Origin of the sequence: Solibacillus sp. FSL W8-0474, assembly GCF_038004065.1 — a bacterium.
In the GTDB taxonomy this organism is placed as follows: domain Bacteria; phylum Bacillota; class Bacilli; order Bacillales_A; family Planococcaceae; genus Solibacillus; species Solibacillus faecavium.
Genome location: NZ_JBBOQJ010000001.1, coordinates 3052372 through 3110042, shown reverse-complemented (window position 1 = coordinate 3110042; position 57671 = coordinate 3052372). Strand labels below are relative to the sequence as shown.

Below are 57671 nucleotides of genomic sequence, written 5' to 3'. Positions count from 1 at the left end.
TTTAATCGAAGAAGCAACAGGGCTGGATGTACGTTCATTACCTGGCAGCGGGGCATCCGGAGGGTTAGGTGCTGGACTAATTGGGTTAGCGGGCGCTACATTACATCCGCGATTCGATATCATTATGAAGTATATCAAGATTGAAGAGAAAATTTCGACAGCGGATATTGTATTAACCGCAGAAGGCACCCTGGATTTCCAAACGCCGAACGGTAAAATTCCAGCGGAGGTTGCACGAATAGCGAAAAAAAATAATATCCCGGTCATTGCCATTACAGGAACAATCGGAAAAGGCGCAAATCTCAACTATCATGCGGGGATTGATGCATATAGTAGTATCATTCAAAAACCAACATCATTGGAAAATGCGATTAAAAAGGCTCCAAAATGGATTGAAGAAAGTATAGAGGCTATATTACGAAAAGTTTCGATTGGCATGGAAATTGCCAATAAAGAGCATAGGAAAGAAAGAGTCTACTAAAATGACAAATCCAATAGAGAAAACAAAGATCCAATTAATGCCGAAAAAGACACTGCTTATTATTGCTATCCACATCCTCATAATGATTGCGGTTATTTCTATTAATGATTTGAACTACAGTGCAAAGGTAGCTCTATTTGCATTCCTATCTGCAATGATCTTATGGGTTACAACCAAATTTTCAGCCGGCTGGGTGGCAATCTCACTCATAGCGTTTATTATTTTAATGAATGCAGCAGAGCCGGATTTGTTATATAACTCCTTATCCGAGAAAGTCGTATGGCTGATGATTGGGGCTTTTATTATAGGGGAAGCCGTAAAAAAATCTGGATTAGCCGAGCGATTATCGCTTTTCATCCTAAGCAAGTCGAATCAAAAAGACAATGTCGTTCTTGGGCTAAGTTCTGTATTATTCACTTCTGCTTTTTTTATTCCCTCTACATCAGGAAGAGCGGCTTTATCTATGCCGATTATTAAACAAATTAGTCAGAAGTTTTCGCCAAAGGAGCAAAGTGTGCTGGCGATTATCGCACCTGTCATTATTTTAATGAGTACATCAGCTACATTAATCGGCGCAGGCTCCCATTTAATCGGAATCGGCTTTCTGGAAAGTACGGTGGGTGAATCCATTTCCTATATCAAATGGTTAATATGGGGTGTTCCGTTTGCATTGGTTGTGACGATTATATCCTTACTCGTTATTAAATGGCTGCTGTGGCCGCGTGATGGCGAAAGGAAAATAGAAAATGTCCAACATGAAGAAAAAATCATAACAAGAAAATTTCAAAATGATGAAAAAAAGACGATGATTCTTATTTTCTTTTTAATCATCGGGTGGATGACAGAAAGTCTTCATGGGCTGGATATTGAATTGATTACAGTGATCGGTGCCATTATCTTTATGATGCCGAACTTCGGAATTATTAGCTGGAAGCAAGGTATGAATGCTGTTTCATGGAATTTAGTCGTATTTGTAGCTGCAGCAACCGCGCTCGGCAAAGTATTGGTAGATACGGGGATCGTTAAATGGATGGAAAATGAAATGATTGGTGTGCTGCATTTATTTGTCGGTGCTCCGGATTGGCTGATTGTGCTGATGATTCTAGTTGTTACTGTAACCAGTCATTTGTATATTACTTCACATACGACACGTGCCATTGTTTTTATTCCAGGCTTAATCATATTCAGCGAATTAATCGGAGTGAACTCTTCAACCGTCGTTTTTTTAAGTTTAATCGGGATGAATTATTGTGTCACAGTACCGGTCAGCTCAAAAGCATTGCTGCTATTTTATGAAGAAGGAGAAATTTTCTATGATGCGCGTAATCTAGTAAAGCTTAGTGTGATATTAATGCCCCTTTATATACTTGTCATCATGCTATTTTATTTTTCATATTGGCAGTGGACAGGAATGCAATTATAAAACAATGTAGAATGCCATTTCCTTTTAGGGGGAGATGGTGTTTTTTGGTATAACGAGTTACCGGTCGCTTCCAAAGCCTCCATTGTATCAGCCGTAGTAATCTAGGCGCTTTCCTTCAAAAAAAGGAACAGCGCCTTTATATTGTTTACATAATGATTAAAGCATCACACATCCTAAAAAGAGGAGGTGTGAAAAAATGAAGGAAAATGAAAAACAAAAGACAATACAGCAAATAGAAGAGGTGCTTGGCTTTTCACAACATGACAGTGAAGCATTACTTGTACAAGCAACGGAAGTACAAACAACAGATATCATTCCTATAGATACTGTAAAAGCACATGACGAAGTAGATAGTACACCAACAAGATTAAATAATCAGCATGCAGAAAATACTTCGGCAATTTTAGGGCGAAATGCACCTAGATAATCAGGTATAACGATATTATGCCAGTTCCCAAAGTTGCTAATACACAAATCAAAAAAAGCGACCGTCACAAATATTGTGGCGGTCATTTGACTATAAGGAATATAGAGCGTTAATCACTGTGAAAACAAGCATAATCAATGTAACCCCGCAGAAAATTTCTGCAAAATGGACGAACATTACCTTTTCAGTACTTAACGCACTTTTCCGGAAACCAAACAGATCGCCATTATGAATAATATAAATAAAAGTACTGATTACCATTAAGGTAGACATTAAAAATGAAATCATTGGAAGTGAAGTAACATAGCGCACATTACCTCCTGTTTCCATATAAAACGGAACGTCCCACGCTTTACTCCATACAAAGCTTATAATGACAAGGATGTAAATAATAAGTGAAATGTTAAACGGATGCCTACGATAATCAATTAAATCCAGCAGTTTCTTTGTTTTCCCTTTAAATTGTAAATTAACTTCTTCAAGTCTATCTTCTTTCAATAAATAAACAAAACCCGCTAGTACGATGCCTAGAAATAAATACAGCTTAAGCAGCCCGAAAAGCAAATCCAAGCTATAAAACGCTGCAATTACTAATGGAATAAGTATTATACCTGTAAACCATTTATTCGATGTACCATTAGCATGAAGCCATTTATTTAAAGTGTCCCGGTAATCCTTTTGAAATACCTGTTCACCGTCATGGTAAGTAGATAATTTACTTACTATAAAAGCACAAACGACAAGAGCTAACCCAATCCCGAATGCAATAATGGAAGCTTTCGGATAGATTGATACCTGATCATAATTAAGAATGATCCAATTCCCGCTAAAGGCGACAACTAAAATTCCTAAAAACATAATAAACGAAGATAAATTTCTCAATTTGTCACCTCCATGATCCTTAATACTTTTAATCTACGATAATATTACATAAATTGTTTCACATTATTTTATCACAATGCCTGAAACCCTTAATACATAAGGTTTTCGGGCATTTATATTTTTAGTTTTCGCTACCTGAATACTTTTGTCGGATGTGTAAATTTAAATACTGTAGGAAACAGTTAGCCCGATTCATGTTATTTCCTTTTAATGGTTTTTTGAAAACCCATTGTCCTTATAAATTTTTAAAAAAGGATAAATTTTCTTGCCAAAACTGACATTAAATTTATTATTAGGTCTTTATTAGCGAAAATAATAAGGTCCTTGACGGTGTTGGAAGTTATCGCTATCATTGCTAGTATAATCAATTGATAATGATTATCATTATTGATTGGTGGTTGATAATACAATCAATCATTTTTTACATATAGCTTCAAATGAGAAAGGAAGAGTTATGATTTGAATTTTCAAGAATTGAAAGGAAAAGTTGCACTTGTCACAGGGGGAGCCCAAGGAATTGGTAGAACCCTTGTCGAGAGTTTGGCTACACAAGGTGTAAAAGTGGCAGTTGTAGATTATAACGAGGAACAATTAAATCTTCAGATAAAACGTTTTAAGGAACAAGGCGTCGAGGTATTCGCGTTTCCAGCAGATGTAGGGGATAGTATTGCAGTCGATGCAATCGTAGAAGAAGTGGAAAGGAAAATAGGGCCGATTGAAATGCTCGTAAATGTTGCCGGGATACTGTCTAGCGGTCCTATTCAGTCATTTAGTGACCAGGATTGGGCGAGAACATTTTCGATTAATACGACAGGTGTTTTTAATGTTTCAAGAGCGGTAAGTCGTTATATGGTTCGAAGGGAAAAAGGAACTATCGTAACAGTCGGCTCAAATGCTGCCAGTGTGCCGAGAATCTCGATGGCAGCGTATGCGGCATCAAAGGCAGCGACGGTTATGTTTACAAAGTGTCTAGGTTTAGAGCTTGCAGAACATGGCATTCGCTGTAATATTGTCTCTCCAGGCTCAACTGATACGGACATGCAGCGCTCTCTTTGGACGGATGATAATGGAGCTGAAATGATGATTAAAGGTATGCCTGACAGTTTTAAAGTAGGGATTCCGCTGAAAAAGATTGCACAGCCACAAAACATTGTCAGTGCTATTTTATTTTTCCTATCTGAACAATCTAGCCATATCACAATGAGCAATCTAGTCGTAGATGGAGGAGCAACTTTAGGGGCTAGTTAAGTCTGTTCTTTGAATTCTGAATAGTTAAACAAAAAGGAGAGGTAATATGGTAACGAAACAAAAAGCAGTATTGGAGCAGGAACTTCTAGATGATTATCGAGTTGGTGACTTTTTTATCGAGACACCGAAACGAACGATTTTAGGCAAAGGCGTATTCCTACAAGTCCCTTCTAAAGAGGACTGTGCAAATCAACTTGTTAGTTTGCCTAAAAAGGTAGCCTCAACACTCAAAAAAGCAAAAGAGCAAGGGCACCCACATCCAATCGTGACGGGAGCAGTTCCGTTTGATTCCTGTAAAAAGGCTTGTTTGCATGTTCCTAACTCTGTTCATTTTGCACCTTCATATCAACATGAGGAAAGAGGGCAGGTTAGTTCCACTCCAATTGCTGTCGATAAGCTAATCTCTGTTCCAGCCCCTGAACAATACATGGAAGGGGTAGCACAAGGGATTAAGAGAATCCGTAGCGGTGAGCTGGACAAAATCGTCATTTCGCGTTCATTGGAGCTAAGCTTAACGGAGTCTGTTAATATTCCACAGCTTTTACGGAATCTCGCCTATCAAAATAAACGTGGTTATACGTTTTCAACAAATATTGAGTTCGAGGAGCAAGTGAAAACACTAATCGGCGCTAGTCCAGAGCTACTCGTTTTAAGACAGGGGATGCAGGCGATTGCGAATCCGTTGGCAGGTTCAAGACCAAGAAGTAAAGATCCTATAGAAGATCAAAGACGCGCAGAAGAGCTACTTTCCTCTCCAAAGGACCTGCATGAGCATGCGGTAGTAGTGGAGACTGTAGCAAATGCCTTGCGTCCATTCCTAAAAAATATGGAAGTTCCAGAAAAGCCTTCATTGGTCACTACTGAAACGATGTGGCATTTGTCGACAGTCGTTAAAGGAGAGTTGCTGGACGCAGATATTTCATCATTAGATTTAGCGGTCGCTCTACAACCGACACCAGCCGTTTGTGGTGCTCCTACAGAAAAGGCGAGACAGGCAATCTCGGAAATTGAACCGTTTGACCGTGGCTTCTTTACTGGTATGGTTGGCTGGTGTGATGCTGATGGAGACGGGGAATGGGTTGTAACAATTCGATGCGCAGAGGCAAATGGACAGTCATTGCGATTATTTGCAGGTGCAGGCGTTGTCGGCGAGTCAAAGCCTGAAGAAGAATTAGCCGAAACAGGTGCCAAATTCCAAACGATGCTTCGCGCAATGGGTGTTAATACGGAGCAGTTTAAAGATATTTAATTGAACGAATCAACTAAAAACATATAAAAGGAGTGATTCGATGGCTATTCCAGCTATCTCATCATATGAAATGCCGAAAGAAAGTAATTTACCGAAAAACAAAGTACCATGGGAAGCGGATTCGAACAGATCTGTTCTATTAATTCATGACATGCAGCAATACTTTATTGATTACTATAAGCAAGATGCATCATTAATTCCTGAATTAGTCGCCAATATACAGGCAATTAGAAAAAGATGCGATGAGCTGGGCATTCCCGTTGTATATACGGCACAATCTGGCAATCAAAAAGCCGAAGACCGTGCATTGCTGACGGACTTCTGGGGACCAGGCCTTAAAGACGATCCGAATATTACAAAAGTGATTGATGACTTAGCACCGACAGCAGATGATATTGTATTGAAAAAATGGCGCTACAGTGCATTTAAGAAAACGAATTTATTAGAGTTTATGAATGAACAAGGACGCGACCAGTTAATTATATGCGGTGTTTATGCTCATATTGGGTGTCTTATGACAGCTGGAGAGGCTTTCATGACAGACATACAGCCATTTTTCATTGCAGATGCGGTCGCTGATTTCACATTAGAGGAGCATGAAATGGCAATTAAATACGTAGCACAACGCTGTGGCGCGGTCTTTTCTACAGCTCAGATTATTGAGCAATTAAACAGTGAACCGTCTTCCAAAGAGGAGCTCGTACAAGTATCAAACAACTCTGCTTTGTAAGCCGAGACGAATAGCCAGGTGGTGAAAAACAATTTGTTTTTCACTGCCTGGTTTTTAATTTCTAAACTTATTGGAAGAGGCGGTAAACGTTTATTTAATGAAGGGAACGTTTTAATTAAAGGTAAGTTTTTTAAAAGAATAAATAGGGAAATGGTTACCAACAATGTTATTTATAGAAAAAGGAGATGAATGATATGACAAATTCAGTACCTAAGGAAGAGGGAATCGACCATAGCCTCAATCTTTTAAGAGAAGGTTATTTGTATATATTGAATAGACGCCAAAGCTTCCATTCAGACGTTTTTGAAACACGATTACTCGGAAAAAAAGCAATCTGTATGGGCGGAAAGGAAGCAGCGGACGTTTTTTATGACAATAGTAAATTCAAAAGAGAAGGCGTTGCACCAAACCGTGTAGCAGAAACATTATTCGGTAAAGATGGTGTACAGTCATTGGACGGGGATGCTCATAAACACCGTAAAGAAATGTTTATGTCGATTATGTCCCGTGAGCGGCTTGAAATATTGAATAAAATTACCGCTAAACAGTGGGAAATGGCCTTGGAAAAGTGGCAGCAGATGGATGAGATTGTCCTTTATGAAGAGTCACTGGAAATCATGTGCCGCACTGCCTGTGAATGGGCAGGTGTACCAGTAGAAGAAAAGGAAATGAAAAAGCTCGCTAAAGATTTAAGAGCAATGTTCGAATCAGCAACGGCAATCGGTCCTGCGCACTGGGCAGGTAGACATGCGCGTAATCAGGTTGAAAAATGGATGGGTGAAATTATTGATCAAGTACGCGGAGGCAAACTGCATCCGGAAGAAGGCACCGCATTATATACATTTGCCTGGCACCGCGATTTAGAAGGGAAACTGCTTGATACAAAAATTGCTTCAGTAGAAGTTATCAATATTTTACGACCGATTGTAGCGATTTCGGTCTATATTAACTTTTCGGCGTTGGCCGTTCATCATTATCCCGAAGAGCGTGAGAAACTGAAGTCCGGTAATGGGCAGATTGCACAAATGTTTGTTCAGGAAGTGCGTCGTTTTTATCCATTCTTCCCCTTTGCAGCTGCAGAAGTAAAAGAAGATTTCATTTGGAAAGATTATACGTTTGAAAAAGGGACATTAACCTTGTTGGACCTTTATGGCACGAATCATGATATTAATATTTGGGGAAATCCTGAAGAGTTTCAACCGAGCCGATTTGAACACTGGGATGGCAGTCCTTTCAGCTTTATTCCACAAGGTGGCGGCGATTACAATTTGGGGCACCGCTGTGCAGGAGAATGGGTGACAATAGAAGTGATGAAAGTGAGTCTCGACTTTTTAGTCAATCATATGACGTATGATATTCCGGAGCAGGATTTAAGCTACAGTAAAGTAAGCATTCCAAGTCTCCCTAAAAGTAACTTCATCATTAAAAATGTCCAACGACTGTAAAATGAATAACAATAGCCTGTAACCGTTTAAGAATGGTTACAGGCTTATTTAATGATAACTAAGCACTATTATTTAAAAAATGCTTCAATCTGTTCCCACTTATACGGCGTAACTGCGTCCAAGGAATCCTCGGTACACACCGTAGCACTGTAATTAGGAGCAATAAAGAAAGGAATGACATGGGCCTGTTCGATTCCTAGAGGAAGGTGAATTATCCCATCTCGTTGAATGGTCGCTTCCGCCAATGAAGTGTGAAGACCAAACCCTTTGTACTTCCCGTAACTTTCCTTCGCAGTCCACAGCCCATAGAAAGCTTCCTGTTTATGAAGCGGATAAAGCTGTTTTTCTTCCTCGCTCCATAAAGACTGAAAGAGCGAAAAATCTCTTTTTACGTGTTGTTCAATATCTATGCCGACGGGAAAAGCACTAAAGGCACATGCAACATAATCCCCTGAATGCGAAATGTTGAAGTGAAGGTCTTGTCCTGTCTGGTATTTACCGTTCGAATCTTTATATAAGCAAAGTTCTTTTTGAAAGGTTGTTGTAAACACCATTTTCGTCAGCAAATGGGCACAAACTGTTCTCAACTGATCTTCCACTTTCCTCATTCGCTCAACACGCTGAACTACTTCCGCTTCTATAAAAGGAAGATAATATTGCCAATCAGCGGGCATATCGTCGATTTTACAATAGGCAATAGTTGTCATGCTTTCTCACCTTTTAGAATTGTTTCGTTTTCTTTGGTAAATAAAGAACAGCCTAGACCTGCCAAAAGCAGTCCAACCGTAGCGATAAGTGCATATTGATAAGAATGCATTTCTGAAAAGTAACGACTAGTCACTGTTAATGTAGTCGCAACAAGAGCAATTCCTGCAGCGGCGCCAACTCGATTGAGCATATTGTACAGTGTTGTTGCTTTACTCATCTGGCTTTTCGCTACATGATGAAATGCCGAAATTTGAGAGCCTATTACGCTATGCCCTAAACATACACCCATTAGAAACATCAAGCCGCGCAATAGCCAAGGGTTTGCTGAAGGACCAATGATGGCAATACAACAGAAAATAATAACAGTACCAATCAGACCAAGACGTACTGTGAAAAGCATGCCAAAACGCTTAGCCATTCCAGGCAGTAATTTTGACGCTACCATCAATCCGAGTGCTTCGGTAAACGTAATAAGAGAGCTTTCTAACGGTGAAGCCGAGTAAGTATATTGATACATAAGAGGGAACAGGTAAAGCATTCCCATTAAGGCACCCATAGAACACATCGCAACAAGGCTTGAAGAACGGAACTGTGGCTCTTCATAAAGATGTACATCCAGAAGAGGTTCCTTTATTTGCTGTTCATATACATAAAAGCGTCTTAATAAAAATACACCGATGACTGCACACATTACGACAGCTAAAGAAATACCTTCAGAAGCAATGAGACTAAGTGTCAGCATTAACATCGGCAAACCGATTGCGATGAGCACATAGCCCTTCGTATCAAATGGCGCTTTAAATAGCTCGAACTCGTTCACGGCATAAAGCCCGATTAGTACGATTATGAGGCCAAACGGAATATTAATGAAAAACGCCCAGTTCCATGATAAATATTCGGAAAAAAATCCTCCCACGAGGGGGCCAATCGCCGGTGCAAAAGCGATTGGCAATACTAATGAGCGAGACAGGTTTTGTCTTTCAGGCGGAGAAAATGTCCGAAATAGTAAGGTCATGCTCACAGGTGTAATAATTCCTCCTGCCAGTCCTTGCAGAACACGCGCCAGAATAAGAGCCTGCAAGCTATCAGCCAACCCACATAGAAGAGAGGCGAATGTAAACAAACTAACAGAAAGGAGATACATTTTCTTTACGCCGAAACGATTGCTTAAATAGCCGGCAGCAGGCAAAGCAATAGCAATGCTGACAAGGTAGCCGATATTAATGGCGTTCGTCGCACCTGGAGCTACACCAAATTCATTGGCAATTGTCGGAAGTAGCACATTGACGATTGTTCCATCAATGGAAACCATGAACATCGCCACTACATAGAGGACGATAATAACTGCTCGTTGGGTTTTCATCCTAAAAGACTCCGCAGACTTTTAGGTCTCATATCTACCCATGTTTCTTCTATATATAGTTGACACGATGCTTTTACAGCTGGTCCGAAAGCGATCTCCCATCCAGCAGGGACAGGAATCGCTGCTGGCCATAAGGAGTACTGTTCTTCTGCATTTCGCAAAACATAGTATTCACGATCAGCTTGTTCAAAAGGGTTAGACATACATTTTTTTCTCCTTTACTAAATGGTTGATTAAAGTTTGACCGATTTCATTCAATGGGATGGATTGACACATATCTTTATGGCGACAGGCAATATCAATCTGTGTAAGCTCTCCCTTGATATATGGTTTCCAGGACGCTACATCCACATCCGGTATCCAATCTGGTACGAGTGTAGATTTATAAAATAAAACATCCCCACTATAAATTTGAGGCTTATGTTCTTTCAGTAAGTTAATCGAGTTTTTATAAACTTCTTTTAAGCGTAAAATCGTCGTTTCATCCAATGTGGCAATTGCGCTGCCCTCTGCTTTCAAGGCGTCCATCACATATTCCTGAGTAACCTCATCTTCCATATCAGGTTCATAGCCGGCTAGGGCAAGTAGCGCAACAAGAGCCTCCTGTTCCTCGGTCAATTCAACTGGAGGAACGAATGTAAACGGATAAGCATCCAAAATGCATAGAAGCGATACAGATTCTCCTTGGCGTTCCAGTTGTACAGCCATTTCCTGCACGACATTTCCACCTAATGACCAGCCGAGCAAACGATAAGGTCCTGTTGGTTGAATTTCCTTAATTGCCTCGATATAGCTCAATGCCATTTCAGTCAAAGAGCGAGGGAGTTCGCAGTCTTCTGCAATACCTTGTGCTTGAATGCCGTAAAGGGCAAATTCAGCAGACAGATTTTTTAAAAGTCCGGCATAGCACCAACTTAATCCGCCGGCAGGATGAATGGCAAAGATCGGTTGTTCCCCAGCACGCAGCGGCAGAACAACGTTTAAAGCTTGAGAATCCTTTCCATTTTGCAGAGCATGGGCCAGTCCAGATACGATAGGTGCTTCAAATAGATGTCCGATTGCGAGCTCTTTTCCGAAAGCCTCGCGAATGCGTCCAATAAGCTGAACGGCTAATAAGGAGTGGCCGCCAAGTTCAAAGAAGCTGTCGTCTGTTCCAACCTGTGGAAGATTCAGTACTTCACAGAATAGTTCACAGAGCAAAGTTTCCTGTGGTGTTTTTGGTAATACAAGCTCCTGCAATGTGATGACTGGTGCAGGAAGCTGCTTCGTATCGAGTTTTCCATTCGCTGTTAGTGGCATCTGCTCCAATAAAGTGTAGCTAGTCGGGACCATATATGCTGGTAACGACAAGGAAGCGAATTCCTTCAACATTTGTTCAGTAACAGCACGTCCTTGCTCCGGAACATAGTAGGCAGCCAAGCGTACATCACCAGGTCGATCTTCTCTAGCGATGACGGCTACTTGTGCAATTTGCGAATGTTTCAGAAGAACTTGTTCAATTTCACCAAGCTCGATGCGGAAACCACGTATTTTTACTTGATGATCGATACGTCCGATATAATCCAACTCGCCGTTTTTCGTCCATCGAGCTAAATCACCAGTCCGGTACATACGACTTCCCGGAGTGCCATAAGGGTTGGCAATAAAACGTTCGGCAGTAAGGGATGCTTGATTTAAATAACCTTGTGCCAAGCCTTCACCCGTAACATACATTTCACCAACAACACCTGGCGGAACAGGCTTTAACTGCTCATCAAGAACATAAATATTCAAATCGGGAATCGCCGTACCAATCAAGCTATTTGCCTGTGATTGGCTAAGCTCTTCGTTTAATCTTAAGTAGCTGACATGTACGGTTGTCTCCGTGATTCCATACATATTCACAAGGGTAGGGGCATCTTCCGGATGTCGGTCATACCATTCTTGTAAACGTGTGAGATTAAGTGCCTCACCACCAAAAACAATGTAACGAAGTGCAAGTTTTTCGGATAATTCTGGCTGTTCCTTATCCACTGCCATCAGCTGATAGAAAGCGGATGGTGTTTGGTTCAGCACCGTGATTTTCTTCTCGGCAAGCAACGCCAAAAAGTCGAGTGGCGAGCGGCTTACATTGTATGGGATGACGACAAGCTCGCCACCGTATAATAGGGCACCCCAAATTTCCCATACCGAAAAGTCAAATGCATAGGAATGGAACAGTGACCAGCGATCTTCTTCATCGAAGTGGAACCATTCATTTGTTGCATCAAGTAAGCGGATGACATTTTGGTTAGGAATCACCACACCCTTTGGTCGACCCGTTGAACCGGATGTATAAATGACATAAGCCGGATTCATTGGGTGAAGGATACCTAAACGCTCATGATGTTTAATATTTTCAGAAGGATATGATGCAAGAGGAAGCTCCTCCATTACGATGAATTCCATTACATTCATTGCTTCTGCTTTTAGCTTCAAATCAACGGAAGTGATTAAGCAGCTAGGAACAGAATCCTTCAATATATAGTCAATACGGTCCTTCGGATAAACAGGATCAATCGGTACATAGGCAGCACCGGTTTTTAACACTGCTAAAATACTGACAATCATATCGACCGAGCGCGGCATTAAAAGTGCTACAAATGTTTCGGATGTAACTCCCTTTTCGAGTAAAATATGCGCTAGCTGATTTGCTTTTCGATTCAGGTCCAGATAAGTGAGCTCCTCATTGTCGTCACTTACGGCAATGCGTTGTGGATGCATTTCTGCAATCGCTTCGAATTGTTCAGGTATCGTTTTTTGTTCGCTTTTATGACCTTTCGGGTTCCAGTCAAGCAGCACTTTCTTCTGTTCACCTTCCAACATCACATTCAGCTCAGACAGGATTGGGTTGTTCATCACCTGTTCAAGTACGGAAACATAGCGTTGCATGAGAGCGGACACCGTTTCTTTTTCATATAAATCAGTTCGGTATTCTGCCAAGACCTCGATGCCGTTTGGTTTGTCGCCAATGAATTCCTCACGCATTTCAATGTTTAGATCGAATTTCGGTTGACCCACAGTATGTAGCTGAATATCGGCTTTTTGATTTTCTAATACGAGTGATGGCTGTGGTGTATTTTGCAAGGCAAACATAATCTGGAATATCGGATGCTGTGAAGGGACACGTGCCGGCTTCAAGCGCTCTACAATATGGTCAAAAGGAACATACTGGTGCTCCATTGCTTCAATGCATGTTTGTTTCACTCGCTCCAGTAAAGTGACAAAGTTAGGGTCTCCGGATGTATCCGTCCGCATGGCTACTGTATTAATGAACATACCGACATTTTCCAGTAATGCTTCCTGATCACGGCCGGCCATTGGACTACCGAGAATCAGATCCTCGCCTGCACCAAGTTTCGTCATTAAAGCTAAAAATCCACTTTGAAGCACCATGTACAGAGTAGCCTGTTTATTTTTAGCGAGCTGCTGTAATCGTTGATGAAGTGCGGCATCAACTGTAAAAGTTAATGTCTTGCTTTCTGGTTTAGATTGGAATTGACGCTTGCCATCCCGGACAAGCTCAATTTCATCTGGTGAGTACTTTAATTTCTCCGTCCAGTAAAATAAGTTGTCGTCAGTGTAAACACCGTGCGTTTGCTGCCAAACTGCAAAGTCGTGATATTGAATTTCTAACGGTTCGAGATCATTGTTGTCATAGGCAAGCTGCAAATCTTCGGTAAATGTCGCAAGTGACCAGCCATCCGCACTAATATGATGAAACACGACTACCAGAGTTTTCCTATTAATAAGCGTCACACGGAATCCAGGCTCATGTTTTAAATCGAAAGCATAACGTGTGCAAGCTTTTATTTGGGCCTGCACTTCGTCTGGATCAACTTCCTCAATGAGAACTTTAGGCGCTTCATCAACTAATTGCTGATAGGGTACACCATCAATGGCTGGGTAAATTGTCCGTAAAACCGCATGTTTTTCTACAACTTTACCAATAGCCTTAATCAGTTTTAAAACATCGATTGGCTGTTCAAATGTATAAACAATTGGAATATTATAAGATGCACTTGATTCGTCCAGTTGCTGGATAAACCAAAGACTGCGCTGTGCATGTGATAAAGGAATTCTTTCCACCTGTTGTCTGTCAATGACAGCAAGCGACTTTTTCTTCGCCTGTTCCACAGCTTGAGCCAACTCTATTACAGTAGGGTGATTGAATATAACGGAAATGGATAAATCGATTGCGAATGTTTTCCGTAATTGCAATAGCAGCTCGGTTGCTAATAGGGAATGTCCTCCTAGCTGGAAGAAGTCTTCGTCGATTCCTACTGAGTTGAGTTTTAAAATCCCCTTAAAAAAGTCGCATATCGTTACTTCAGTACGTGTTGTTGGTTCCATTTTTTCTATATGTGAAATAACAGGCTGCGGCAGCTTCAACCGATCAATTTTACCATTACTCGTTTGTGGGAATGTTTCCATGAAAACAAAGTGAGCAGGTACCATATAATCAGGCAATCTTTCTGCCAGCTGTTGTCTACATTGTTCTTCTGATTCATCACCCATTACATAGGCAACAATCCGTTTATCACCGGGCTGATCTTCACGTATCATGACAACAGCCTGTTCAATCGCAGTAATTTCTTCAAGCGCATTTTCGATTTCTCCCAACTCAATGCGGAAGCCTCGTATTTTCACTTGATGGTCGGCGCGGCTAATATAATGAAGGTTGCCATCTGCCTGCCATACAACTAAATCACCAGTCCGGTACATTCGTTTCCCGGCAGCAAAAGGGTTAGCAACAAAGCGCTCAGCCGTTAACGAAGGACGATTATGATAACAACGAGCCAACCCGTCACCAGCGATATATAGTTCACCAACGACTCCAACTGGAACTGGCTGAAGCATGGCATCCAGTACATAAACCTCAGTATGATCGATTGCAGAGCCTAGTGAAGGAGCGTCTTGCATATTAATTTCAGTACTAGTGGACCAGATCGTTGTTTCAGTAGGTCCATACATATTGTAGACAGTTGCTCCGGCTTCCAATAATGACTGGGCAAGACTTCTTGAGAGTGCTTCACCGCCAACAAGTACAGTGAGTCCGTTCAGTGCATCTTTTGCATACTGCACCATCATCTGCCAAACGGTAGGTGTTGCCTGCATAATTGAAATATTTTGCTGCTCGATTAGCGCCTGCATCAGAATTGGATCTTGCACTTGTTCTTTAGTTGCCAGATGAATTGAGGCCCCGTACAGCAACGGTAAGTAAAGTTCCAAAGCTGAAATATCGAAAGAAATCGTAGTAATCGCCAGTAAATTATCCTTTTCGGATAGTGAAAATTGATGCTGCATCGACTGTAAAAAGTTCACTAAGCTTGGCATTTCCACAACGACACCTTTTGGATTACCTGTAGAACCGGATGTATAAATCATATATGCAGTCTGTCCGATGCAAGAAGTAATAGGTTCGTATATTTGCTTGGAAGGTTGTAATGGCACTATTGGTGTTCCTTCTGCAATAAAGGAAACCTCTCCGTTAACGAGAACAATTTTAGGGCAAGCATCCTCGATCATATAAAGCAGCCGTTCTTCCGGATAAGTAGGGTCCATTGGAATATAGGCAGCACCCAGCTTGAAGCAGGCAAGCATCGTTGCGACCATTTCAATCGACCGTTCCATGCAAATTCCTACAAAGTCTTCGAGTCTAATGTCATGCGCTTTCAATTGATGGGCAATTCGCCCGACAAGCAGGTCGAGTTCAGCGTACGTAATATGTGTATTATTTATTTTGATAGCGGTAGCACCGGGCATGTTCTGCATTTGCTTTTTAAACAATTCATAAACTGTGATGTTATTCAGTTCACTGACACGGCCTTGTTTATACTGGAACATTACGAACTCTTCATTCAATAGGACTGGCAATTGAAACATCGGAGCATCTACTGTTTCCAACAGCAAATCAAGAAATTGTAGGAAACGTGCTGAATGATGTTCCAGTTCTTCTTTGTCATAAAGGTCCGCGTTTGCTACAAGGTCGAACTGCATGCCATGAGGTGTACTGTAAAAATTGAACGAAATATCCTCAACCGGACCTGTAACAACCTTCCTATTTTCGACTTTCACTTTCCCAAACAGATAGTTTTCATAAAACGGCATGAAATTAATTTCTGGACCATACAGCTGATCATCGGTTGTCAGCTGTAAATCACGGCGCATCTGCTCTTGACGGTAATATTGATGTGGTTTCATCTCATCCATTAAGCCCTTGACCATTTGACAAAGTTCTTCAAAAGTTTGCTCCGTATTGAAAGAAGCACGTAAAGGCAAAATATTAACTCGTGTACAAGGCACAGACATTGCCTTATGCCCAAAACGGTTCATCATCGGAATGCCAACAATGACATCCTTCGCCTGTGTCATACGTTTCGTATAGGCAATTACTGCGGCACTAATGACTTCCTGCATGTTTACGTGCAATTGCTTACTATATTGCTGCAAGTTCATCCACGTTGCTGAAGAAAGGGAGGCTTGATGTAAAATGACTTGTCCCATTTTGCTACTCTTTTTTCTGCTAAGTGAGATGACCTCTGTTTCTTGCAACTTAGAAATCCAATAGGAAGCATCCTTCTTTGCCTGTTCGGAAGTTTTATATTGCAGGTCTTGCTCAACCATTTGAACATAATCACCAAAGTGCTTTGTATATGGCTTATTTTGAACTAAAGCCGAGTAACGCTCGTTAATTTGCTGAAATATTAACCGGAAACTATAGGCATCACTTACAAGATGGTGGATGCGCAAGTAGAGAAAGTGCTCTTCGGAAGACGCAGAGAATAGTATGGCACGAACTAAATCGTCCTTTCCTAGGTTGCGTACTATTTCCACATCTGCTTGCATGTGCAAAAATGCTTCTTCTGTTGAACATGATATCTTTTCTGACTGAAACGTAATAGAAGAAGGGATTTTCTGATAAAGTGAACCTTCTTCTTCCGAACATTTGATATGCAGCCCAACTGCGCTCCCAATAGTGGCATCTACAGCCTGTAAAAGTAAATCGGTATCGATGTAAGCAGGAATATGTAAATACTCCGCTGTATTGTATAAAGGACTTTCCGTTAGGTGATGGGCATACCATATCCCAGAAGCAGCTTCAGTTAAAGGGAAACGTAATTCGGTCATTTATTTCATCCTCCGTAATCAGCTTCGTATTCTTTAATAAGACTATGCCAGCCCTTGATTGTGGGATTGTCTGCGAGCTGGATAAATGTAAGGGGAAACCCTTTTTGGCGCAGCTCCTCAACGATTGTCATCATCGTAATAGAGTCAATGCCGACATCCAGTAAATAATCTTCATCTGAAATAGTATCTATAGGCTCTGTCACATAGGATGCGACAAAAGCGCGGAGCTGTTCAATTGTAAAATCAGTTTGATTTACCATTATATCAACCTTCTTTTCTTAATATTCAGTATTTTAAGTGTGTAACTGTTTTTCAAACGAAAGACGCAAATCTTTTTTCGAAACCTTACCAAGATGAGTCAACGGAAAGCTCTCCACAAATAGTATTTCATCCGGAATTTTGTAAGTTGCCAAACCTCGTTCCCGCAGGAAAGACTTCAATTGGCGCTTCGTCACATCTGGATTTCTTAGAATAATAAAGGCACAACTTTTTTCGCCCATATAGTAATCAGGCATAGCAACGATTGCTGCGTCATGTACAGCCGGAGAGGCAAGCAACATATTTTCAACTTCCTCTGCCGCTATTTTTTCACCACCGCGGTTAATTTGATCTTTAGCTCGACCCTCCACGATGAGATAACCATCTTCAGTTTGACGTACAATATCGCCAGTCCGGTAAAAACCATCTTTTGTGAAGGCTTTTTCATTATGCTCCGGAGCTTTATAGTATCCCTGAATAGTGTAAGGGCCACGTGTCAACAGATGTCCTGCCTCGCCAATCGGTAATTCTTGATCTTCATCGTCAACAACTTTTACTTCATCATACGGTGACATTGGTCGACCTTGTGTATGGATAACGATTTCATCCGGGTCGTCCAATCTTGTGTAGTTTACTAAGCCTTCCGCCATACCGAACACTTGCTGTAGCTGGCAATCAAATACCGGTCGAACTCGTTTAGCAGCTTCCGCACTAAACTTGGAGCCTCCAACGAGCATTACTTCCAAGCTGGATAGATTCTCTTTATGGTTCGGCTTAATATCCAGCCAATGAAGGGCAAGGGAAGGAACAAGCTGAACCATTGTCACGCGGTGCGTTTCAATAAGCGGGAAAGCCACATCTGGACTAGGTGAAGAACTTAAAACAATCTTGCCACCTGCATACAGTACACCCAAAATACCTGGGGAACTCATCGGATAATTATGCGAAACCGGCAAAACGACTAAAAGCACAGTATCTTCTGTCACATGGCAATGCTCCACACTCAATTTAATCGTGTACATATATTCATCATGTGTACGCGGAATAAGTTTGGAAATTCCTGTGCTTCCGCCTGAAAGCTGCAAGAAAGCCACTTCGCTTCCTTTTACTGATGGAAAACTAATTGACTGTGCAGTAAATAGCGAATCAAAAGGCACAAATTCCTGTGCGTCACCAAGAACAATAATGTGTTCTAACGAAGAAACCTCCTGCTGTACTTGTCTTGCAAGACTACGGTAATCAAACCCACCAAAAGAATCCATAGCGATATAGGCTTTTGCTTCGGTAAATTCACAAAAATAGCGAATTTCGTTATAACGGTGAGAGGGCAGTGAAAAAACGGGTAATGCGCCAATTTTAAATAAGGCAAATACGATCTCGACATAGCCGACGACATTTGGGAGCTGAACAACGACCCGATCCTCCTTTTGAATTCCTAGTAAAAGAAGCCCAGTTGCTAATTGATTGACCCGTTCATTTAGCTGCGAATATGTAAGTGTGCGCTCATGATCAATGACCGCCACATTTTCAGCAAACTGACGAGCTCTATCTTCAAGCATTTGACCAATCGTTAAACCTTCCCAACAGCCTACCTCACGATAAAAAGCAGCTCTGTCATCTGGCCATGGAGTAAAACCATCCAACATGTAAGAAACCTCCTTGATATAATAGAGTTATTGAATAAACTATAATGATATTGATAATCATTATCAATTCATTGTAAGAGTTATGCTACGCTTTTAAATATTTATAGTCAATAAACGATGTACAATTTGATTCAATAAGACCAATCGATCTGGTCCTTTAGACTTTTCTTATTATTATATAAATTTTAAAAACTGTATCTTAAAGGGGAGTAGGATCTCGAATTAGATAATCATTTTAGCCCTGATTAATCATGATGCTTTAATAGGAAAATCCACTTTATGGTATAATGAATCCAATTTAAGGTGATTGTGGAAAAATGCTTCATAAGTCAGTTGCCTTCAAAGAATAAATTATAAAAAGAGAGAAGGAAACAGTATGAGAAAAAACACCTTAAGCTTAAGCATTGTTACTGCTTGTCTCCTTTTAGTAGGCTGTAGTAATGAAGCAGATGAACCAGTAAAAGACAGTGTAATAGAAGCAATGGAAAATAAAGAATATGATAAAGCATTAACTTTAATAGAGGAAAATTCAGATGGTACTCCAAACGATGAAGAGACAAAAGCTTTGTATGCACAGCTTCAGGAATTTAAAGAAGTAAAGGACGCGAGAGACAATGCAGATTGGGATGGTGTGTTGGAAAAGGCGCATCCAATGCTTGAAAATGCATCATTGGAAAGCGGTTTGAAAGCGGAGTTAGAAAAAATGATATCGGAAGCAGAGGTAGAAATTAATAATAGTATTAAAGAGAATGTCGAACAAAATTCCGCTAATTCAAAGGAAAAGTATTTAGCTAAAATAGCGGATGTAGAAAATGGGATAAAAGAATTGGACCCAGTATTTGAAAATGGTACCCAAATTGAGTTAACAGAAGCACAGGTAGAAGTATTCGAGCGATGGGATGCACTATTGAATGAAATCTATAAACAACTAGAAACACAACAACTTTCACCGAACGACATGAACAAACTAAGAGAAGAACAACGAAACTGGTTAACGCATCGTGATGAAAAAGCAGCAGAAGCAGCATCAAAGTTTGAAGGCGGTTCAATGAAAAATTTAGAATACGCTAGCGTACAAGCTCAGTTAACTAAAGAAAGATGTTATGAATTAGTTGAAAAGTATATGAAATAAAGGAAATGAGACTGTATGGTTATGATACCGTACAGTCTTTTTACGTGTGTAGTAAGAATTTCTAATATAGTGACCGAATCTTCTAATAAGCCCTGAAAATGTTCAAATAATCTACCCGAATGTTCTAATATCACATCGAAATTTTCAAATATCCCCCATAACTGTTCTAATAAAATCCCCTTCCGAACATGCTAAATAATTTAAGTAAATCGCTACTTTTATAGAAATGACAAGAATAAATTAGAATAGACATTAAAATACAAAAACCTAACGCACATCACAATAATAATGGAGGGGATTTATGGAATGGCAAGAACAGTGGGATGTTGTAGTCGTAGGGAGTGGAGCTGGAGGGTTAGTTGCAGCAATAACGGCTGCCTATAATGGACAGAAAGTATTGCTTGTAGAAAAATCGGACGTATTCGGAGGTTCGTCTGCCTTATCAGGTGGGGGACTGTGGATTCCGAACAACCATGTATCAAAAAAAGCGGGTTTACAGGATAGCGAAGAAGAGGCTTTAACATATATGGAAGACGTAATTGAGGATAAGGGACCTGCTTCCACACGTGAGCGGAAAGTGGCATATATCAAAAATGGATCCAAAATGGTCAGTTTCTTAGAAGAACTAGGAATGCAGTGGGTTGCTGCACCCCTTTATCCGGACTATTATCCAGAACGTCCAGGGGGTAAAATTGGTCGCTCCATTGAAGGCGAAGTTTTTGATTTAAGAGAATTAGGTGAATATGAGTCGCTACTACGTAAAGGTATGGTGGAAATGCCTTTCCCACTTTATTCAGGTCGTGTTTATTCTGTCCCGCGAACTTTTACGAGCATGAAAGATTTCACGAATGTATCCGGAATGCTGTTTAGCGGCATTAAATATAAGTTACAAGGTAAGCATGCAACATCAATCGGACAAGGGCTCGTGTCACGATTAATTAAAATGGCATTATTGCAAGGTGTAACGATTCGATTGTCAGCACCATTAAAGGATTTAATCATTGAAAATGACGAAATCTTAGGAGTAGAAATTGAACAAGATGGCGAACCGTATTTCATTCAAACAAAGGCAGTCATTTTAGCAGGGGGTGGCTTTGAACGTAATGAAGAATTACGGCGTAAATATCATAATATCGGTTCTGAATGGTCATCAGCTAGTATAGGGAATCAAGGCGATATGCTACTCATCGCGCAAAAGCATAGTTTAGATACAGCACTTTTAGATGAGGCATGGTGGGGACCGACTGCCATTAATGATGACGGTTCACCGAGCTTTTTAGTATATGAACGTTCATTGCCACATACAATTATCGTTGATCAGGAAGGCAATCGATATTTTAATGAAGCAGAGTCGTATGTTGATGCAGGAAGGGCAATGCTTGATAAGCAAGAACAAACAGGAAAGGCAATCCCATCATGGATGATCATGGAAAGCCGCCATCGGAATCGTTATTTATTCGGTTCGATGATGCCTCGCATGGTACCGAAAAAATTATTAAACTCAGGATGGCTTAAGCGTTCGGATTCCATTGAGGATTTGGCAAAAATTTGCGATATTGATGTAGAAGGGCTACGAAAAACAATCGACCGCTTCAACACCTTTGTCGATAAAGGTAAGGATGAAGACTATAAGCGTGGTGATTCAGCGTATGATAATTACTACGGTGACCCAGCCTATGCCAATCCAAATCTAGGGCATATTAGTAAGCCACCTTTCTATGCGGTGAAGGTATATCCGGGGGACCTTGGGACAAAAGGTGGCATCGTGGCAGACGAGCATGGTCAGGCTTTACGTAATGGAAAACCAGTAACAGGCTTGTATGCGACTGGTAATTGCTCGGCATCAGTTATGGGCAAAGTGTATCCAGGTCCAGGCTCAACACTCGGACCAACAACAGTTTTCGGCTATATTTCAGCGAACCATATTAAAAGCACGATGTTTGAACAGGCAGAAGTAGAAACTATATAAAATAAAAGCGAATTAACAATTGGAACAGAGCAAAAGTTCCGAAAGTTAATTCGCTTTTTTCATAATAAGCTGCAAAATTTCATTTGCACAAATGGCATCGGCATCAGCAGTATGATGCTTTAGAAGCGGGATATTGTAAGTGTCAGCGATGACGTTTAAGTTATTTTTAGGACTGTTTAAATATTTGCGTGCAAGCAACACTGTGCATGCAGCTTGATTTGTAGGGCGAATGCCATTGCGAAATAGCTCGAGCGCTAAAAAGCTATACCAATCAAATCCGATATGATGGCTAACAATCGGCAAATCGCCTAAAAAATTCTTGAAGCTGTGAATAACAGGAGTAATTGTTTGTTCATTTTTCACACGTTCATTCGTTATTCCGTGAATATGCGAATTTTTGATCGGCTTTTCAGGGTTCACAAAGCGGTGAAAAAGGTCAATTGTTTCTCCGTTGCGTACTTTTAATGCGGCAATTTCTACTATTTTATCCCCACGTGCAGCAGAGCCACCCGTTGTTTCAATATCTACTACGACATACTCATGCGCTTGCTCCAACACTGACACCATGTCCGCCACCTTTAAGCGGGGACTGTAATTCACCATAAAGGTCCTTAAATATTGGGCAGCAAGCTTCGTATTGTAATAATGACCATACAAAGAGCGAGCAATATAACCGTGCTCTTCTAATTCATCAATAGCCTCTTTTGGATAGCTGGCAACTAATTCTTCCTGCTTGGCGAAGCTTACAATCGAGCAAGTAATAAAAATCCTTATGTGCACTCGTTCAATTTTCATCATCTTCCCCTCCCAAATGAAACGTTTGTTCTTTTATTGAATCATATTCTAATCATATAATGCTAGAAATTTGGCTGGGATTGAGAGCAGAAAGTTCTCCAGGAATTATGGAAAGTAGCAGATGAAAATGAAAAGAAATCACTGGTCATGTCTATAAAACAATACAAAAACACAAAAGCTCCTAAACTGCTTTTGCGTTTTTGATTGTGTATATTAAATTTTAAAATGATTTACTTGTTCTTGAACACTCATTGCACCTTCACTTACTAATTTAGCTACAGCGTTGATTTCCTGCATAGTAGCTGTTTGTTCTTCTACAGCAGCAAGTACTACGCTTGTTTCATCTGCAGCACTGTTAGCAGCATGAGCCATTTCGGCAACTGATGCAGCCACTTCTTCAGTACTTGCTGAAATTTCTTCTGAGGACGCAGAAACTTCCTGTATTTGGGCAGTCATTTCTGTAATAGCTCCAACAATATTATTAAATGAAACTTGAGCATTTTGTAAATAAACCACACCTTGATCTACATTTTCTACTGTCGTACTTACACTTTCCTCTACTTCCTTCGTATCCTTTTGAATCGTAGATGTTAAGCCGGCAATTTTTGTAGCAGAGTTTTTCGACTGCTCTGCTAGTTTGCGTACTTCATCAGCCACAACAGCAAAACCTTTACCATGTTCGCCTGCACGCGCAGCTTCAATGGCAGCGTTTAAAGCCAGTAGATTTGTTTGATCTGTAATATCGGTAATTACTTTTGTAATGTTTTCGATTTCTGCAGACTGTTTGCTTAGCTGTATTATTTTTTCTTTTGTTTTATAAGACGACTGCTGGATAACAAACATTTGCTGTTCTGCAGTTTGTAATGTCTGTCCGCCTTCTCCGGCAATCGTTTGCATATCATTAGCCTGTGAATTCAACACTTGTGCAGCTTCAGCGATTCGACTCACTCCATGAGCCGTTTCATCCATTGCAAAAGCGCAATCGTTTCCGGTAGTTGCAGATTGTCCAGCGCCTAGAGCAACTGTTTCTACACGTTGTGCAATCTCATTTGTAGCAGAAGTCACTTCATCGGTACTACTTGCCAGTTGTTCTGCAGCTGCAGTTGTACTTGATACATTTAGTGATACGTTACTGATTAAGTTGGATAGGCTAGCCTTCATTGTATTAAAGGCAGTAGCAAGTTCATTAATTTCATCTTTTGTTTTAACTTGAATATCTTCCTCGCGTAAATCCCCACTTGCAATAACATTGGCAGCGGTTGTTAATTTATGTAACGGACGCGTAATTCCTAGTGTAATAAAAATTGCCAGAACAATTGAAATGACAGTACCTAAAATTGAAATGGTAACGAGCAAATTTTTACTTGCAGTTGCATTTGCAGTTGTTTCAACATTCGTAGTATCCATTAGCTCCTTTTGAGCATTCACAATGCTAGTTATTGTTTGTTGAATATCATTGTTAGCAGGTACAGCAAATTCAAATAACATATTATAAGCTTTATCTTTTTCTTGATTATCTATGTAACTAATTACTTTATTTACATAGCTTTCATATAAAGTCTGCTGTTCTTTTAATTTACTTAATTGCTCCTCCATTTGTGCTGTTTTAAATAATTCTTCAATTTCACGGATAGTATTTGTTGCAATTTCTTCTTGAGAATTGAGATTTTCTAAATCTTTTGGATCTTGGCGTAAAACGTAGGAACGAATATACAGTCCCTGTAAAGATGTAGCATTTTGAATTTTCGATAACTCCATTACTTTTAATACCCTGTCCTCTATTACAAAAGAATAGTCCTCATCGATTTCTGTCAGTTTAATAATAGAAAAAGTAGAGAGAAAAACTAGTATCAAAATAACGATACTAAAAGCTCCGAGTAATTTCTTTTTAATGGTCATATTTTTATTACCCTCCATATATTTATAGTTATAATTGCATATATAACTTCGGTTAAAAAGTTAGGAACTTAATACTATTCGTTAAAAATTTTTTAAGATAGTTTATTTCGTAAATTCAGATAAATTTGTAATTTGAAAAAATAATGTTTTAACGCTTAGTATTTATAATTCTAAGGAGATTTTTGCTGCTTTATATAGGCGTCATAAATGCTTTTCCTGTATAGCTAACGGTTTAAGATAAAAGATAATGGGTATTTTCTATTAAATGTGGTTTAAGATGAGGTGAACATATGAAAGGGAAATATTTTTCAAACGTAGTATTTACTGTTTCAGCAATTTTTATTTTAGTATGTGTCATTTTTGGTATTGTGGCACCAAATTTATTTAGTGATGTAGCTACTTCTTTATTTAGTTTAACAACCGATTATTTTGGTTGGTTCTACTTATTATCTGTATTTATTATTGTAGTATTTCTTATCGTACTGGCAATCTCAAAATATGGGAAAATACGATTAGGTGGGAAAGATGCAAAACCTGAATTTAAGTTTTATTCATGGATTGCAATGCTATTCTCAGCAGGTTTAGGGATTGGTTTGGTGTTCTGGGGTGTGGCAGAGCCAATGAGTCATTTCTTCTCATCACCGTTTAGTAATCAGGAGCCACAGACAACAGACGCTGCTCGTCTTGCAATGGGATATTCCTTTTTCCACTGGGGAGTTAGTCAATGGTCTGTATTTGCAATTATGGGATTAGTTATGGCATTTATGCAATTTAACAAAAAAAAGGATCTATTAATGTCTACAGCATTAGAACCTGTTACAGGAACAAAACGAGGTATTAAAAATACGATTGATATTTTAGCGGTCATTGCAACTGTAATGGGTGTTGCTACTTCAATAGGTTTAGGAGTCCTCCAAACAAATGGTGGTTTAAACGCTGTCTTTAATATACCTATATCGATTTGGGTACAAATGTCGATTATTGCCGTAATGTTTATAGGGTATATGGCTTCTTCTACTACAGGTTTACAAAAAGGGATTCGTATTTTAAGTAATGTTAACATGTATCTTGCTATGACCTTATTATTGTTTGTATTTATTGCAGGTCCAACTGTATTCATACTTGAAAGTTTTGTTTTAGGTCTTAGTGATTATATTACACATTTTGTAGAGTATAGCCTGCGTTTACAGCCGTATGTTGGCGGTACTTGGGTTAAGGACTGGACAATTTTCTATTGGGCATGGGCCATTGCCTGGTCGCCTTTTGTTGGTTCGTTTGTAGCCCGCGTATCAAGGGGACGAACAATCCGCGAATTTATCGTAGGGGTACTAATTATTCCTCCGCTAATTTCTTGTTTATGGATTGCTGTGTTTGGCGGTTCTGCTCTTTATTTCGATTTAAATAAAGGGACGAGTATCGCTGAGGCAGTGAATACAGATTTAACAGTAGCATTGTTCCAATTACTCGATCAACTTCCTTTAACAACGATTGCTTCTATTATAGGGATGGTTTTAATATTTACTTTCCTCATTACCTCAGCAGATTCAGCAACATTTATTATGGCGAGTATGACTTCTAACGGGGCATTAAATCCTACAAATGCGTTGAAAGTAATATGGGGTGTATTAATGGCTGCAATTGCAAGCGTACTGTTATTTACAGGCGGTCTAGAAGCGCTGCAAACCGCATCCTTAATTTCTGCACTTCCATTTACAGTCGTCATACTTTTACTCATCGTGTCCTTCGCTAAAATGGTACGGCATGAGGTAATTCCTATCAGTAAGCGGGAATTAACCCGTTATAAGCGCATAATGAAACAGATTGATGAAAGTGAAAACAAAGATAAAAAATAAAAAATAAACAGGACTGCAAAACCTATAAAAATCGCGTATTATTTACCATGAATGAACTTCGATGGTTAATACGCGGTTTTTCTAATATACAGGATTATTGTTTTACGTTCTGTAACCAATGATATTGTTTATTCCCAAATAATGTCCCTATATCAAATTGAGGCTGCTGCTCATCAATATCGATTGTATAGTGCGGTAAATTAAGAAAATATTTACCCTTTTCATTTTCAATTCTAATAGGTATTTCATTTTCTATTAAAACCTTCTTTAGCCGATAAATTGTTGTATATAGGTTTTGCTCTGCCTTCTTTAAATCTACATTTGGCCATAGCTTCTCCGTAAGTTGCCATTTCCCAATACCATTTTTACGACACATGAGCATAAGTGCGAAAAGCTCTTCTGCCTTTACAGTTGGCCATTTCAGCCGAACTTCTATACCGTTATGGAATACCTTGAAATGTCCAATAAGCTCAATTCTTAACGGTTTATCACAGACAGTGCTTAAGTGATATTTCCTTTTTTCCATTACTCTTTCTAGTGCTATGCGAATATCCTCTTCATCAGCGGGTTTTAGGAGATAATGAATAGCATTTAATTTGAAAGCTTCTATAGCATATTGATTATAGGCCGTTACAAATATGATCTCGATATTAATATTGGAATTAAGCAGCTTTGTCGCCAGTTCAATGCCATTCATGCCAGGTAACTCAATATCGAGAAAGACAACATCCGGTTTTAAATTTGGGATTTCACAAAGAGCGGTAGTCGGCTTTTGAAACTGCTCCATTACACTGGCCAAACCGGTTTGCTCTAGCTGTATTTTAAGAAAATCTGATACTAGTTTTTCATCGTCAACTATTACTGCTTTAAGCACTAATGACACCATCCCTCTAACTATGAAGTGGTATTTCAAATGATACCTTTGTCCATGAGCCTAGCTTACTTTCGATTATTAATTGAGTATCATGATACTTTGCCAATCTTTTATTAATATTGGCAATTCCAATTCCGCGCTCTTTTTGCTTGGATATATCCAATAACTCGGGAATTTTATTTGCAGATATTCCTACACCTGTGTCATAAACAGTCACCACTAAGTGTGAATGAATTTTATTTATTGATACTCTAATAATACTAAAATCCTCTTTCGGGCAAATGCCATGATTAATCGCATTTTCGACTAATGGCTGAATCGAAAGAGGGATGATCGATTCGGCTAATGCATCCTGATCTACATTAAATTCAATCCGAAGCTTCTCACCGAATCGTGCCTCTTCAATTGCTATATATGAATGTAAAAGTTTTATTTCTTTTTCAACAGAAACGAAAATATCTTGAGAATTAAATTCAAAAGATTGTCTTAAAAAACTGCTGAAGTGAGCTAGTAACTGTGCTGCCTTTTTTCCGTCTGAATAACATAGTGACATTACACTCGTTAATGTATTGAAGAAAAAGTGTGGTTTAATTTGTGCTACTAAATAAGCTTGTTCTGTCACATCCAGTTCATGAGTCAACAGTTCATTCCTTTTGTACGAATGATTAATCCGTATAGTCAAATATATCGCGAGAGCAATTGCATAAAATAGTATATTTAAAAACCCGAGCTGCAATTTAGATGTGAAGCCAAAACTATAGAGTAATAAATTAATATTATAAATATTAATATTCAACATACTGAACATAATAATTTTCTGTTGATAATCACGTGGAGCATCTTTTTTAAAATAAAAATACAACATTTTTATCATCATATATAAATATACATAGCAATTTAACAATATAAAAATCGGCAAAAAGGAATGATAGAAATTTAACGTTGTCAATAAAATAACGAGTACATAAAATGTGTAGACAAAAATCAATACATTTTTAAACAAAGGGTTAAGCAGTCTTTTATCAATTTGCGTAACAATGAAAATTAAGGAAATTGTTGCAAGAAATATGGAAATATCTTTAATTTTAAACAGAGCCTCAAACGATAGGCTTGGTATAAGATAAAGAATCGTTCTTTCACTTAAGCAAAAATTTACTAGAGCAAAAAATATACATGACAGCGCAAAGGCAAGAATAAAAAACTCTTTCCTCCTGTATCTTTCCACGAACAAATATAAAAATATATAAAGCATTCCGATTGTCAATAAGATTGTAAGGATCCCTAATTCGAATATCACATGTTTAAAGCTTTCACTAACTAAAACTTCCTGTTCACCAAAATAGATGGAATTAGAGATGCCCGCACTGTTGTAAGAAAAATCGGTCACTTGAATAATGACCTCTAACTGTTCTTTATCTGGCTGGAAGAAAATTAATTTTGGAATATTTCCTTCTGTATAACTAGTCAGTTGTTTAGCTACAACACCTTCTTCACTAACCAATTTACCATTAATGAAAATTTTACTCGCACTGCGGATATTCTGTTTCTTTATACCAAGCACTTGATCGGTAGGGACGTTTTGAATAACAAGCCGATATGTACCGCTCCCTGACTTTTCATCCTCGGTCGACCAAGTTCCAGGTACCTCTATATATTTAGGTTTTATTGAAATACCTCTCTCAAAATGCTCTTGATTATATAACTGACTTTCATAAAATTCCCATGTTCCATCAAGCGGGATTATTTTTTCCTTATTAAATGATGTACTAACCAAATCCAATTGACCTTGTAATGCAAAAGTTGGCTGATTATTATACAAACTAAAAATGGGCATTAGTAATAGTAAAACAATACCAAATAGTACAAGCAGAGCTTTTATGATTTTTATATGAATACCCCCAATAGAATTTAAGTAAAAAGCTCTATCTCTAATTAGTACTTTGTAAGATTGTTGTAAGAAATTTCTGTTTGATACATTGATTCTGTTATTTCATAATAGGATTATAAAGTCTTATAGGTATTAAGTCTATATTATAATTTTATTATTGAGATATGGTTGCAGGTTAATTACCATGAATCTTTCAATTAGTGGAATGATTCTCTAGTAAACTATCATAATTCTTCATTAAATTTAATAAATTTGTAAAGTAACGAAGCAAATCTACAATAATAAATTAGTTTTGCTTTATTAGGCGAAATTTTGTTTCGGAGCAAATTATCTATCAATATTGAAATTAAATAATTAAAACAAATTTTAGTTCTTTTTACCTGTTTATTTTTTATAAAGTAGGGAAAAAGAAATGATAAATTGGGAATTATAGCATGATACATACTCAAAAATACATTGTATACTAGTATTATCAGATATTTCAGTAAAAAGGGGTTGGCTAGAAGGAGATGGAATTTACTTATGAAACCAAACGCAATACGCTATTGCTTTGGGTTATTACGGGGTTGCCTCTCATGGGCACTTTATATTTTTTCTTTCCTAGTCAATCAATCGACCTGGAAATTTTTTCGTATTTATTGATATTCGCCATTATTACTACCGCCATCCCATTTCAAGTAGGCGAAACGACAATTGTCTTGTCGCAATGGGTGACGTTAACTGCCTTTCTTCTTTATGGTGTCGGTGCAGAAATGATTATTGTTCAACTTAGTCTTATACCGATTATTTATCAAATGAGAAATCGTCCGGATTTGATTACTCGCATTTTATTCATTTCCTGGATGTTTGTAGCATCATCATTTATAGCTGCGGGAGTTGTCCATTTACTTGGTTTTGAAGTAGGAAACTCAGATTTAAGGCATTTGCTTATATATGGGTCAATATTTGCACTTATTCATATGTTTGTAAATCACTTAATCTTATATTTACGAGATCGATTAATAGGAATTAAGGGAAAGTTTTTTAGTGAGGATTCAAAATGGGATTACAGCAGTATTCTGATTACATTGCCCTTTTCCATAACGCTAGTAATTATGATCAATGAATTAGGCGTACCGGCAATTTTCCTGTTAGGGGTCCCTTTCTTTGTCATTACTTTTGTTGTTAAGATGTACAATATTTCAGAGCGAGTTAATTATTCTCTTAGTAAAGCAAGTGAATTTGGTCATGAGCTTGCTGACCGGCTAAGTGCCCAGCAAATTATGGATTTATTTATTCATCGTGTGAGTCAACTTTTCCCGCATGATGCAATCTATATCGTTGATAATATTAATGGCAAGTATGTCATCCTTCGAGCAAGAATTGATAAGCAAGACAAGGAAATTCATGCAGATTCCGATTCAATACAACATTCATTTATTAATGAGTGCTTCCAATCCGAAGAAAAAAGTGTATACGGAAATACAAAGGAATGGATGGATCAAGCACCAGATTTTTTAACATATGATATGAACAGTGTCATGATTGTTCCAATCCATCGAAACCAGCGTACTGAAGGGGTAGTCATCTTAACTGCCCGCAAGAAAAACGCATTTGAAAAGTATCAAATGGATATCGTTCATTTGTTGTCGACATATTTTGCTGTATCACTGGAAAAGGCAAAGTATATTAGTGCGGCCGTAGAGCGTAGTGAGACATGTGCATTGACTGGTCTTTATAATTACCGTTATGTAGATAAAATGCTGGCTGTGGAACAGGATCGCATAGTAGCTAATCCGCATTTGCACTTTTCCTTATTAATGATGGATATTGACCATTTTAAAAGAATTAACGATACGTACGGTCATCATGCAGGAAATATTGTCTTAAAGGAATTCGCGAAGATATTGGAAAGCTTTGTTCCAGAGGGGGCAATCTTAGCTCGGTATGGTGGGGAAGAGTTTGTAATGCTCATTCCTCATATTAATAAATCAGAAGCAGCTGAGTTGGGCGAACAAATACGCCAGAAAATTGAAATCACACCGTTTTTAATTGAATCTGATCTAAGCGAAACGCATCAGGAAGAGCGGATTAATATTACAGTAAGCATTGGCGTATCCAATGTACCGGAAGATACGGACGAAATGATAGGGCTATTAAGAAATGCTGATCGTGCTCTTTATATAGGAGCTAAGCAGGCAGGGCGCAATAAAGTGGCTAAGTATGTGAAATAAAAGAAGCAGTTCAAATTTTACGACAAGTAAAGTTGAACTGCTTTAATTTTTGTCTACTTCCGGGAAGGTGTTTTCTAGCTTAGTTCTCAATTATTCAGTATTCGAGCATTAATTCATACTTTCTTTATCTGAATAATGTATGATATTAATAGGATCATTAAATTTAAATTAAGATTAAATTTTAAATTATCGGAGGAATGAAAAATGGCAAAGATTTATGTAATCCATGAAAATGATGACTGGACTCGTCATTTAGTTACGCGACTAGAGGAGTTAAATTTACCATATGAAACGTGGCATTTAGATGAGGGGATTGTCAATTTATCGGAAGCACCTCCAGAAGGTGTGTTTTATAACCGCATGAGTGCATCATCCCATACACGTAATCACCGCTACGCACCGGAATTGACAGGTGCGGTATTGGACTGGTTAGAATTCCACGGCAGAACTGTTTTAAATGGCAGTAATGCACTTCGATTAGAGTTGAGTAAAGTAAAGCAATATACGGCACTGGAAAAGCACGGAGTAAAAACGCCTAAAACGATTGCAGCAGTTGGAAAAGAGCAAATTATAGAAGCTGCTAAAGCACTGAATATCGTTCCCTTTATTACGAAGCATAACCGTGCAGGAAAAGGACTTGGAGTACAGTTATTTTATTCAATCGCTGCATTGGAGGAGCATTTAGCAAAGCCTGATTATGATGAACCAGTTGATGGAATTGTTCTGATCCAGGAATATATCGAATCACCGGAATCATTTATTACGCGTGTAGAATTTATTGGAGGACAATACTTCTATTCTGTACAGGTTGATACGTCTGAAGGATTTGAGCTTTGTCCAGCTGATGCATGTCAAATCGGCGACCTTTTTTGCCCAGTAGGCGAGGAGCCGAAAGAACAACGAGCGAAGTTTGAAATTGTTGAAAATAATGAAACGAAGTTACTTGAAAATTACGCAGCATTCCTGAAAAATAGTGGGATTGACGTAGCAGGTATTGAATTTATCCGTAACGCAAACGGAGAATTATTCACATATGATGTAAATACAAATACAAACTATAATTCCGATGCTGAAGCAAAAGAGGGTAAATATGCAATGCTACAGCTTGCAAAGTTCCTTGGGCAAGAGCTAAATAAAGTAAAATCACAAACGGCAATCACGAAGTAAGGCAGCCAAAATAAAAACAACCGATATAGGTGGAAACTCCATCTGCTTTATCGGTTGTTTTTTGAAGTACTATTTATGCTTTTTATGTTGCTTCATGCGCTTTACTAAAAAGCCGCCTTTAAATGATTTTGGCTCATAAGAAATAATAAATGCCGTTGGTTCATGATGCTGTACGAGCATAAACAGTTCTTTCTCACGATTTCGTTTCGTTAAAATTTCATATTTATAACGTTGGCTGTCACGCCCTTCACCTACGTAGGTCGTTAACGCAAACCCTTCGTCGCGAATTACCTTAATAAGTTCTTCGTTGCGGTTTTGTGTATTAATCGTTACGTAAATATAGCCAATCGCAAGCTTTTGCTCAATGCGCGTTCCGATAATAATTCCAAGACCAAACCCGACTGCATAAACGAGCATTGCAAGGAAGCCCTGATCACCACTAAACACAAGTGAAAGACCGAATACGTAAATAAGCATTTCCACAATACCGATAAGTGATGCGAGCATTGTAATATTTTTCACTAGGAAAATTGTGCGTAGTGTAAATAAAGGAACATAAAGTAGTTGTAGTAATAGTATAAGTAAAATTTCTTTCAATGAAATCGAATCCTTTTCTATAAAGAGTATGCTCATCATAATATGTGCCTTGTTCTAATGCAATAGATAGGCATAAATTAGGATTGATTTATTGGATAAAAAATTAGTGAAAAGGTGAAAAGCATTTGTTGCTAAGTGCAATGACAGAATCGATGTAAGGTGAATTTATTGAAATGAAGTATTATTTAAGTTAGTGTTGTTAAAAGAGTTGGTAATTAACTTCCTGCCATAAAAAGTATGCTAAATAAGGGTGTAAATTTTTATTTACTAGTATACTTCGGTATAATTACATTGAGTGTATAGGAAGTATAATCAGAGAGAAGGTGTTGGAATGACTATTCTTATTGTAGATGACAATCGAGTGAATCAATTCGTTATTGAGAAGATTCTGAAAAGCGATGGTTATGAAAAATATGTTTCAGTACATTCTGCAAAAGAAATGTTTGACTACTTAGATCCATCCAATGCACCTAAATGCAACGAAATCAACGTCATTTTATTGGATGTTATGATGCCGGAAATGGATGGCATTGAAGCATGTCGTATTTTAAAACAAAATCCACAATGGAAAGATATACAAGTCATTTTTATAACTGCACTTGAGGATAAAGCGAAATTATCTGAAGCTTTAGATGTTGGGGGCATTGATTACATAACAAAGCCAATAAATCGAGTGGAACTTTTAGCTCGGATTCGTGTTGGTAAGCGTTTGAAATCAGAACTCGATTGGCATACAAATCAGGAAAAAATAATACAAAGAGAGCTTAATCTAGCAGCACGTGTCCAACAAAGTTTGTTGAGTCCACCACTCCAAAAATCGAACATTGCAATTACGGCTTCCTATTTACCGTCTTCAAATTTAGCCGGGGATTTATATTATTGGGATAAGCTCGATGAAAATCGATATGCAGTGATGCTGTTGGATATGATGGGGCATGGTGTTTCTGCATCCTTAGTATGTATGTACATTTCCTCAGTGCTACGGGAAGCAATCAAAAAACTTACAGAACCCGAGCTTGTAATCGCAGAGCTTAATCGATATATGAATCTGCTGCAAAATGAAAAAGAAAATTTACTTTACTATTTTACAGGTGTGTATTTTATTATCGATACGAAAGAAAAAACGATGGAATATGTCAATGCTGGCCATCCAACCGGCTATGCGCTTATAGATGGGCAACAGACAGTGCCAATTACACAGACAAGCTATGCTGTAGGCTTTGTAGAGGACATTAAGATAGAGAAAAAAATTATAAACTTTAATTCATCTATTCAAGTGGTACTCTATACAGATGGTGTATTAGAGGCTATGGGAGATTGTGAAATTGCTTCTGATAAAGAGCTCCAAAAAATTGCAAGTAGTCCATGGTCAACAGAAGTACCGCCAATAGATTATCTATTAGAAAAAGGACTGCAGGAAGATCAGCCGGATGATATGTGTGTATTGCTGCTACAGGCAAATGGTAATAAGGTATCTAGTAGCTCTAAATCGACCGTTGAGGTAGTTCCAAATTAGCTTTCTAATGAAACCTATAGTAAATTAAAAAAATCAATTTTCTCTTAGTGAGAAAATTGATTTTTTTATCGTTTTTATAATTTTTTTTGGTAAATACGTTCTGCTGCATTGATTGTACGATATTTATGTGCCAAGGGTGTAAATTGTAATGTTTCTTTATCACCTAACCCTAAAAAGCCATTCGGTGCTAAGCTGTCATAAAATAAGCGGTGCACATCATGCTGTAGATCTGGTGAGAAATATATAAGCACATTGCGGCAAATAATAACATCGAATTCCTGGAATGAATGATCTGTTACTAAATTATGCTGGGCGAACATAATATTTTCCCGTAAATACGGGTGGAACGAAGCATAGCTATTATCGGTTTTATAATATTGAGAAAAACCTTCCGTCCCACCGGATAAAATATAATTTTTCGTGTAAGCCTGCATTTTTTGTAGAGGGAAGGCTCCCTGCTGTGCCTTTTTCAGAACACTTTCATTCATATCAGTTGCATACATTACTGTACGATCAAGAAGTCCCTCTTCCTGAAGTAAAATAGCCATTGAGTAAACTTCTTCACCTGTCGCACAGCCAGCATGCCAAACACGTATTTTTTCGAGCTTTTTTAATTGAGGAACGATATTTTCACGAAGTGCTCTAAAGAAAGAAGGGTCTCTGAACATCTCAGTAACATTAATTGAAAAATCATTCAGCAACATATTTAAAAGCTCTTCATCATAAATAATTGACTCTGTTAAACGGGATATGGTGGGAATATTATTTATTCGCATCCGATGTTCAATTCGACGTAATATAGATTGCTGATTATATTGTCGGAAATCGAAACCCGATAATGAGTACAGTGCCTCTAATAGTAAACTAACTTCTAACTTTTTCTTATCCATTTTTTAAACGTTCCCTACTTGTTAACCATACTGTTAATACAGAAAATAGTTGATCTAAATTTAAAGGTTTGCTTATATAATCTGATGCTCCGACTTCAAATGCACGGTCACGATCTTGTTTCATCGCTTTTGCAGTTAATGCAATAATCGGCAGCTCTGTTAGCTGTAAATCATAGCGAATACGTTGCATCGTTTCGTAGCCATCCATTTCAGGCATCATAATATCCATTAGCACGGCATCAACGCGAGTAGCCGTTTGTAAAATATTCAGGCACTCCAAGCCGTTTGTAGCTTCCAGCACGTGAACACCTTTTTGTTCCAAAGCTTGGCGCAAAGCATAAATATTTCGATAATCGTCATCGACTATTAAAATATGCTTTTCGTCAAATATAGTTTTTGCAGGCGTTACTGGAACTGGAAGGGCAGGAGACACATCTGTAAAGGCAACTTCCTGGTCAGAAATCAGTGTTGAAATATTTCCATCCGGAAGACTTGGTAAACAAACTGTAAATGTACTGCCTTCGCCTTCTGTACTTCGTAACGTAATCCATCCGCCTAAAAGCTTAACGACTTCTCGGCAAATTGATAAGCCTAAACCTGTACCGCCGTATTTACGAACTGTCGCTCCATCGGCTTGCTGGAATGATTCAAAGACAATTTGCTGCTTGTCTTTTGGAATACCAATACCAGTATCCGTCACGCTTATTGTAAGCCATGTATCACTTATTTGTTTCATTGTAGGTGTTACCTGTGCAAGCTCAACTTTTACATCGACAGAACCTTGCTCGGTAAATTTCAATGCATTTGATAATAAATTATTCAAAATTTGGTGGAAGCGTTTCACATCAGTATGGAAAATTTCTACCATGTTTTGAGCGACATCAACATTTAAATCAATTTCTTTTTGTTTGGCAATTGGTGAGAATAAATTATGGACATGCTGTGGAATTTCATGAACATCCATTTCTCTAAACCATAAATCCATTTTACCTGCTTCCACTTTAGATAAATCTAAAATATCGTTAATAAGGTTTAATAAATCTTCACCTGAATCATGAATAACCTTGGCATATTCTAAATCATCTTCAGATAAACGATGATCATTATTTTCCGACAGCATCTCGGATAATATTAAAATACTATTAAGCGGAGTACGTAGCTCATGTGACATATTCGCTAAAAACTCAGATTTATAATTTGAGCTTTGGCGCAACTGCTCAGCACTTTCTTGTAGCTCGATCTGTGCTTTTTCCAGTGCATGTGTTTTTTGCTCTGCATCACGTGTACGTTCCTCAAGACGCTCATTAATTGTAGTAAGTTCTTCTGTTTGCATTTTTAATTCTTCAGATTGTGTTTGTAACTCTTCTGATTGAACTTGTAATTCTTCAGTCATTGCCTGTGACTCATTTAAAAGACGAATAACTTCCATACGTCCGATTATACTGTTAATCGTCACGCCTAAATGCACGACTACTTCTTTAATTAAAGCGCGATGATGTTCATTATATCTCTTTAAAGATGCTAGTTCCAATACTGCGATAACGTCGTTCCCGAAAAATACAGGAACAATAATTCCGTTTGAAATCGGTATATTTCCTAAAGCTGTTTCAAGGTAATGGAAGCTATTTTCTTTATTTTCATAGCTTAGTACACGTTTTTCCTTTACACTTTGACCGACGAAGCCTTGTCCGACCATAAAGCTTTGACGTCCAACATCATCACCTGTCTCGGCAAAAGCCGCAATTTTGTTGAACTGGTTAGTATTGCGGACATCTTGAATATAAAAGGCACCATACACTGACTGTGTTCGGGTAGTTATAGAATTAAGCAATACTTCACCTAGTTCATCAAGCGAGTGTACGCCCTGATAGGCTGTTACAATTTCAGCTAAATTTCTTTGGAACCATTGACGGTTTTCCATTGTAGCAAGGAGCATATTCGTCGCATCCACGAGATCTCGTACTTCGTCATTTGTTTTCGCAACAATGCGCTTACGGTTTTTGCCGTCTGTTTTGTTCATATCTTCAATCGCTTCAGTTACTTCATTGATGGATCCCGCAATATTTCGGGAAATCATTGTAAATACGATAATCGTAACGACTGCAATGAGAGAGAGAATCGCAAAAAGACCATATGTTAAATCGGTATTTCGATCATTCAGTACTGATACCTGTTGCTGAATATTTTCAGTCTCGACAGTACGGAATGTAGTGAAATTCTGTTGCATTTCACTAATCGCTACACTGCTTAATTCTCCATTGAACAACGCGTTTATCCGATCGCTGTCATCTAGTGTAATGGCAGTTAATAAGGGTTGTCCGATGTTGTTTATCCAATTATTAATACTATTATAAATAGGAGCAAGCTGGTTTTCACCAGTAGAGTAATTATTTACGAGATTATTAAGTTCCTCATAACTTGCTTCCCAAGTAGCGACTTCATCCTTATACGTATCTAAATACTTATCGTTGTTTGTAATTAAGTAACGATGTAACGATGACTCCAGGTTGAGAATTTTTCGTTCTAAATTATTCGATATTACACGCATTGAGGAATCATACTTAATAATAGCGTTTCGCTCTTCCTGTAAACTGGTTATTTGATTGTTTAACACAACTGCAGAAACAACTAAACATAAAATTAAAATAATATAACCACTAGTAATTTTAAAGCCAATCCCAATTTTCCGTTTTTTATTCATTTTAATCCTACCTTTAATTAAGATTTCTTTTAGTAAGTATACTATAACTTAGTAGGGTGTACGAAAATAGAGGATTATAACATTTTTTTGTTTTTTATATACTATTTACCTATTTAAAGTGAGTCGAGCTTACCATATTGACCTCCACCACCACCAACTATCTTCATTTCCCCACTTTTTGCAATCATAAACCTTTTTGCGAGATTTTCTGGAATTATTTTTTTTATTTCTTCAAATGTCGTGTTATGGAGTATATTCATCTCTGTTCCAAATGCATTTAAAAGCTTTTCGATCGTTTTAGGACCGATGCCCGGAATGAAGTCGAGTGGAATTTGGTGAATGTAAGGTGGTCGTTGTATTTCTTCATACTCAGCGTCAGATAATTCCCTGATTCTTTTGGCGACACCTTTAATAAGCTGTTCTTTCCCACATTGAGGACAGCGCAAATAGTCGTCATTTAAAATTTGTTCCCCGCAATTGACACATACGGTTTCGTAATATTTACCAAGCAGGGGATTTAAACCATAATTTGCAGTAATCATTCTGCCATCTTGTTGATGGAGCACTTTTTTCAGTTCTTCAAAATTGGCATCCATCACTTTCATTTTCTGATATTCACGCGCCAGTTTCCCGAGAGAATGCGCATCTGAATTTGTCACAAAACTATAGCGGGCTAATTCATTAATTCCGTTTACCATTGTCGTATCCGAACTTAAACCTAATTCAATTGCATCAATTAAGTCAGGGTCGAACACTTCAGTTAAGCTTTTCTTCACACCTTTTCCAAATAGGCTTTTAAATGGAGTAAATACGTGAGCAGGAATAAATAAACCACCAAGTTCATGCACTTTTTGCTGTAGAACACGACCATCACAATACATACGCTGAGAGCTTAAATGAATATTTTTCTGAAGAGGGCGCATCCAGTCTGAAAACTGTTTCATCTTTATAATAGAAGGCATATAGCAAAGCACATGGATTGGTCCGTGGCAATTTGCATCATAAATTTCGATTTCTGATCCTAGAATAAGCGTCGTTTTTTTAAAACGTACACCGCCTTCCGGTAGCTCAATGGCCTTTTGCTCACGAACGAGCTGCTCTATTTCATCAAGAACTTCAGGTGATTGGCAATCGATAATACCAATCAAATCCAAACCCTTTCTTGATGTAGCGGTTTCTAATATATTGGTAAGAGTTAAATTATTACTACCCGTTATTTTTACTGCACGTCCGTTTTGTGTCCGTCCAATATGTATATGCAAATCTGCATAAATTTCCTTCCACATCTTGTCCACTTCCTTTATTCATAGTTATTATAAGAATACCCGTAATGAGAGGATTTATAGTAGGGAAGGGAAAATAGTCGACCTTGGCTTTCGGGAAAAATACTTTAAAGGATTTTTTTCATTTCATTCCATTTTTCCATTGCAGCGTTCTCATCAAACGTACTTAATACACGATAGTTTTCATCATCTAAAATTCGATAATGAGCGCTCAAATAATTTTGCTGAAGACGATGATTTTTAAATTCATCAATATTTTTCCACCAAATGTAGCCACCCATCGTTTTTTCTTTCGGAGTAATAATAACATCATGTGCCGTAAGCTCGATTACTTCCATCGGGTCACCGCCGATTTTATTTTGTAGTGTAGAGCTGTGGCGAAACAGGGCACAAATAGCAATCGTAGTTGTCCAATTCGCAAGCATACGGTCTTTTTCAATTTGAACGAGCGTCTTTTTGGAAATCCCTAAAATTTCAGCCATCTTATCTTGTGTAAAATTATTTTCTGTTCGGATAAGTTTTAAACTTTCCGAAGTAATTTGCATAATAAATTGTCTATCCATTTTATCACCTCATGTAAGAAAAGCAGCCTTAACAAAATCGCTAAGGCCACCTCCATTAATCTTATCCTTCTTTATCTTTTCCTAACAGTTTATTTGAAATAAAGAGCCCGATTGCTCCAATGGCAATGAATGAAATGGAGCGAATTAAGATGTCAAGCTCAGATAAATCAAAGAAAATCATTTTAATAATTCCGAAAAACAACAAGCCAATTCCTACAAGCTTCAAGTTTCGGTAACTTCGTTTTGCTGCTAAAAAGAGCGACAAGCTGGCGATAACGAAAATTGAAACCGTATTTAAAATAACAGCTGAGTTCCAATTGATGAGATCATGATAGTTCAAGAAATGCGTCATATTAAACAGCCATATAATTGAAATGATCATACTAGCAATCGTCAATTGTTCTGTATAGCGGGCTATAAAAACTTCATAGTTTTTATAAATGATGCCGCGCTTCCATAAATCTGCTACAATTGCCCATAAAACAGCAATATATAAAATACGAACAAGTATCGCGACTAGAATAGCTCGTTCATCAACCCATGTATTCACTAGTAATATGAGCCACACAAATCCGTAAATTCCACCGGCAAGGAATGGAAGTAATCTTCCGATAAAAGTACGTTTCACTACAACAATTCCTGCAAAGCCAAGCGCAACTACGCTAAACCATAAAAAATTAGTGAATTGCATCGGCATATACGCCCAGTCTAATTTCCAAATGTATAATAGCCCCGCAGCATAGAGTAGCGGTGGGAATAGATCGCGCAAACCTATAATCCATTCTTTATTTTCTACTGGCTCACGGTTAGATTGAAGCAGCATTGCATATAAACCTGCTAGCATAGCGATGACGAGCACCATTGTTACATGCTCCATCGAGAAAAACGGCTGAACAGAATAAAAAGTAAAAACATAAATAGCGAGTATAGAAAACGTAATACCCTTAACCCATTTCATAAAGATAATGTCATGCTTCACAGCGAGTATTAATCCTGCAAATGAAACAAGTACGAATAAAAGGAACGTAACTTCCTGTGAAATATTCAGTTGCGCAATAATGTTTAAAATCGTTAGGAGAGATAGTGTACCAAACATATCAATTAACAGTTTATCTGCACGTTTAAATGCAATGTATAATGAACCAGTTAAAGCTCCCAGCATTAAAATTAGTACAATTAAAAGCTCCATATCTTTATTAATTAGCAATCCATTAATTAGTGATAGGACAATAATGGTAAAGGTAAAGAGCATACTCGCATTGCGTTTGCTTTTGCTCGAATACAAACGTAAATAACTTACTAAAAAGACACAGTATAACGTAAGAATTGCAAGTGCAAAGAACAAAATCTGTTCATTATGGAATGTCGATACTATTGCCAATGCCAATATTGAAAAAGCCATACCGATGTAAAGGGCTTTACGTTGTTTATGTTTCCAAATAACAATCTGTACAGTAGCAAACAGCAATACTATGAATATACCAATGATTTGCGCACTAAATTCCATATATTCAAGTAAATAAGGAAGCAGCAGCGATGTAAATACAACGAGCGCCGTTAATGCTTCATTGCCTTTTAAATAACTAATGAATACGCCGTAACTAATGTAAATAAGTGCAAGGACGAGTGCAACATAAAGACTTAGTACATCATATATGATTGCTCCTGCAGCCGTAACTAAAATCCCGACGATGAATGCACCACCGTATAGAGATAAGGCTACAACCCGTGATCCTTTTTGCTTTTTCTCCATCCAATATGCACATACAGCAAGACCGACAGATAGCATAAAGCCAGCAATTATTTTTACACTGTCTGATAAAAAGCCATAATCACTAACTAGCTTTAAGCCCCAAAGGACTCCGAGCACTAAAATAACCATGAAAATTCTAGGCAGTGCACGGGTAAATGTTTCCTCGAGAGAGCGTTGTTCCTTTTTAGGCTTTGTCTCGTTAGGCGTTGTTTCTTTAGGTGGTACAGGTTGCTTAATGACAAGTGTATCTTTTGGTTGGGCCTTTACAGCAGGAACGGATGTTGTCACATTATTTTGTGCAGGTACGACTTTCTCGAACTTCGCATGCTCTTTTAAATGCTGGACCTCAGCTTTTAATGTACGTAACTCCTGTTCAAGTGCACCAATCCGTTCTAACATTTCAGATTCTTTTTCCAAACATCTCACCTCTCTTAATAAATTAGAAATACTCAATTAGTGTAATATTACACTTTTATTCAGCGTATGTAAATCGTTTCTGAAAGATTCAACCTTTTGTATGAATTAGAAATTAAGAACGTAGTACAATTTTATAGAAACTTTTATGTACCTTATTCGTAACAAAGTAGATGAACAAATTTAAAGGGAGGGATATACGGTGTTTGGAGAAAAGCCTAAGTGTACTATATGCGGTAAAGAAATTAAAGGTGATGAGGTTGTTTATATTAAAATGCGCTACCCAAAGCGAAAAGGGATGACAGAAATAAAAGCTTATTTAAACAACGAAGGAAGTTTCATGTGTGAAGACTGCTTTCAACAGAAATCGAATTGATATTAGGGACTAGGACAAACCCATAAAATGCTATCATTCTCCTTGAAGGAAATAACATTTTCTGCTGGTTAAAAAATTGATTTCCATTACGGGACGCTTTCCGCGGGCACGGCCTGAGCCTGTAGTCTCAGGCGTCGTGCTTCTCCCGCTGGAGTCGCCCTCCATTTCAATCAATTTTATAGTATTCGTTTTTTAATAAAGGTCTTTTCCTTATCCACGTAAAAGTTACTTATTTTTTATCTCAACTATGTTTTCGTGAATCTTAAATAATACAATCATTAACTCACAGTAAATCCGAATTATAACTGGCCCCAATACAGTGAATACAAGGCACATTAAAAACGCAATAATATCTCCGCTGAAAAGGGAAAATAATGCAGATAGTAAACCGCCGATAATTGTTAATCCAGCCAACGCCCAAAAAACATACTTAATAATATCTCCTGCAATCATACGGTTGAAATTTAAAAAATCGTTCAATTTTCCAATCCTTTCTAAAAAAAGTTTGCCTAACATTCTGGCGGTAAATTTACATTCCTTCGACACCACTCACCAGCCATTAACAAAAATTCAGGAAATTGTTGCTAATTGTATATCCTATGCAAAGGGATTACACACATATTATCGAATTTTGAAAGAAAATGGGTTGCAATCATTAACCCCAACGGAACACCTAGTGACCAAAAAATATATATTAGTAGCGAACTGTATATTAGGGGCTGTAAAAAGGAAATATTAGTTATGTACTATTAAAAATAATTTAGAACATATAATTATTAATCAAAAAAGTTATTTGGTAGTATTAAAATGAGTATAGATTTCATAGGGGGTTTTATGAGTAATTTAATTATTTTTTCATGCATATTTCTTGTTCTCTTAACAATTTTTATAAAGACGTTCCGTTCATTTACTTCACAACTGTACTTGCGCAGTAAAATAAAAAAAGGTCTCCTTCAAAATAAGACAGAGATTCGGCTGGCTAAAGGTGATAAGCAGCAGCTGTCCGAAGTTTATAAACGCGTTTATAACATTGTTACGCATAGACCGAGTCGTTTATTTACTCCAAAAAATAGAAGGAAGTTCGAGCAAAGGGCAACGAGCGAACTGAATCGAATGGTTAGAAATCCTCTGACAAAGCTATTCGCGAGTTTCTTAACATTTTCTAAAGGAATGCTCACATTCATTTTCCTAATGGCAACAGCCTTTTTTGGTGTGATGGTCGTAGATGAGGTGAAAGCATCCTCGTTAACATTGCCAACGATTAATAAAGACGTCCAATTAAAATTGAATGTCGATTTGGAAGACAAAATTGATTCAATCGTTTCCAGTTTATTTAATGCCGAAAATAAACTGCAGAGCTTTAACTTTCAGCCATTGGCAAATGATGAGGTCATTCCTGTATATGATGTAAAAGATTATCCTCAAGCGATTACGAGTGTGGAAGAGTTAGGGCAAGCGATTGCACATCATATGTCCAAATTCGAAAATCAGTTTACCCTGCATTATGAAGGGGATGCATCGGATTTTGAGAACACGGTTGATGAAGTGTATAAGTGGCTACAGGTAAACGAGCCTTATTTATGGGCAGTAATGGGAGATTTTTCAACACGTGCAAGGTCCTTTGGCAATCAAATTGAATGGCAGGCTACTATAAATTATGATTTAACAGCTGAAGAAAATGCGATTGTATTAGGTATGATCGAGCAAATTGTTCAAACTATTCCTGACGATGCATCAGAAGCGGAAAAAGTGAAGTTTGTAAATGACTACTTAGTCGTGCATACAAAATATAATCTAAACAGTAAAGCCAATGCGCATACTCCGTACTCTGTTTTAGTCAATGGGGAAGGCGTATGTGAAGGATACGCACTAGCTGCATTATTAATGTTTGAAGAACTTGGTATTGAAGCGAAGTACGTTATCGGTGATGCAGGCGGTCCTCATGCCTGGAATCTAGTAAAAGTGGATGGACAGTGGTACCACTTGGATGTTACATGGAATGACCCGGTGCCTGATCAAGGGGATAAAGTTCATTATAACTATTTCTTAATTACTGATGAAAAAATCAAAAAAGATCATCAATGGATTGAAGCAGACTACCCTAAAACGGCAGTAGAAAACTATCTTTAATATCTTTAATGGCTCATTACCATAAGTGGGGAAGTATAATGGTGGCTTACCCTTTGCTGCGCGTCACTCTGCTTTGGTATAAAGTGGATTTCTGCAAAAAAATGAAGGGGTAAAACATAGCAATTTCACTCTCCGCCGTCTCGCGATAGCGCAAGCGGCTTGATTGGGTGTTTTTTACTTCACTTTATAACGAGGGCAAAATTTAGGGATTGGTGGGCCTTACAAATGGCAGAAAAGACAGTGATAAAAACACGTATCATGTGGTTTTAGCGTTGTCTTGCAATAGCCCACCAATCAATAAAAAGCACCCCCATGTTATGGTGATAAACCTCTTTAATTCCAAAAAAATTAAAATAATATTGACAAATGAAATGTATTAACCGCATAATACACATTAAGGAGTGTATGAAGTGCTTAATACATTTTTTTGTGCATACTGTATTAAAGGGTTAGTACAGGTGAGAACGCATTTTTTAGATATAGTGTACTAGGTCATTAATACACGAAGGGAGCTGACAACAATGGATTTAAAATTTAATAATCGTGATCCTGTCTATGTGCAAGTGATTCGCCATTTTAAGGAACAAATTGCAAAAGGTTTCTTTGCGCCTGGACATGTGATTCCATCACGGCGAGAGCTGGCCAATCAGCTCAAGATTAATCCAAATACGGTGCAACGTGCCTATAAGGAAATGGAGGAGCAAAAATTGATTTATACAGAGGGAAATATGCCAAGTTGTATTACAAAGGATGAAGCCGTTTTAAAAAGTGTACGTGAAGAATTAATTAGCGAAGCAGTGCAAGTCTTTATAAGCTCTATTAAATCAATTAATGCACCACTTCCGGAAATTATGGAGCTCGTGCAGAAAAAGTATGAGGAGAGTGAACAGCGTGATTGAAGTAAAAAATGTCTACAAAAAATACAAGAAAAAGCAAGTATTGAAGGATATGAGCTTCACAGCTGAAAAAGGGGAAATTACGTGTTTAATCGGTATAAATGGTGCGGGGAAAACAACAATCATGAAATCGATTATGGCGCTTACACCAATAGACCGCGGTGAAATATTAATCGATGGTAAAAAGATTAATAAGGATGCGTACGAAAATATTACGTACATTCCGGATCGACTTACAATGCTGCCGAACTATACGATTGCAGAAAGCTTTGAGTTTATGGCGGACTTTTATAAAACATGGAATGAACAGCGTGCAACAGAACTACTTACTTTTTTCAAACTAGACCTTCAAGATAAACTTTCAGGCTTATCAAAGGGGAATGCGGCAAAGGTCAATCTACTGCTTGGCTTAGCATTAGATGTGGACTACATATTAATGGATGAGCCTTTTTCCGGTATCGATATCTTCTCACGTGAGCAAATTGCGAATGTCTTTACTAGTCACTTAATTGAAAATCGCGGTGTTATTATTACGACACATGAAATCAATGATATTGAGCACTTAATAGATAAAGCTGTGCTTATCGGCGATGGTAGAGTACTAAGAGAAATGAATGTAGAAGAGATCCGTGAAATAGAAGGTAAATCCGTAGTAGATGTGATGCGGGAGGTGTATGTAGGATGAACGAATATTTAAAGCTCGTCAATTTTGAGATAAAGCGATTTAGTAAACTCTTTCTAACACTCATAGTTATGGTAATTGTTGCTCAAGTTATAGGGGCATTTCTGACATCGTTTAGTTATATGAGCAGAGTAGAAACAACGATGGCGCAGAAGCTACTAGGTGAAAGTCAATACGTACATGAGTATGGGGCGTATAATCTCCAAGAATTTTTATTTTCGGGGTATTTTATACTTTCAATTATGTTCGCAGCATCAATTTTAATCATATACGTATTTTTCATTTGGTATCGTGATTGGCTTGGAAAGTCGTCATTTATTTATCGATTATTAATGCTGCCAACTGCACGAAGAAACATTTATTTTGCCAAGCTGACTACGATTTTGCTGTTCGTACTTTGTTTAGTAGGAATACAAATTGCTTTATTAGAAGTGGTGCAACTGATTATTCATGGCATTATACCAGATCAGCTGCGTGCTGATTCAAGTAAAGCTTATATTTATTCATTCGATATATTATCGTTCTTATATCCAAAGACTCCTTTACTGTTTGCCCTTCTTTATGGACTTGGAGCAACAGTAGTAGCTGTCGTGTTTACAGCGATTTTATTTGAACGAAGCTACCATTTGAAAGGTATTTTCCTAGGAGTCATTTATCTGGTCATTTCAATCATTGTTATGGCAATCCCAGTAATTATCCAGGATATTACAGGTTATTTATACTTGAACGAAATTATTGGAATGACTGCTGTAACGAGTATTTTAACACTTGGGGTGGCTCTTTATTTAGCAGACTATTTATTAAAACGAAAGATTAATGTGTAGGGGAGGGGAAGCAGATGAAAAAATACTGGCAGCTTCTTTTAATTGTCGGAGTTATTGTAGTCACGGTAAGTATCCATTATATCCAAGTCGCCAATGCTAAAAATTATCATATTACATTTGATAAAATTTCTGGGGACGACAAATATGTAGACTCACTATTAATAGAAGGAAATATAGATGAGGGAATGACATATAATTCGGTTATTATTGGAAAAGATAAAACAACATTAGTAGACGATTTCAAATATCAAGAAGCACCACTTTTATTCCGCGATTTAATCGAGCAGAATAAAAACTTTATGCGTGGAAAAGGATTTAGTGCCACTAATTACTTTGAGGATGAAACGAAGCTTGTTTACGTAGAAGAGCCAAATGAAACCTGGAAATTAAATGAAGGCGACTCCTACAGCTACCGATTCGATTTATTGGATAAAGTAAAAAACGATCGGATTACATTTGACATACAATCCAAATTAAATAAGAAAGTTAACTGGCTTACGGTTCATAATATAACTGTTGTAAATAATGAGGTGAAGTTGTTAGTCAGACATTACCTTAACAATGGTGATGAAGAATTTTACATTGTTATCATTGATTTAGATAAACAACAGTTAGTAAGCGAGACTTCCATTGAGACTGTTACAAATGATGAAGCGATGTATACTAATCTTGAAATTTATAATCAGTATCATAATCTAGGTTATGAAAAATATCTTATCTATTCAACGACATTATATAATGCTGAGCATGAAGTACGTAATATCATTTCACGTCAGTTTAAAGTAGTAAATATGGAAACAAATGAAATAACGCCACTCGAATTACCGGACGGTTTAGAAATCGATATGCAAAGTGGTACGGTAGATAATAACTATTTCGTTGTAGCTCGTATGACGGATACTGACACTTGGATTTACCGTTATAATATCGGACAACAAAGATGGCTTGAACCGATAACAGTTCCACACCCTGAAAAATTCGTGAATAAGGAAATGAATAATACGTATGGCTACAACGGTAAATTCTACGTATTAAACGAAATGGAAAAAGATTTCGTACTCCAAATTTTCGATATTGAAAAGGGTACTACTTTATATGAAGGTATTCTTTCAAAGAATGATGCCAAACAAAAATATAATATTTGGGCCAATCGATTTTTGGAACGAACGGAATAACTTACAAACGAATATAAGAAATGTAACTCTTAATATTTGGCTACCAACCTATAAATATTGAGCTCGCATGGAATACCCACTATTTATCTGTAAAGAGAATAGTGGGTTTTTCTTTTTATTTAAGTTTTGTAAAGTTTCGTAAATTTATTACTTGAAAAGAGGGATGTTTGCTACGATTATGATATTCAAAGGGTAATGGAAGGAGATAAAATGGAGTCACTAGATCCGAATAAAAAAGGGTTATTTAAAACGTTAATAGAGATTTTTTTCGTATCGACTAAATTGGGCTTTACCTCATTTGGAGGGCCAATTGCGCATTTAGGCTACTTTCATGAAGAGTATGTCCGGAAAAGAAAGTGGATGGACGACAAAAGTTATGCAGACTTAGTGGCATTGTGTCAATTTTTACCTGGCCCTGCTAGTAGTCAGGTAGGGATAGGGATTGGTGTGGTACGTGCTGGAGCAAGAGGAGGCATTGTATCATTTATAGGTTTTACATTACCATCTGTAGTAGCACTTATTATATTTGCATTAGTCGTTCAAGGTTTGGATGTGAGTCAGGCAGGTTGGATTTATGGATTGAAGATCGTAGCAGTGGCAGTGGTAGCACACGCAATATTAGGAATGGCACAAAATTTAACACCGGATAGACAAAGAAAAACGATAGCCCTCTTTGCTGTAATAGTCACATTAATATGGCAAACCGCCTATTCGCAAGTAGGAGTAATACTTTTAGGTGCGTTCATTGGATTTCTACTATACAAAAGAGAGAAAGCTGACGTGGAAGGAATGTCGCCCTTTCCATTAAGCAGGCGCTTTGCAATAGGCTGTTTAGTATTATTTTTCGGCTTACTTTTCCTCCTTCCTATTTTAAGAGAACTGACTTCCATTCAATGGATAGCCCTATTCGACAGCTTTTATCGTTCAGGTGCACTCGTGTTTGGAGGAGGTCACGTCGTTTTACCGTTACTTGAAAGAGAATTTGTACCGACTGGCTTGTTGAGTGAAGAGGCATTTCTAGCAGGTTATGGGGCTACACAGGCTGTACCAGGTCCATTATTTACATTTGCAGCATACATAGGTGCCGTGATGAATGGTTGGTTAGGTGGGTTACTGGCAACTGTGGCCATATTTTTACCGGCCTTTTTATTAGTATTTGGAACATTGCCTTTTTGGGATAGCTTACGACGTAATTCAAAAGTAAAAGGTGCCCTTATGGGAGTAAATGCAGCGGTTGTAGGTATATTAATTTCAGCATTTTATACACCTATATGGACAAGCACTATTTTTACACCAACAGACTTTGCTTTTGCAGCCATTTTATTCAGTATGCTTGCATTCTGGAAGTTATCTCCTATGGTCGTTGTTGTGACAGGGATAATAGGTGGTATGCTTATGACAATGTTATAAATAATCTTTTATAAATAAAATATGTTACAGTAGACATACTAACCGCGAACATAGCGGAGTTGGAGGATTATATGACAAATACAGTAGATGAACTATTGGAATCGCTAATAGCTGCGACCGTAAATAATGAAGTGAAGTGGAGCAAAGGTACTGCCGAGCTTGAAACAGTTTTAGAGGAAGTATATGGCAATACGGAAAAGCTTTATTTCTTCTTTGATGAAGAAGAGGGCTCGAATATCGTTATTGCTACTTATAAGTATTACGAAGGTGAAGTAGAAGCAGAAGAATTTTTAAAAGATGGCATAAGTCTGTTTGTTATTGATGCAGATGATTCGGAAATTTTAAATGAAGTAACGGATGAAGATGCAGATGATGCAAAGCTATTCGCGACATTGATCGAAGCAATTCAAGAAGAGAAATAGAAAAGAATATGTACACGGGGGCATTCATATTTGAGGTATGAATGCCCCAAGTTACATAGGCTTAATTATACAAGTTCAAACTTTATACCTTCTGGATATATACCAATATAATTGCCTTCTTTGTTTTCATAGGCGATTTCCGCCCCTTCAATTACTTGGTTTTTCGATAATTCTTCCAATACAGTATTTAATGCCAGATCCAAATCTATAACAAGACAAAAAGTAGTCCCAGCACCATCTCCAACTTCTGAGCCATAAAGCTTTCCATTTCCAGTCAAATATAAAACTTCGTCCAGTAAGTCTTCTACCCATAAAGTTTTTTTCTCTGCTGCTTCAAATTGTGACTCATCCTCATAACGGTATTGAACAACCATTTTTGTATAGGACTCTTCTTTTACATATTCATAACCTTGATTTATCTTTTCTTTTGCCAATTTCTTCATCGTTCCTTTAGAGCTTTCAAAAAATCCTAACGAAACCGTTTCTTTTGTGCCAGGAACCCCTAATTTGCCGGATATTATATGTAGCTGTTTCTTCTCGTTCCATATTTGCCAATGAAATGTGTCACTGCCTGTTGTATTAATTAAACGAAGTACCACGCTAAAAACCCCCTAAAAATTTTGTAGAACCAATACCTTATTTCTATTCAACTACTAATTAATGATGCACTATCGAAGAGAAAAAATTAATTTTCAATCAAATTATCTAGTGCAGACCTATCCGAAAACCTTACCCGATTTTTAAGAAGTAAAAACCTTTAATGTAAAAAAGAGTATTTTACGTGTAGGCGATAAGGAACGCCGTTTATAGTGTAGACTTAAATAGGGAAAAGTTGCTAAATATTAAAGGTATTACTAAAATAGAAGTAAGAAGAGTCTATTAGAAAAAAGGTTGTTATAAAAAAATAATAATATAAACAGTGGTGTTTCTTGAATTCCGGAATACCGCTGTTTTATTTCTATTTACCTGAACACAGTAATATTCTAAAGAAAAATGAAAGAATAGGAATAGTCTATGAAAAAAACACAAAATCCCTCAATAGAGCGCTATGTTCAATCAGAGGAAGAACAACAAAAGCTTTATAAAAGAACGTTATGGGTCGTAATTTTGTCGCAAACGTTTGGCGGAGCAGGACTGGCCGCCGGAATTACGGTCGGGGCGTTAATCGCTCGGCAAATGCTTGGTTCCGAGAGCTTTACAGGTTTGCCGACTGCATTATTCACACTTGGCTCTGCATTATCCGCATTTTTAGTCGGCCGTTTTTCACAGCGTTTTGGGCGAAGATATGGGCTGTCATTCGGATTTATTACAGGGGGAGTTGGAGCACTTGGTGTTATAGCCGCTACCACGATGGAAAATATCCTGCTACTGTTTTTAGCATTATTCATTTATGGAGCAGGTACTTCAACAAACTTGCAGGCACGATATGCTGGAACAGATTTGGCTAAGCCAACACAGCGTGCTACAGCTATTAGTATGGCAATGGTTGCAACAACAGTTGGCGCAGTTGCAGGTCCCAATTTAGTCACGCCAACCGGTCATCTAGCAGAAGCAATTGGGTTACCGACATTGAACGGACCTTTTATACTTGCTGCTTTTGCCTATTTAATGGCTGGTTTGACCTTTTTCTTCTTATTAAAACCGGACCCTTTGCTTGTGGCAGTTGCTATTGCAGAAAGACAAAACGAAGAACACGTATCTACTGGTGGGACAAATCAACAATCTACAGTTGATCGTTTAGGAGTTGGAGTCGGTGCGATTGTCCTTGTGATGTCGCATGTTGTGATGGTTGCAATTATGACGATGACACCGATTCATATGGAGCGGGCAGGAAGTGGACTGTCACTTATTGGACTGGTGATTAGTATGCATGTGGCCGCGATGTATTTACCTTCTCTTTTAACAGGGATTTTGGTAGATAAAGTGGGGCGGTCATGGATGGTTGTTGCCTCGGGTGTCACATTATCGTTTGCCGGCTTTATAGCAGCGTATTCGCCAGGGGATAGGATGTGGTCGGTAGCACTTGCACTCATTTTACTTGGTCTTGGCTGGAACTTCGGACTCATTAGTGGAACAGCTATGATTATTGACGCTACAACGGTTCAAAATCGTGCAAAAATCCAAGGCTCAGTAGATGTTTCAGTTGCACTTGCCGGCTCTGCAGGTGGCCTACTTTCAGGTATAATCGTGGCCAACTCAAGCTATGCATTCCTCAGCTTTATCGGTGCGTACATGGCAATATTATTTATTCCGCTTATGATTTGGGTACGTTATAGGAAGAAATAAGGGTGTAAAAGAATTTACTAAAATAAAAAAGTTCTAATAAATTGACCGCACTTGTATCGAGTGCGGTCAAAATTTGCTGAGCTCGATGATTACTATAGAAAGTTAGAGGTGACTTATGAAAAAAATATTGTTAGCGCTATTGTTTGTGATGCTCATCGTTGGGTGCTCCAAAAAAGAGCTGACATTGGATGATGAATTGCTATTTGAATTACAGGATGTAAATGATGAGGAGTTCCAGTTGTTAAGAGCAAAAACGAGTAATTTTACAGAAGAAGAAATAAAACAAAATTATGCAACGATTGTATTTGATTATCACGTACGGAATGGCAAAAATTTTGATAATCTAACCGTTCAGTATAAAAATGGTTTCGGTAATTTAATGGAGCAAGTTAAATATGAGGACGGGCTCAAATTTATGAATGGTGATGGGAGAACATCCAATTATAGAAATGGAAGTTTTGAACGTAATACAGACCGCTTAGTTTTTTACGTAAAGGATTTTACAGATGAGCAATTACAGGCAATTTTTAATGAATTTATGTTAGAGGTTAGCTGGGAAAATGATGATGGACAATGGGAAAACAAAACTATTCCAGTCGGTGAGGCCTTTTTAGATAAGAGAGGAAGTAAAAGATGACACAACATACAGCGTTAGTATCAGACGAGAAACTACATGAGGTTGATTTTAGAGGATTTCGCTTAACGACAGTGCGGGAAATGAAAAAGATGTATCCGTTAAGCGAAGGGTTCCCGGAACAACCATGGCATTCATTCGATGATGATGTGGAAATTTTAAATACACCGGATGAAAAGGCAATGGAGAAGCTACGTATATCTAAATGGTTGAACCCACCATATGATTTAGAAGATTATAGTGATAAAGCTTTTATTTATTCCGTTGAAGGTAGATGGAATGATTTATTTCTAGAGTCTCTGCAAAAATATATAAAAGAGCATATCACGCCAGATCAAAACGTCGATTTAATCCGCTTTTGGGCAGGGCATGCTGAAGATTACCAACTATTGAATGAGTCTACGCTAGAGATTGATGAGATAGCACAATCAGATTTGGCACTAATCGGTAAGCAACTATATATTCGTGTGAAACTTGTGTAATTGATTCAGCGTTGCTTTATGATTTACATACGAGAACCGGATAATACAGGGGGAGGTGTTTTTGTGGGAATCAAAATATTTTGGAACCATATAGGCAGGGAACATGGCGGACTTTCCTATACAGCAACAATTAAAAAGAATCCAGAGTGGTTAAAAAAGCAAGCGCTGCAAGTTAAATTAGAGCGATGTCTAAATGACTATACCAATCGATTTATCCAGCACGATGAAAACACATTAATTGAAATACCACCTTTAGAAAGTAATGAAAATTTTATTATTATTTATTGTATAAAACAAGGATTGCAATTTTCATTTAACTTTAAGAAAAAATATAATTGGTGGCTGGTAGATATAGTAGATATTGAAGAAATACAGCCCAATATATTTTGTGTACATGATTTATTTTTAGATATTTCTCTAGAACGTGATGGGACCTATACGGTATTAGATATGGACGAATATCATTTCGCCCATCAAAATGATGTTCTTTCTCCTGCACAGCATAAAAAAGCAATGGTATCCTACTCTACGATAATCGAACAATTAAACGCTCAAACATTTGATTATAATTGGTTGGATTCACTTAGAGCAAAGTATACAAAAATGATTGAGGAGATTCTTTAGAAGACAGAGAAAATATAGTCATTTTATTGTGATTTTGTCTAAAAGAAAGTTTAAAACCCCCTTAAAAACAAGTACAATATTAATAGACGAAATAAACTGAAAATGAGGGGTCGAGATGGAGTTTAGGCAATTAGAATATTTTATGATGCTTTGTAAAGAACTTCATTTTACGAGGGCGGCAGAGAAGCTTCATATTTCACAGCCAACGTTAAGCCATCAAATAAAAGTTTTGGAAAATGAAGTGGGGGCTTTGTTGTTTGACCGTATTGGAAAGAAGATATCTCTTACGGAGGCAGGAGAAATATTATTTAACCAAAGCGCATTCATTTTTAATTCAATTGATAATGCAAAGCTTCAGATTAATGAACTGGAATTGCTAGAGCGCGGGACATTAAAGATTGGGGCGTTACCTGGAGAACTAACGAATATTGTATCGGAAAGCTTAATTCAATACTCATTTGAATATCCTCAAATAAAATTATCTGTACTTAGTTCGGACGATTTATATTCACTGCTAAGGGACAATCAAATTGACTTCGCTTTTTCATTTTCTCAAAACTATCTCCCTTCAGCAGAAGACCAATTTATCGAAATTCCATTGTACATTGAAGAATTTTTGTTCGTTGCAGATCGCGAACATCCTTTAATGGCCGAAGAGGAGCTGAGCCTCTCACAATTAATGGATGTACCATTAATATTATTCTCAAATTTGCATCTGTGTCGAAAAATTTTGGATGGCATTATAAAACAAGAGCATATCTCATTAAATACTGTTTTTGAGACTTCCAGTATTAATACGATTTTTAATTTTGTAAGTAGGGGGATGGGCGGTACAATCATTGCAAAGTCACTCTTTCAAATGCAAGACAACGAAAAATTAATGGCACGTCCGATTACTAATGAAGGATTAAAGCGGGAAGCAGCTATTATATACCGGAAAGATAAATTTATGAATAAGGCTGTTCGTTACTATATTCCAATTATAATCGATTACTTAGAACAACTGCACATTCTATTATCTGAGCAAACGAAAGACCAACTTTATACCGTGTCCGCAGGGAAATAAAAACGATTTTGCTACTGTAAGCGAAATCGTTTTTATTATTTATATATAATTATTAAGCAGGAAATAGACTTTAAGTATTAATTTCTGTTGACAATGATTATCATTTACATGTATTATTTTCCTTATCGATAATGATAATTGTTATCAATTGAAAATTAAGGGGCGTTATGAAATGATTACAAAAAAGTTTAATTCTTTTTTGACAATGCTACTTGTAGCTATCGGGTTACTAGTAGTTGCAGGTTGTGCAGATAAAGAAACGGACACAGAAGAAAATAAAACAGAAGAAACAAATTCTCAAACTACAAATTCAGAAAATTCCGCAACTGAGTATCCGATTGTGATTAAACATGCACTAGGCGAAACAGTGATTGAAGAAAAGCCGGAGCGTGTAGCAACGGTTGCATGGGCAAACCATGATGTGGCACTTGCTCTAGGTGTAGTACCAGTAGGTTTCTCAGCAGCAAACTACGGGGTTCAAGATGAAAGCGGTATGCTTCCATGGACAGCAGAAAAGTTAAAAGAGCTTGGTGAAGAGAACCCGAACATTTACCAAGATACAGATGGCCTGGATTTTGAAGCAATTTCAGATTCAAATCCGGATGTTATTTTAGCGGCGTACTCAGGACTTACACAAGAAGAGTACGATACGTTAAGCGAGATTGCTCCAGTCGTTGCATACCCGGCAACTCCTTGGGTTATTACATGGCGTGACCAAATCCTATACAACGCAAAAGGTATGGGTATGGAAGAAGAAGGAAAGCAATTAATCACGGACACAGAAAAATTAATTCAAGATAAAGCAAACGAGTTCCCTGAAATTAAAGGGAAAAAAGCGGCATTCGGTATGTTTAACGCGACAGATTTATCAAAGTTCTATATTTATACACCAGCTGATCCACGTGGAGAATTACTGGAAGAGTTAGGTATGGAATTTCCGGAAAGCATTAAAGCCCAAGTTCAGGATGAAAGCAGCTTCTACATTGAGTTAAGTGCAGAAAATGCGGATGCTTTAAATGATGCTGAAATTCTGATTGCATATGGCGATGCCTTCACATTAAAAGCACTTCAGGCAGATCCGATTTTAGGGAAAGTTCCAGCAATTAAAAATGGTACGGTGTTAATTATTCCTGACAACACTCCACTTGCTGCAGCAGGAAATCCGAATCCATTATCAATTCAGTACACAATTGATGAATATGTATCACTAATTTCGGAAGTTGCAAAGAAGTTAAAGTAATATGAAAAGTTCATCCGTTATAGAAAAGAAACAATATATGATGCCGCGTAATTTTATAAAAGTATTATTGCTTTTAATTGTTTTACTCGGTCTATGCATACTCGCGTCATTAGTATTTGGTTCTCGGATGATTAGTTGGACAGATCTTCTGAATGGATTATTCCATTCGGAAGTTCAGTCACATGAAGCTAATGTAGTAAGACAGCGTATTGTCAGAACCATTTTTTGTTTATTATGTGGTGCTGCATTAGGTGTTTCTGGTGCACTTATGCAATCAGTTACACGAAATCCGATTGCAGATCCGAGTATTTTAGGGGTAAATACAGGGGCAGCCCTTTTTGTCGTTTGTGGTATTGCCTTTTTAAACATTAGCTCAGCAAATCAATATATTTGGCTTGCAATAGCGGGAGCATTTATTACCGCTATTTTTGTATTTGGAATCGGTTCAATGGGCAGAGGTGGCGCAACACCATTAAAGCTTGTATTGGCAGGAGCAGCAACGAGCGCAATTTTGTCCTCATTAGTTGTTGCAATTATGATTCCACGGACGAATGTTATGGATCAGTTTCGATTTTGGCAAGTCGGAAGTGTCGGTTCCGGCAACTGGGATACAATTACACTATTTATTCCATTTATAGTGGTAGGAATATTTATTGCACTGTTTACAGCGCCTGCACTCAATGCTTTGGCATTAGGTGATGACGTTGCAACAGGGCTCGGTGTACGTACAGTTACTGTAAGGATTGTAGCGGCATTAGGTGGCGTATTATTATGTGGTGCTGCTACAGCATTGGCAGGCCCAATTGGATTTATTGGCTTATTAGCTACACATATCGTACGTCTCGTGATTGGTCCTGATTTACGTTATATTATTCCGATGTCTGCATTGTCAGGGGCAATTATTTTAA

Annotated in this window: 47 protein-coding genes and 1 pseudogene (2 of these 48 only partly in view); 29 read left to right on the top strand and 19 right to left on the bottom strand. The window is 37.9% G+C overall.

Annotated elements, in window-relative coordinates; translation table 11 throughout:
• From NYE67_RS15760 to NYE67_RS15750, 3 genes are all read left to right on the top strand, one after another.
• Positions 1–481 carry the 3' portion of a glycerate kinase family protein gene (locus NYE67_RS15760; protein ID WP_340730454.1) on the top strand. The gene continues 701 nt to the left of window position 1, outside the view, so the window shows 481 of its 1182 coding nt (coding positions 702–1182); its start codon lies beyond the left edge, outside the window; it ends in the stop codon at positions 479–481.
• A 1-nt stretch (position 482) separates the two neighbouring features.
• Positions 483–1904 (top strand): SLC13 family permease, encoded by a 1422-nt coding sequence (locus NYE67_RS15755; protein ID WP_340730453.1) that lies wholly within the window; start codon positions 483–485, stop codon positions 1902–1904.
• A gap of 196 nt (positions 1905–2100) precedes the next feature.
• Complete coding sequence (locus tag NYE67_RS15750) at positions 2101–2331, top strand: cAMP-binding protein (RefSeq protein WP_339213729.1); 231 nt, start codon at positions 2101–2103, stop codon at positions 2329–2331.
• Between the two features lie 90 nt (positions 2332–2421).
• Here the strand turns inward: NYE67_RS15750 and NYE67_RS15745 are convergent, their stop codons facing one another.
• On the bottom strand, positions 2422–3213 hold the full coding sequence (locus tag NYE67_RS15745) for a nucleotidyltransferase (RefSeq protein ID WP_340730452.1): 792 nt from the start codon (positions 3211–3213) through the stop codon (positions 2422–2424).
• 459 nt (positions 3214–3672) lie between these two features.
• On the opposite strand from NYE67_RS15745, the gene NYE67_RS15740 reads away from it, so the two are divergent.
• The 4 genes from NYE67_RS15740 to NYE67_RS15725 all read left to right on the top strand — a co-directional run bounded on the left by NYE67_RS15740 (position 3673) and on the right by NYE67_RS15725 (position 7885).
• Complete coding sequence (locus NYE67_RS15740; RefSeq protein ID WP_340730451.1) at positions 3673–4461, top strand: 2,3-dihydro-2,3-dihydroxybenzoate dehydrogenase; 789 nt, start codon at positions 3673–3675, stop codon at positions 4459–4461.
• A 46-nt stretch (positions 4462–4507) separates the two neighbouring features.
• The gene (dhbC, locus tag NYE67_RS15735) at positions 4508–5710 is read left to right on the top strand and encodes an isochorismate synthase DhbC (protein WP_340730450.1); all 1203 of its coding nucleotides are present in this window, start codon (positions 4508–4510) and stop codon (positions 5708–5710) included.
• A 40-nt stretch (positions 5711–5750) separates the two neighbouring features.
• On the top strand, positions 5751–6440 hold the full coding sequence (locus NYE67_RS15730; protein WP_445683377.1) for an isochorismatase family protein: 690 nt from the start codon (positions 5751–5753) through the stop codon (positions 6438–6440).
• A 194-nt stretch (positions 6441–6634) separates the two neighbouring features.
• On the top strand, positions 6635–7885 hold the full coding sequence (locus NYE67_RS15725) for a cytochrome P450 (RefSeq protein WP_340730449.1): 1251 nt from the start codon (positions 6635–6637) through the stop codon (positions 7883–7885).
• Positions 7886–7953: 68 nt separating this feature from the next.
• Here the strand turns inward: NYE67_RS15725 and NYE67_RS15720 are convergent, their stop codons facing one another.
• The 6 genes from NYE67_RS15720 to NYE67_RS15695 are packed head-to-tail and all read right to left on the bottom strand — an operon-like array spanning position 7954 to position 19009.
• Positions 7954–8592, bottom strand: coding sequence for a 4'-phosphopantetheinyl transferase family protein (locus NYE67_RS15720; RefSeq protein ID WP_340730448.1), 639 nt, complete (start codon positions 8590–8592; stop codon positions 7954–7956).
• Positions 8589–9956, bottom strand: a complete 1368-nt coding sequence (locus tag NYE67_RS15715) for a DHA2 family efflux MFS transporter permease subunit (RefSeq protein ID WP_340730447.1) — start codon at positions 9954–9956, stop codon at positions 8589–8591. Before NYE67_RS15715 ends, NYE67_RS15720 begins: the two co-directional genes overlap by 4 nt.
• Positions 9953–10159 carry an MbtH family protein gene (locus tag NYE67_RS15710; protein WP_340730446.1) on the bottom strand — a complete coding sequence of 69 codons (207 nt, stop codon included), beginning with the start codon at positions 10157–10159 and terminating at the stop codon, positions 9953–9955. The genes NYE67_RS15715 and NYE67_RS15710 overlap by 4 nt, the downstream gene beginning before the upstream one ends.
• A complete protein-coding gene (locus NYE67_RS15705; protein ID WP_340730445.1) occupies positions 10152–17105 on the bottom strand; it encodes an amino acid adenylation domain-containing protein in 6954 nt (2317 codons plus the stop codon). Before NYE67_RS15705 ends, NYE67_RS15710 begins: the two co-directional genes overlap by 8 nt.
• A 5-nt stretch (positions 17106–17110) precedes the next feature.
• The gene (locus tag NYE67_RS15700) at positions 17111–17365 is read right to left on the bottom strand and encodes a phosphopantetheine-binding protein (protein WP_339213720.1); all 255 of its coding nucleotides are present in this window, start codon (positions 17363–17365) and stop codon (positions 17111–17113) included.
• A gap of 33 nt (positions 17366–17398) precedes the next feature.
• Positions 17399–19009: a (2,3-dihydroxybenzoyl)adenylate synthase gene (locus NYE67_RS15695; protein WP_340730444.1), complete on the bottom strand. Its 1611-nt coding sequence runs from the start codon at positions 19007–19009 to the stop codon at positions 17399–17401.
• A gap of 376 nt (positions 19010–19385) precedes the next feature.
• Here NYE67_RS15695 and NYE67_RS15690 point away from each other — a divergent pair, with 376 nt between their 5' ends.
• Both NYE67_RS15690 and NYE67_RS15685 read left to right on the top strand, forming a co-directional pair.
• A complete protein-coding gene (locus tag NYE67_RS15690) occupies positions 19386–20141 on the top strand; it encodes a lysozyme inhibitor LprI family protein (RefSeq protein WP_340730443.1) in 756 nt (251 codons plus the stop codon).
• A 301-nt stretch (positions 20142–20442) separates the two neighbouring features.
• Positions 20443–22110, top strand: coding sequence for an FAD-dependent oxidoreductase (locus NYE67_RS15685; protein ID WP_340730442.1), 1668 nt, complete (start codon positions 20443–20445; stop codon positions 22108–22110).
• Positions 22111–22155: 45 nt separating this feature from the next.
• Here the strand turns inward: NYE67_RS15685 and NYE67_RS15680 are convergent, their stop codons facing one another.
• Positions 22156–22905: a 3'-5' exonuclease gene (locus NYE67_RS15680; protein ID WP_340730441.1), complete on the bottom strand. Its 750-nt coding sequence runs from the start codon at positions 22903–22905 to the stop codon at positions 22156–22158.
• A gap of 90 nt (positions 22906–22995) precedes the next feature.
• Here NYE67_RS15680 and NYE67_RS20820 point away from each other — a divergent pair.
• A pseudogene (locus NYE67_RS20820) lies at positions 22996–23109 on the top strand (hypothetical protein); the annotation flags it as partial.
• Between the two features lie 9 nt (positions 23110–23118).
• Here the strand turns inward: NYE67_RS20820 and NYE67_RS15675 are convergent.
• Positions 23119–24804: a methyl-accepting chemotaxis protein gene (locus NYE67_RS15675; protein WP_340730440.1), complete on the bottom strand. Its 1686-nt coding sequence runs from the start codon at positions 24802–24804 to the stop codon at positions 23119–23121.
• Positions 24805–25094: 290 nt separating this feature from the next.
• On the opposite strand from NYE67_RS15675, the gene NYE67_RS15670 reads away from it, so the two are divergent.
• Positions 25095–26657, top strand: coding sequence for a BCCT family transporter (locus tag NYE67_RS15670; protein WP_340730439.1), 1563 nt, complete (start codon positions 25095–25097; stop codon positions 26655–26657).
• Between the two features lie 94 nt (positions 26658–26751).
• On the opposite strand, the gene NYE67_RS15665 is transcribed toward NYE67_RS15670, so the two are convergent.
• Both NYE67_RS15665 and NYE67_RS15660 read right to left on the bottom strand, forming a co-directional pair.
• Entirely contained in the window at positions 26752–27531 is a 780-nt protein-coding gene (locus NYE67_RS15665; RefSeq protein WP_340730438.1) for a response regulator, read from the bottom strand.
• A gap of 16 nt (positions 27532–27547) precedes the next feature.
• Positions 27548–29350 (bottom strand): sensor histidine kinase, encoded by a 1803-nt coding sequence (locus tag NYE67_RS15660; RefSeq protein WP_340730437.1) that lies wholly within the window; start codon positions 29348–29350, stop codon positions 27548–27550.
• Positions 29351–29994: 644 nt separating this feature from the next.
• Between NYE67_RS15660 and NYE67_RS15655 the strand changes: the two genes are divergently transcribed.
• Positions 29995–31632 (top strand): sensor domain-containing diguanylate cyclase, encoded by a 1638-nt coding sequence (locus NYE67_RS15655; RefSeq protein ID WP_340730436.1) that lies wholly within the window; start codon positions 29995–29997, stop codon positions 31630–31632.
• Positions 31633–31836: 204 nt separating this feature from the next.
• A complete protein-coding gene (locus NYE67_RS15650; RefSeq protein ID WP_340730435.1) occupies positions 31837–32799 on the top strand; it encodes an ATP-grasp domain-containing protein in 963 nt (320 codons plus the stop codon).
• A 69-nt stretch (positions 32800–32868) separates the two neighbouring features.
• On the opposite strand, the gene NYE67_RS15645 is transcribed toward NYE67_RS15650, so the two are convergent.
• Complete coding sequence (locus NYE67_RS15645; RefSeq protein WP_191699764.1) at positions 32869–33396, bottom strand: DUF2179 domain-containing protein; 528 nt, start codon at positions 33394–33396, stop codon at positions 32869–32871.
• 331 nt (positions 33397–33727) lie between these two features.
• Here NYE67_RS15645 and NYE67_RS15640 point away from each other — a divergent pair, with 331 nt between their 5' ends.
• On the top strand, positions 33728–34912 hold the full coding sequence (locus NYE67_RS15640) for a fused response regulator/phosphatase (RefSeq protein WP_340730434.1): 1185 nt from the start codon (positions 33728–33730) through the stop codon (positions 34910–34912).
• A gap of 74 nt (positions 34913–34986) precedes the next feature.
• On the opposite strand, the gene NYE67_RS15635 is transcribed toward NYE67_RS15640, so the two are convergent.
• The 5 genes from NYE67_RS15635 to NYE67_RS15615 form a co-directional block, all read right to left on the bottom strand.
• The gene (locus NYE67_RS15635; RefSeq protein WP_340730433.1) at positions 34987–35802 is read right to left on the bottom strand and encodes a CheR family methyltransferase; all 816 of its coding nucleotides are present in this window, start codon (positions 35800–35802) and stop codon (positions 34987–34989) included.
• Positions 35795–38503, bottom strand: coding sequence for an ATP-binding protein (locus NYE67_RS15630; protein WP_340730432.1), 2709 nt, complete (start codon positions 38501–38503; stop codon positions 35795–35797). The genes NYE67_RS15635 and NYE67_RS15630 overlap by 8 nt, the downstream gene beginning before the upstream one ends.
• Positions 38504–38616: 113 nt before the next feature.
• On the bottom strand, positions 38617–39789 hold the full coding sequence (locus NYE67_RS15625; RefSeq protein ID WP_340730431.1) for an endonuclease Q family protein: 1173 nt from the start codon (positions 39787–39789) through the stop codon (positions 38617–38619).
• Positions 39790–39893: 104 nt separating this feature from the next.
• On the bottom strand, positions 39894–40349 hold the full coding sequence (locus NYE67_RS15620; RefSeq protein ID WP_340730430.1) for a helix-turn-helix transcriptional regulator: 456 nt from the start codon (positions 40347–40349) through the stop codon (positions 39894–39896).
• Positions 40350–40410: 61 nt separating this feature from the next.
• The gene (locus NYE67_RS15615; protein WP_340730429.1) at positions 40411–42519 is read right to left on the bottom strand and encodes a DUF2339 domain-containing protein; all 2109 of its coding nucleotides are present in this window, start codon (positions 42517–42519) and stop codon (positions 40411–40413) included.
• A gap of 199 nt (positions 42520–42718) precedes the next feature.
• On the opposite strand from NYE67_RS15615, the gene NYE67_RS15610 reads away from it, so the two are divergent.
• Positions 42719–42892: a Fe3+ hydroxamate ABC transporter substrate-binding protein gene (locus NYE67_RS15610; protein WP_191703771.1), complete on the top strand. Its 174-nt coding sequence runs from the start codon at positions 42719–42721 to the stop codon at positions 42890–42892.
• Between the two features lie 225 nt (positions 42893–43117).
• Here the strand turns inward: NYE67_RS15610 and NYE67_RS15605 are convergent, their stop codons facing one another.
• Positions 43118–43408, bottom strand: a complete 291-nt coding sequence (locus NYE67_RS15605; protein WP_340730428.1) for a DUF4282 domain-containing protein — start codon at positions 43406–43408, stop codon at positions 43118–43120.
• A gap of 408 nt (positions 43409–43816) precedes the next feature.
• Here NYE67_RS15605 and NYE67_RS15600 point away from each other — a divergent pair, with 408 nt between their 5' ends.
• From NYE67_RS15600 to NYE67_RS15570, 7 genes are all read left to right on the top strand, one after another.
• Positions 43817–45022 carry a transglutaminase domain-containing protein gene (locus tag NYE67_RS15600; RefSeq protein ID WP_340730427.1) on the top strand — a complete coding sequence of 402 codons (1206 nt, stop codon included), beginning with the start codon at positions 43817–43819 and terminating at the stop codon, positions 45020–45022.
• Between the two features lie 521 nt (positions 45023–45543).
• Positions 45544–45921 carry a GntR family transcriptional regulator gene (locus tag NYE67_RS15595; RefSeq protein WP_340730426.1) on the top strand — a complete coding sequence of 126 codons (378 nt, stop codon included), beginning with the start codon at positions 45544–45546 and terminating at the stop codon, positions 45919–45921.
• Entirely contained in the window at positions 45914–46603 is a 690-nt protein-coding gene (locus NYE67_RS15590) for an ABC transporter ATP-binding protein (RefSeq protein ID WP_340730425.1), read from the top strand. Before NYE67_RS15595 ends, NYE67_RS15590 begins: the two co-directional genes overlap by 8 nt.
• Positions 46600–47424, top strand: coding sequence for a hypothetical protein (locus tag NYE67_RS15585; protein ID WP_340730424.1), 825 nt, complete (start codon positions 46600–46602; stop codon positions 47422–47424). Before NYE67_RS15590 ends, NYE67_RS15585 begins: the two co-directional genes overlap by 4 nt.
• Before the next feature lie 14 nt (positions 47425–47438).
• Entirely contained in the window at positions 47439–48599 is a 1161-nt protein-coding gene (locus NYE67_RS15580; protein WP_340730423.1) for a hypothetical protein, read from the top strand.
• Positions 48600–48794: 195 nt separating this feature from the next.
• Complete coding sequence (locus NYE67_RS15575; RefSeq protein ID WP_340730422.1) at positions 48795–50009, top strand: chromate transporter; 1215 nt, start codon at positions 48795–48797, stop codon at positions 50007–50009.
• A 71-nt stretch (positions 50010–50080) separates the two neighbouring features.
• Positions 50081–50431, top strand: a complete 351-nt coding sequence (locus NYE67_RS15570; RefSeq protein ID WP_340730421.1) for a hypothetical protein — start codon at positions 50081–50083, stop codon at positions 50429–50431.
• Positions 50432–50496: 65 nt separating this feature from the next.
• On the opposite strand, the gene NYE67_RS15565 is transcribed toward NYE67_RS15570, so the two are convergent.
• Positions 50497–51030 (bottom strand): hypothetical protein, encoded by a 534-nt coding sequence (locus NYE67_RS15565; protein ID WP_191699779.1) that lies wholly within the window; start codon positions 51028–51030, stop codon positions 50497–50499.
• Positions 51031–51445: 415 nt separating this feature from the next.
• Here NYE67_RS15565 and NYE67_RS15560 point away from each other — a divergent pair, with 415 nt between their 5' ends.
• From NYE67_RS15560 to NYE67_RS15530, 7 genes are all read left to right on the top strand, one after another.
• On the top strand, positions 51446–52717 hold the full coding sequence (locus NYE67_RS15560; RefSeq protein ID WP_340730420.1) for an MFS transporter: 1272 nt from the start codon (positions 51446–51448) through the stop codon (positions 52715–52717).
• A 115-nt stretch (positions 52718–52832) separates the two neighbouring features.
• The gene (locus NYE67_RS15555) at positions 52833–53354 is read left to right on the top strand and encodes a hypothetical protein (RefSeq protein ID WP_340730419.1); all 522 of its coding nucleotides are present in this window, start codon (positions 52833–52835) and stop codon (positions 53352–53354) included.
• Entirely contained in the window at positions 53351–53833 is a 483-nt protein-coding gene (locus NYE67_RS15550) for a hypothetical protein (RefSeq protein WP_340730418.1), read from the top strand. Before NYE67_RS15555 ends, NYE67_RS15550 begins: the two co-directional genes overlap by 4 nt.
• 63 nt (positions 53834–53896) lie before the next feature.
• Positions 53897–54457, top strand: coding sequence for a hypothetical protein (locus NYE67_RS15545; protein WP_340730417.1), 561 nt, complete (start codon positions 53897–53899; stop codon positions 54455–54457).
• A 115-nt stretch (positions 54458–54572) separates the two neighbouring features.
• The gene (locus NYE67_RS15540) at positions 54573–55523 is read left to right on the top strand and encodes a LysR family transcriptional regulator (RefSeq protein ID WP_340730416.1); all 951 of its coding nucleotides are present in this window, start codon (positions 54573–54575) and stop codon (positions 55521–55523) included.
• A 172-nt stretch (positions 55524–55695) separates the two neighbouring features.
• Entirely contained in the window at positions 55696–56763 is a 1068-nt protein-coding gene (locus NYE67_RS15535; RefSeq protein ID WP_340730415.1) for an iron-siderophore ABC transporter substrate-binding protein, read from the top strand.
• Between the two features lies 1 nt (position 56764).
• A protein-coding gene (locus NYE67_RS15530) for a FecCD family ABC transporter permease (RefSeq protein WP_340730414.1) crosses the window boundary here: on the top strand, positions 56765–57671 show its 5' portion. Its footprint extends 128 nt past the window's final position; the window shows 907 of its 1035 coding nt (coding positions 1–907); the start codon lies at positions 56765–56767; the stop codon falls past the right edge of the window.

Bases quoted from the DNA above. Each gene is read 5' to 3' on its own strand.
- NYE67_RS15650 (WP_340730435.1), top strand. From the start codon at position 31,837: ATGGCAAAGATTTATGTAATCCATGAAAATGATGACTGGACTCGTCAT.
- NYE67_RS15680 (WP_340730441.1), bottom strand. From the start codon at position 22,905: ATGAAAATTGAACGAGTGCACATAAGGATTTTTATTACTTGCTCGATT.
- NYE67_RS15755 (WP_340730453.1), top strand. From the start codon at position 483: ATGACAAATCCAATAGAGAAAACAAAGATCCAATTAATGCCGAAAAAG.
- NYE67_RS15655 (WP_340730436.1), top strand. From the start codon at position 29,995: ATGGGCACTTTATATTTTTTCTTTCCTAGTCAATCAATCGACCTGGAA.
- NYE67_RS15560 (WP_340730420.1), top strand. From the start codon at position 51,446: ATGAAAAAAACACAAAATCCCTCAATAGAGCGCTATGTTCAATCAGAG.
- NYE67_RS15535 (WP_340730415.1), top strand. From the start codon at position 55,696: ATGATTACAAAAAAGTTTAATTCTTTTTTGACAATGCTACTTGTAGCT.
- NYE67_RS15605 (WP_340730428.1), bottom strand. From the start codon at position 43,408: ATGTTAGGCAAACTTTTTTTAGAAAGGATTGGAAAATTGAACGATTTT.
- NYE67_RS15550 (WP_340730418.1), top strand. From the start codon at position 53,351: ATGACACAACATACAGCGTTAGTATCAGACGAGAAACTACATGAGGTT.
- NYE67_RS15625 (WP_340730431.1), bottom strand. From the start codon at position 39,789: ATGTGGAAGGAAATTTATGCAGATTTGCATATACATATTGGACGGACA.
- NYE67_RS15715 (WP_340730447.1), bottom strand. From the start codon at position 9,956: ATGAAAACCCAACGAGCAGTTATTATCGTCCTCTATGTAGTGGCGATG.
- NYE67_RS15675 (WP_340730440.1), bottom strand. From the start codon at position 24,804: ATGACCATTAAAAAGAAATTACTCGGAGCTTTTAGTATCGTTATTTTG.
- NYE67_RS15630 (WP_340730432.1), bottom strand. From the start codon at position 38,503: ATGAATAAAAAACGGAAAATTGGGATTGGCTTTAAAATTACTAGTGGT.
- NYE67_RS15670 (WP_340730439.1), top strand. From the start codon at position 25,095: ATGAAAGGGAAATATTTTTCAAACGTAGTATTTACTGTTTCAGCAATT.
- NYE67_RS15710 (WP_340730446.1), bottom strand. From the start codon at position 10,159: ATGTCTAACCCTTTTGAACAAGCTGATCGTGAATACTATGTTTTGCGA.
- dhbC (WP_340730450.1), top strand. From the start codon at position 4,508: ATGGTAACGAAACAAAAAGCAGTATTGGAGCAGGAACTTCTAGATGAT.
- NYE67_RS15695 (WP_340730444.1), bottom strand. From the start codon at position 19,009: ATGTTGGATGGTTTTACTCCATGGCCAGATGACAGAGCTGCTTTTTAT.
- NYE67_RS15700 (WP_339213720.1), bottom strand. From the start codon at position 17,365: ATGGTAAATCAAACTGATTTTACAATTGAACAGCTCCGCGCTTTTGTC.
- NYE67_RS15725 (WP_340730449.1), top strand. From the start codon at position 6,635: ATGACAAATTCAGTACCTAAGGAAGAGGGAATCGACCATAGCCTCAAT.
- NYE67_RS15720 (WP_340730448.1), bottom strand. From the start codon at position 8,592: ATGACAACTATTGCCTATTGTAAAATCGACGATATGCCCGCTGATTGG.
- NYE67_RS15595 (WP_340730426.1), top strand. From the start codon at position 45,544: ATGGATTTAAAATTTAATAATCGTGATCCTGTCTATGTGCAAGTGATT.
- NYE67_RS15540 (WP_340730416.1), top strand. From the start codon at position 54,573: ATGGAGTTTAGGCAATTAGAATATTTTATGATGCTTTGTAAAGAACTT.
- NYE67_RS15640 (WP_340730434.1), top strand. From the start codon at position 33,728: ATGACTATTCTTATTGTAGATGACAATCGAGTGAATCAATTCGTTATT.
- NYE67_RS15705 (WP_340730445.1), bottom strand. From the start codon at position 17,105: ATGACCGAATTACGTTTCCCTTTAACTGAAGCTGCTTCTGGGATATGG.
- NYE67_RS15570 (WP_340730421.1), top strand. From the start codon at position 50,081: ATGACAAATACAGTAGATGAACTATTGGAATCGCTAATAGCTGCGACC.
- NYE67_RS15585 (WP_340730424.1), top strand. From the start codon at position 46,600: ATGAACGAATATTTAAAGCTCGTCAATTTTGAGATAAAGCGATTTAGT.
- NYE67_RS15620 (WP_340730430.1), bottom strand. From the start codon at position 40,349: ATGGATAGACAATTTATTATGCAAATTACTTCGGAAAGTTTAAAACTT.
- NYE67_RS15730 (WP_445683377.1), top strand. From the start codon at position 5,751: ATGGCTATTCCAGCTATCTCATCATATGAAATGCCGAAAGAAAGTAAT.
- NYE67_RS15635 (WP_340730433.1), bottom strand. From the start codon at position 35,802: ATGGATAAGAAAAAGTTAGAAGTTAGTTTACTATTAGAGGCACTGTAC.
- NYE67_RS15575 (WP_340730422.1), top strand. From the start codon at position 48,795: ATGGAAGGAGATAAAATGGAGTCACTAGATCCGAATAAAAAAGGGTTA.
- NYE67_RS15690 (WP_340730443.1), top strand. From the start codon at position 19,386: ATGAGAAAAAACACCTTAAGCTTAAGCATTGTTACTGCTTGTCTCCTT.
- NYE67_RS15685 (WP_340730442.1), top strand. From the start codon at position 20,443: ATGGAATGGCAAGAACAGTGGGATGTTGTAGTCGTAGGGAGTGGAGCT.
- NYE67_RS15555 (WP_340730419.1), top strand. From the start codon at position 52,833: ATGAAAAAAATATTGTTAGCGCTATTGTTTGTGATGCTCATCGTTGGG.
- NYE67_RS15580 (WP_340730423.1), top strand. From the start codon at position 47,439: ATGAAAAAATACTGGCAGCTTCTTTTAATTGTCGGAGTTATTGTAGTC.
- NYE67_RS15750 (WP_339213729.1), top strand. From the start codon at position 2,101: ATGAAGGAAAATGAAAAACAAAAGACAATACAGCAAATAGAAGAGGTG.